Source organism: Janthinobacterium sp. NKUCC08_JDC (assembly GCF_019345575.1).
GTDB lineage: Bacteria > Pseudomonadota > Gammaproteobacteria > Burkholderiales > Burkholderiaceae_D > Janthinobacterium > Janthinobacterium aestuarii.
In genome coordinates, this window is the sequence record NZ_JAHKQW010000022.1 from 1 (window position 1) to 56,113 (window position 56,113).

General features: G+C 64.0%; 39 protein-coding genes and 2 pseudogenes. 18 read left to right on the plus strand and 23 right to left on the minus strand.

Annotation, left to right across the window (positions count from 1 at the left end):
* Positions 1 to 159: 159 nt before the first annotated feature.
* The 3 genes from KO538_RS27930 to KO538_RS27940 all read right to left on the minus strand — a co-directional run bounded on the left by KO538_RS27930 (position 160) and on the right by KO538_RS27940 (position 3,066).
* Positions 160 to 609 (minus strand): VOC family protein, encoded by a 450-nt coding sequence (locus KO538_RS27930; RefSeq protein WP_034754749.1) that lies wholly within the window; start codon positions 607 to 609, stop codon positions 160 to 162.
* 53 nt (positions 610 to 662) lie between these two features.
* Positions 663 to 1,463 (minus strand): hypothetical protein, encoded by an 801-nt coding sequence (locus KO538_RS27935; protein ID WP_219330307.1) that lies wholly within the window; start codon positions 1,461 to 1,463, stop codon positions 663 to 665.
* A 61-nt stretch (positions 1,464 to 1,524) separates the two neighbouring features.
* A complete protein-coding gene (locus KO538_RS27940; RefSeq protein ID WP_257620628.1) occupies positions 1,525 to 3,066 on the minus strand; it encodes an MFS transporter in 1,542 nt (513 codons plus the stop codon).
* A gap of 122 nt (positions 3,067 to 3,188) precedes the next feature.
* On the opposite strand from KO538_RS27940, the gene KO538_RS27945 reads away from it, so the two are divergent.
* The gene (locus KO538_RS27945) at positions 3,189 to 4,049 is read left to right on the plus strand and encodes a LysR substrate-binding domain-containing protein (protein WP_219330308.1); all 861 of its coding nucleotides are present in this window, start codon (positions 3,189 to 3,191) and stop codon (positions 4,047 to 4,049) included.
* A 338-nt stretch (positions 4,050 to 4,387) separates the two neighbouring features.
* Here KO538_RS27945 and KO538_RS27950 read toward each other — a convergent pair whose 3' ends face one another.
* Positions 4,388 to 4,597, minus strand: a complete 210-nt coding sequence (locus KO538_RS27950) for a hypothetical protein (RefSeq protein WP_128139501.1) — start codon at positions 4,595 to 4,597, stop codon at positions 4,388 to 4,390.
* Between the two features lie 24 nt (positions 4,598 to 4,621).
* On the opposite strand from KO538_RS27950, the gene KO538_RS27955 reads away from it, so the two are divergent.
* The 7 genes from KO538_RS27955 to KO538_RS27985 all read left to right on the plus strand — a co-directional run bounded on the left by KO538_RS27955 (position 4,622) and on the right by KO538_RS27985 (position 10,948).
* Positions 4,622 to 4,783, plus strand: coding sequence for a hypothetical protein (locus KO538_RS27955; RefSeq protein WP_161781510.1), 162 nt, complete (start codon positions 4,622 to 4,624; stop codon positions 4,781 to 4,783).
* Positions 4,784 to 4,895: 112 nt separating this feature from the next.
* On the plus strand, positions 4,896 to 5,510 hold the full coding sequence (gene gstA / locus KO538_RS27960; protein WP_070305990.1) for a glutathione transferase GstA: 615 nt from the start codon (positions 4,896 to 4,898) through the stop codon (positions 5,508 to 5,510).
* Between the two features lie 286 nt (positions 5,511 to 5,796).
* Positions 5,797 to 7,353 carry an FAD-dependent monooxygenase gene (locus KO538_RS27965; RefSeq protein WP_219330309.1) on the plus strand — a complete coding sequence of 519 codons (1,557 nt, stop codon included), beginning with the start codon at positions 5,797 to 5,799 and terminating at the stop codon, positions 7,351 to 7,353.
* 61 nt (positions 7,354 to 7,414) lie between these two features.
* Complete coding sequence (locus KO538_RS27970) at positions 7,415 to 8,512, plus strand: acyl-CoA dehydrogenase (RefSeq protein WP_219330310.1); 1,098 nt, start codon at positions 7,415 to 7,417, stop codon at positions 8,510 to 8,512.
* 134 nt (positions 8,513 to 8,646) lie between these two features.
* Positions 8,647 to 9,480 carry an HDOD domain-containing protein gene (locus KO538_RS27975; RefSeq protein ID WP_070305993.1) on the plus strand — a complete coding sequence of 278 codons (834 nt, stop codon included), beginning with the start codon at positions 8,647 to 8,649 and terminating at the stop codon, positions 9,478 to 9,480.
* 92 nt (positions 9,481 to 9,572) lie between these two features.
* Complete coding sequence (locus tag KO538_RS27980) at positions 9,573 to 10,004, plus strand: hypothetical protein (protein ID WP_034788152.1); 432 nt, start codon at positions 9,573 to 9,575, stop codon at positions 10,002 to 10,004.
* Complete coding sequence (locus KO538_RS27985; protein ID WP_257620629.1) at positions 10,001 to 10,948, plus strand: DUF2145 domain-containing protein; 948 nt, start codon at positions 10,001 to 10,003, stop codon at positions 10,946 to 10,948. The genes KO538_RS27980 and KO538_RS27985 overlap by 4 nt, the downstream gene beginning before the upstream one ends.
* Before the next feature lie 9 nt (positions 10,949 to 10,957).
* On the opposite strand, the gene KO538_RS27990 is transcribed toward KO538_RS27985, so the two are convergent.
* The 9 genes and pseudogenes from KO538_RS27990 to KO538_RS28025 form a co-directional block, all read right to left on the minus strand.
* Entirely contained in the window at positions 10,958 to 12,259 is a 1,302-nt protein-coding gene (locus KO538_RS27990; protein ID WP_219330311.1) for a nucleotide disphospho-sugar-binding domain-containing protein, read from the minus strand.
* Positions 12,243 to 12,839 (minus strand): flavin reductase family protein, encoded by a 597-nt coding sequence (locus tag KO538_RS29555; protein ID WP_257620635.1) that lies wholly within the window; start codon positions 12,837 to 12,839, stop codon positions 12,243 to 12,245. The genes KO538_RS27990 and KO538_RS29555 overlap by 17 nt, the downstream gene beginning before the upstream one ends.
* A 9-nt stretch (positions 12,840 to 12,848) precedes the next feature.
* Positions 12,849 to 13,286: pseudogene (locus tag KO538_RS29560) on the minus strand (GNAT family N-acetyltransferase); the annotation flags it as partial.
* A 26-nt stretch (positions 13,287 to 13,312) separates the two neighbouring features.
* A complete protein-coding gene (locus KO538_RS28000; RefSeq protein ID WP_219330313.1) occupies positions 13,313 to 13,942 on the minus strand; it encodes an NAD-dependent dehydratase in 630 nt (209 codons plus the stop codon).
* Between the two features lie 58 nt (positions 13,943 to 14,000).
* Positions 14,001 to 14,384: a nuclear transport factor 2 family protein gene (locus KO538_RS28005; protein ID WP_219330314.1), complete on the minus strand. Its 384-nt coding sequence runs from the start codon at positions 14,382 to 14,384 to the stop codon at positions 14,001 to 14,003.
* A gap of 31 nt (positions 14,385 to 14,415) precedes the next feature.
* Positions 14,416 to 15,516: an alkene reductase gene (locus tag KO538_RS28010; RefSeq protein WP_219330315.1), complete on the minus strand. Its 1,101-nt coding sequence runs from the start codon at positions 15,514 to 15,516 to the stop codon at positions 14,416 to 14,418.
* 73 nt (positions 15,517 to 15,589) lie between these two features.
* Positions 15,590 to 16,174: a TetR/AcrR family transcriptional regulator gene (locus KO538_RS28015; protein ID WP_219330316.1), complete on the minus strand. Its 585-nt coding sequence runs from the start codon at positions 16,172 to 16,174 to the stop codon at positions 15,590 to 15,592.
* Between the two features lie 59 nt (positions 16,175 to 16,233).
* Positions 16,234 to 17,514 carry an arsenic transporter gene (locus tag KO538_RS28020; protein WP_219330317.1) on the minus strand — a complete coding sequence of 427 codons (1,281 nt, stop codon included), beginning with the start codon at positions 17,512 to 17,514 and terminating at the stop codon, positions 16,234 to 16,236.
* Between the two features lie 117 nt (positions 17,515 to 17,631).
* A complete protein-coding gene (locus KO538_RS28025; protein ID WP_257620630.1) occupies positions 17,632 to 19,281 on the minus strand; it encodes a DUF4394 domain-containing protein in 1,650 nt (549 codons plus the stop codon).
* 194 nt (positions 19,282 to 19,475) lie between these two features.
* On the opposite strand from KO538_RS28025, the gene KO538_RS28030 reads away from it, so the two are divergent.
* Together KO538_RS28030 and KO538_RS28035 are read left to right on the plus strand one after the other, a co-directional pair.
* On the plus strand, positions 19,476 to 19,763 hold the full coding sequence (locus tag KO538_RS28030; protein ID WP_219330318.1) for a DUF6150 family protein: 288 nt from the start codon (positions 19,476 to 19,478) through the stop codon (positions 19,761 to 19,763).
* A gap of 21 nt (positions 19,764 to 19,784) precedes the next feature.
* Positions 19,785 to 20,354, plus strand: coding sequence for a type VI secretion system tube protein Hcp (locus KO538_RS28035; RefSeq protein WP_219330319.1), 570 nt, complete (start codon positions 19,785 to 19,787; stop codon positions 20,352 to 20,354).
* A gap of 9 nt (positions 20,355 to 20,363) precedes the next feature.
* Here the strand turns inward: KO538_RS28035 and KO538_RS28040 are convergent, their stop codons facing one another.
* From KO538_RS28040 to KO538_RS28050, 3 genes are read right to left on the minus strand one after another with little or no spacing between them, the layout of a single operon-like run.
* Positions 20,364 to 21,737, minus strand: a complete 1,374-nt coding sequence (locus KO538_RS28040; protein ID WP_219330320.1) for an efflux transporter outer membrane subunit — start codon at positions 21,735 to 21,737, stop codon at positions 20,364 to 20,366.
* Positions 21,737 to 24,883, minus strand: coding sequence for an efflux RND transporter permease subunit (locus tag KO538_RS28045; RefSeq protein ID WP_219330321.1), 3,147 nt, complete (start codon positions 24,881 to 24,883; stop codon positions 21,737 to 21,739). The genes KO538_RS28040 and KO538_RS28045 overlap by 1 nt, the downstream gene beginning before the upstream one ends.
* A 33-nt stretch (positions 24,884 to 24,916) precedes the next feature.
* Positions 24,917 to 26,074 carry an efflux RND transporter periplasmic adaptor subunit gene (locus tag KO538_RS28050; RefSeq protein ID WP_257620632.1) on the minus strand — a complete coding sequence of 386 codons (1,158 nt, stop codon included), beginning with the start codon at positions 26,072 to 26,074 and terminating at the stop codon, positions 24,917 to 24,919.
* A 133-nt stretch (positions 26,075 to 26,207) separates the two neighbouring features.
* Here KO538_RS28050 and KO538_RS28055 point away from each other — a divergent pair, with 133 nt between their 5' ends.
* Positions 26,208 to 26,963: a response regulator gene (locus KO538_RS28055; RefSeq protein ID WP_034754788.1), complete on the plus strand. Its 756-nt coding sequence runs from the start codon at positions 26,208 to 26,210 to the stop codon at positions 26,961 to 26,963.
* Positions 26,963 to 28,048 carry an ATP-binding protein gene (locus KO538_RS28060; RefSeq protein WP_219330322.1) on the plus strand — a complete coding sequence of 362 codons (1,086 nt, stop codon included), beginning with the start codon at positions 26,963 to 26,965 and terminating at the stop codon, positions 28,046 to 28,048. Before KO538_RS28055 ends, KO538_RS28060 begins: the two co-directional genes overlap by 1 nt.
* Here the strand turns inward: KO538_RS28060 and KO538_RS28065 are convergent, their stop codons facing one another.
* On the minus strand, positions 28,049 to 28,936 hold the full coding sequence (locus KO538_RS28065) for a LysR family transcriptional regulator (protein ID WP_307788942.1): 888 nt from the start codon (positions 28,934 to 28,936) through the stop codon (positions 28,049 to 28,051). It lies immediately after the preceding gene.
* Between the two features lie 98 nt (positions 28,937 to 29,034).
* On the opposite strand from KO538_RS28065, the gene KO538_RS28070 reads away from it, so the two are divergent.
* Both KO538_RS28070 and KO538_RS28075 read left to right on the plus strand, forming a co-directional pair.
* On the plus strand, positions 29,035 to 30,036 hold the full coding sequence (locus KO538_RS28070; RefSeq protein ID WP_219330323.1) for an aldo/keto reductase: 1,002 nt from the start codon (positions 29,035 to 29,037) through the stop codon (positions 30,034 to 30,036).
* Positions 30,037 to 30,156: 120 nt separating this feature from the next.
* Positions 30,157 to 30,795: an NAD(P)H-dependent oxidoreductase gene (locus tag KO538_RS28075; RefSeq protein ID WP_070306009.1), complete on the plus strand. Its 639-nt coding sequence runs from the start codon at positions 30,157 to 30,159 to the stop codon at positions 30,793 to 30,795.
* 55 nt (positions 30,796 to 30,850) lie between these two features.
* On the opposite strand, the gene KO538_RS28080 is transcribed toward KO538_RS28075, so the two are convergent.
* Positions 30,851 to 32,161, minus strand: a complete 1,311-nt coding sequence (locus tag KO538_RS28080) for an ATP-binding protein (RefSeq protein ID WP_219330324.1) — start codon at positions 32,159 to 32,161, stop codon at positions 30,851 to 30,853.
* On the minus strand, positions 32,155 to 32,820 hold the full coding sequence (locus KO538_RS28085) for a response regulator transcription factor (RefSeq protein WP_034754799.1): 666 nt from the start codon (positions 32,818 to 32,820) through the stop codon (positions 32,155 to 32,157). The genes KO538_RS28080 and KO538_RS28085 overlap by 7 nt, the downstream gene beginning before the upstream one ends.
* 186 nt (positions 32,821 to 33,006) lie before the next feature.
* Here KO538_RS28085 and KO538_RS28090 point away from each other — a divergent pair, with 186 nt between their 5' ends.
* From KO538_RS28090 to KO538_RS28100, 3 genes are all read left to right on the plus strand, one after another.
* Positions 33,007 to 34,872, plus strand: coding sequence for a LodA/GoxA family CTQ-dependent oxidase (locus tag KO538_RS28090; protein ID WP_219330325.1), 1,866 nt, complete (start codon positions 33,007 to 33,009; stop codon positions 34,870 to 34,872).
* Positions 34,869 to 35,963, plus strand: a complete 1,095-nt coding sequence (locus KO538_RS28095) for a tryptophan 7-halogenase (RefSeq protein WP_051991553.1) — start codon at positions 34,869 to 34,871, stop codon at positions 35,961 to 35,963. The genes KO538_RS28090 and KO538_RS28095 overlap by 4 nt, the downstream gene beginning before the upstream one ends.
* Before the next feature lie 220 nt (positions 35,964 to 36,183).
* Complete coding sequence (locus KO538_RS28100; protein WP_219330326.1) at positions 36,184 to 37,383, plus strand: YbfB/YjiJ family MFS transporter; 1,200 nt, start codon at positions 36,184 to 36,186, stop codon at positions 37,381 to 37,383.
* A 23-nt stretch (positions 37,384 to 37,406) separates the two neighbouring features.
* On the opposite strand, the gene KO538_RS28105 is transcribed toward KO538_RS28100, so the two are convergent.
* Positions 37,407 to 37,766 (minus strand): cupin domain-containing protein, encoded by a 360-nt coding sequence (locus KO538_RS28105; RefSeq protein WP_235194280.1) that lies wholly within the window; start codon positions 37,764 to 37,766, stop codon positions 37,407 to 37,409.
* Positions 37,767 to 37,996: 230 nt separating this feature from the next.
* On the opposite strand from KO538_RS28105, the gene KO538_RS28110 reads away from it, so the two are divergent.
* Positions 37,997 to 38,530, plus strand: coding sequence for an ankyrin repeat domain-containing protein (locus KO538_RS28110; RefSeq protein ID WP_219330327.1), 534 nt, complete (start codon positions 37,997 to 37,999; stop codon positions 38,528 to 38,530).
* Between the two features lie 678 nt (positions 38,531 to 39,208).
* On the opposite strand, the gene KO538_RS28115 is transcribed toward KO538_RS28110, so the two are convergent.
* The 3 genes and pseudogenes from KO538_RS28115 to KO538_RS29785 form a co-directional block, all read right to left on the minus strand.
* Complete coding sequence (locus KO538_RS28115) at positions 39,209 to 39,643, minus strand: toxin-antitoxin system YwqK family antitoxin (protein WP_219330328.1); 435 nt, start codon at positions 39,641 to 39,643, stop codon at positions 39,209 to 39,211.
* On the minus strand, positions 39,643 to 55,752 hold the full coding sequence (locus KO538_RS28120) for a hemagglutinin repeat-containing protein (protein ID WP_257620633.1): 16,110 nt from the start codon (positions 55,750 to 55,752) through the stop codon (positions 39,643 to 39,645). Before KO538_RS28120 ends, KO538_RS28115 begins: the two co-directional genes overlap by 1 nt.
* Positions 55,753 to 55,827: 75 nt before the next feature.
* Positions 55,828 to 56,112, minus strand: a pseudogene (locus KO538_RS29785) (hypothetical protein); the annotation flags it as partial.
* Between the last annotated feature and the right edge of the window lies 1 nt (position 56,113).

The following is a 56,113-nucleotide window of genomic DNA, read 5'->3' on the forward strand; positions in this document are numbered from 1 at the left end:
GCAGAAAGTGGATTACATCGCCTGGAGCGTTTCCTTATACTCCAGAACTACGCTCAAACTGTCCAACTCGGCGACCGCGTCTCGTTCTTGAGTTTTTACACGGCCTGGGCCGGTTGCCGTCGTTTCACTAACGGGCTAGACCGATCCGGTGGGATTCCCTCAGGACGTTTTCTGCACAAGCTGTTCGGCAAGCCCGATGAGGATTCCTTCCGGACCACGAATATAGCAGAGCCGATACATGTTTTCGTACTGGACTACTTCGCCGACCAGCTTCGCGCCGCGCTTGACGAGCCGGACGAGCGTGTCGTCGATATCCTCGACGGTAAACATGACACGCAGGTAACCGAGAGCGTTCACCGGGGCGTTGCGGTGATCGGCGACCACGGGCGGCGCGAGGAAGCGGGATAGCTCGAGACGGCTGTGACCGTCCGGCGTACGCATCATGGCAATCTCCACGCGCATGCCGTGCAGACCGGTGACGCCATCTGCCCAGTCTCCTTCAATTGGGGCGCGCCCTTCGAGTACGAGACCAAGTTCGGTAAAGAACGCAATGGCGGCATCGATGTCTGCTACCACGATGCCGACGTTGTCCATGCGCTTGACTGTCATGTTGCCTCCTGGGTATCTAACGTATCCTTCAGTCAGGGAGAAGGAGCGCCCCGTTACGGCAGCCTGTGCCGGAACGTCGGTTCGATATTGCGCGCATGCAGCCAGCGCACGATGTCTTCCAGGGTGGCGTCCTGCAGCAGCAAGCCCGGCTGCGTCGGTGACTGGGTCACCACCGTTGGCAATGGAGCGGCGACGGGAGCCGGCACGGCATTTGCCAGCCCCGCATGTCCCTGCAACTTGGCCAGCGCCTGCGCGAATTGTCCCGGGTTGATGCTGCGCAAGCTTTCCAGGAAGCCCAGCTGGGCGGCCGGGGGTGGCGGCATGTCCAGGCCCGGCTCGTCGACAAAGGCCGCGCCCATGCTGGGGTGGATGAAGGCGGCCCACTTGCCCGATGGCTGCAGACATGGCGGCAACGCTACCTGCTCCACGTCGGCGGGCGGCGCGGTGGCGAGGATGTCGGTCGAGGCAGGTAAAAAGGTGGAACGCAGCAGCTGCACGAACTGGTGCGCCTGGGCGACGGGCACGGGCGTGGCCAGGGACAGCCATAACTGGAACGCCGTGCCCGAGATGCTGACGGCCGGCGCCGGCAAGTCCAGCTCGTGCTGCACAGCGTTGGCGATCGTGCACAGCGCGCTCCAGTGCGCTTCGCCGCCGCCCTTGCCGCCAAACTCCAGCACCAGCGCGCGCGTCAGGCCGCTCTCGGTCACGAGTTGCACGGCCACCGTCTGCTCGCCCGACAGATGGCGCGCCAGCACGGCCGGCGTCAGCGGCTGCGCGCCGCCCTCCGCATCAATGTATTGCTGCTGTTCCTCGAACAGGTACAGGCGGGTGAGTTCGGAAATCAGTTTATGCATGGGCAGCCTCGTAATGACGTTGAGCAAGACTTGTCAACGTGCCCAGATTATAGCCTCCTGGCTATTCCCTCACTGGCAGCCCGGCTGCATGCCGCGTCGGTCCGGCGCCAAACACCAGCCAGCTGGCCACGGCGAACAGGCAGGCGGCCACGCCGCCATACAGCATCACGGCGCCAAATCCCTGCGCCAGCGCCAGCTTCGCCACGCCGGCCGGCAGTGCGCCGGCGCCCTTGCCTACCGACAAGCCTTCCGCCATGGCGCGCAAGGTGGCCGCGTCCAGTCCGCCGGGCAACTGCATCCGCAAGGCGGACTGGATGGCTGCGACGAGAATACAGCCCATCAGCGCGATATTCACCGACAGGCTGATCATGCGCGCGCTGATGTCGATGCTGGAAGCCATGCCGGCCCGTTCGCCCGGTACGGCGCCCGTCGTCGTATTGGTGACGGGCGTGTTGGTCAGGCCCAGGCCCATGCCCGCCAGCAGGCAGCCGGGCAGGATCGTCAGCCAGCTGGCGGCATCCACACGGCTGCCCCACAGCATCAGCAAAAAACCCACGCCGATGACCAGCAAGCCGGCAGGAATGACGGCATCGGCCCGGTAGCGCAGCGCCAGGCGCTCGGCCAGCGGTGGCACGAGCAAGGTGGGCAAGGTGTAGGCCAGCAAGGTCAGGCCCGTGTCCAGGCTGCTGTAGCCGAGGCCATACTGCACGTACAGGGGCAGATAAATCATGAACGGCCAGAAACTGCAGTTCATGCCCGCCGAACCGAGCAGCGCTCCCGAGAAACGGCGGATGCGGAACACCGCAAAGTCGATCATCGGTTCGGCCTGGCGCCGTTCGATCATGACAAACAGCATCAGACTGATCAGCGCCACGGCCAGGCTGGCCACGCTGCGCGGATCACTGAACCCCAGCGCCGGCCCCTGCGTCAGGCACCAGGCCAGGCTGAACACGCCCAGCGACAGGGTGGCGATGCCGGCCACGTCCAGCTTGCGCCGCTGCGGGTCGCGCGATTCGCTCACGCCCAGCGTCACCAGCAGCAACGCCGCCAGCGCCAAAGGTCCGTGTACGAGAAATACCCACTGCCAGTTTGACAGCGCGACGATGGCCGCGCCGATGATGGGACCGCAGCCCAGGCCCAGGCCAAACACGATGCCCCAGGCGCCAAACGCCCGGCCCCGCGCGGCGCCGTCCGGAAACTGCTGCGACAGCACGGCCACCTGGCAAATCAGCATGGCGCCGCCAGCCATGCCCTGCAGCGCGCGCGCGGCGATCAGCACGCCCGTGCTGCCGGCCCAGCCGCATGCCAGCGAACTGAGGCCGAACAGGATCAGGCTGGCGAGCAGCAAGCGCTTGCGGCCATAGCGGTCGGCCAGGGTGCCCGTGGCCATCAGCACGGTGGTGCAGGCTAGGGTGTAGGCGTTCATGATCCATTGCAAGTCCTTGAAGTCGCCATGCAGCACGGTTTCCAGGGTGGGCAGGATCACGGGCACGCTGGAAATTTCCAAGCCAAACATGAGCGAGGCCAGGCAGACGGCGGCCAGGGTGAGTACGTTTTGTTGCGAAGTAGTCAGGTACATCGAAGCTTTGCTTTCGGTAGTCATGGAGGGATGCGTGGTGCCGGGGCACTGCAAGCGGCCATTCTAGAAAAGCTCGACTCATGAGGGAAATGATAAAATTTTGTACAATTCATTCATTTTCATCATGAATCGCAGGAGCGTCACCCATGGACTTCGATACCGCCCTGCTGCGCGCCTTTGTCGCCGTAGCGGACACGGGCGGCTTTACGCGCGCCGCCGAACGGCTGCACCTGAGCCAGTCCGCCATCAGCCACCAGATCCGCCGCCTGGAAGAGCAAGCGGGCAGCGCGCTGCTGTTGCGCACGACGCGCAGCCTGCGCCTGACGGAAGATGGCGAAGATTTCCTGCGCCACGCGCGGCAGATCCTGGCCGCGCAGGATGCGCTGTCGCGGCGCTTCCTGCGCTTCTCGATTGCGGGTGCCGTGCGCTTTGGCGTGCCGGAAAATTTCATGGGCGCTCGCCTGCCCGCCCTGCTGGCGCAGTTCGCGCATTTGTTTCCCGCCGTGCGACTGGATGTGACGGTGGGCACCTATCTTGACTTGCAGAAACTAGTAGCGGCCGATGCGCTGGACCTGGCCGTCGTCATGGCCCTGGCCGGCGGCCAGGATGAGGCGGCCGTGCTGCGCCGCACGCGCTTCGTCTGGGCGGCGGCGCAGGATTTCCGGCACGACAGCGCGCTGCCGCTGCCGCTGGCGTTTTCGCCCGCGCCGTGCATGCACCGGCAAGTCGGCGTCGACGCCCTCGATGCCGCCGGTCTGGACTGGCGCGTGGCGTTCACCTCGCCCAGCCAGCAGGGCTTGCGCGCCGCCGTGCTGGCGGGATTGGCCATCACGGCCATGCCGCAAGGCGACTTGGAGCCGGGCATGGTGATCATCGATGGTCAGCATGGCTTGCCTGCCCTGCCCGCCGCCCAGTTCCAGCTCGTCTGGCGCGCCACCAGCACCACGGCGGCGGCTGAAGCGTTCGGACAATTGCTGCGCGAATGGTCAGCCGCCGCAGCGGCATGACAGCAACGCCAGGCCACGATACATGCGATCGTACGCGCCGCCATCCAGGTGACCCAGCAGTTCATGGAGGTGATGAAGCGGCACCGATAGGGCCGGATCGTGAATATTTGCAGCCGCACCATCCACGGCACCGTGAACCGCACCGCCTAGTCAGGGTGTAGGCGCTTTGCACCCAGGCCATACCTTTATCCGTAAAGCCCAGTTCCTGGTGGACTTTAGGAAAGCTGCACCATGGACATGTCGAGCACGATCATCCCCTAGCTGACGAAGATGATGGCAAGAAATGCCAAAGTCCGCATGAACTTATTAGCCAAACTAATGATTGAGTGGAGCCAGTATCAACGGGCCAGCCGAACCACCAGCACTGCCGCCCCGGTAGCAAAGCATAGCCAGCAGGCCAGGAAAATATCGGCCGCATACGGCGTGCGGTCCCAATAGCTGTCGCCGGGCGGCAGCTGCAAGACCAGACCGCCCCACAGCAACATGGCACCCCATGCGATGACGCTGGCAATGACAAAACCCAGTAGCGAATAAAGAAAAGTTTTCATCACGCGATAGTCCGACAAGATTGCTTGCAGAATAACAGCAAAACGCAGCGCGATGACCTGCGCCTGCAAGTGCACAGCACGCGCAGCGTCTCGCTGACGCAAGCGGGCGAACAGCGGCTGCGCACGGCGGCCCCTCCTACCGCGTTTACCTTGCTGCCCGACACCTTGCGCAATCGTGGGGTTTGAGCCAGCGCAAGGCGACACCGTGCGCCAATGATCACCACACGAACACGCGTTTACCGCGCGGCGGCGCAGGTCTATAGTGGCATCTCCCCACCTTTTCAAGGACAGGACCGCCATGAAACTCTTTTACTCGCCGGGCGCCTGCTCGCTGGCACCGCACATCATCCTGCGCGAAACGGGCACGCCGTTCACACTCGTCAAGGTCGACCTGGGCCAGCACAAGACGCCGGAAGGCGGCAGTTACTATGAGCTCAACCCGAAAGGCCAGGTACCGCTGCTGGCGCTCGACGATGGCAGGACCTTGAGCGAAGGCCCCATCATCGCCCAGTACATCGCCGAGCATGCCGGAAAGCACGACCTGCTGCCGCCCGTGGGCAACTTTGTCCGCTACAAGGTGATGGAATGGCAGAATTACATCACGTCCGAGCTGCACAAATCGTACAGTCCCCTGTTCGATTCCCGCATCGACGCGGCCACCAAGGCCCTGTTCATCGAGGAACTGGGCAAGAAATATGCGTGGATCAACAGCCGCCTGGAAGGCCAGGCCTACCTGACCGGCGACACCATGACCGTGGCCGATCCCTACCTGTTCGCCGTGACGGGCTGGGCGCCGCAGCTGGGTGTGGACCTGTCGCAGCTGGCCAATGTGCAGGCATTCCTGGGCCGCATGACCGAGCGCGACAGCGTCAAGGCGGCACTGGAAGCGGAAGGACTGGCCAAGGCCGCTTGAGGGCTGTTGCACGGAGTTGCCCTGGGCTGGCGGCGCACGACAATCCCGTGCTAAGATCGTGGCGTCGAAAAAGGTGGACCGGCGTGGTGAGCCCCGGTCAGCCGTCCGCCTGTGGACGGTCATATTCCAGCCCTGGGGGCCGCGGACCACGGCGAAAAGCGGACGTGCGCCGTTTTTTCGTCGGCGTGCGTTCCGTCACCCTGCTGCCTGAACGGCGTTCCGCCTGCCGCGAAAAATCACCACGTCCTTGACCGAGTGTGCTCTGCACAACATCCAGGACGACATCATGAAACCAGCTTCAATCCACACCCCTGTACTCATCATCGGCGGCAGTCTCGTCGGACTTTCAGCCTCGCTCTTCCTTGCATGGCGGGGCGTGCCGCATATCCTCGTTGAAAAACACCACGGCAGCGCCGCGCATCCCCGCGCCACGGGCTTTACGGAACATACATTGGAATTTTTCCGCGCCGCCGGCATCGCCGAACGCATTCCCCAGGTACCGCCCGGTGCCACCGTGCGCCGCGCCCGCGTGGAAAGCCTGGCGGGACAGCACTACGAGGAATTGCCATGGACGCCAGGCCAGCCGGAAGAGCGCGACGGCAAGGCTTCGCCCATGGCCGGCGCCGCCATCGCCCAGGACTTGCTGGAACCGATACTGCGCGAGGCCGCCCGCGCACGTGGCGCCGACCTGCGCACGGGCGTGGAACTGTTGTCCGTGCAGCAGGATGCGCAGCGCGTCACGGCCCAGCTGCGCCAGCGCGACACGGGCGCATGCTATGCCGTCACGGCCGATTACCTGATCGCCGCCGATGGCGCGGCCAGCCCCATCCGCGAACAGCTGGGCATCGCGCGCCAGGGTGCCGGTCCCCTGCGCGTGCTGCGCAGCGTGCTGTTCAGCTGCGCGGAGGCGGACGCCTTTCTGGAACGGGGCATCCGCCAGTTCGACATCGACCAGCCAGGCTTCAAGGGTTTCCTGGGCACGTATTCGGACGGGCGCTGGTTCCTCATGTTTGAAGAACAAAGCGAGAGCACCGACGCGCAATTGCGGGCGCTGGTCCGCCAGGCCCTGGGCAAGGACATGGCGTTCGAACTGATCACCACGGGACGCTGGGAGCTGGCCGGCCTGATCGCGGACAGGTTCAGCGAGGGGCGCATTTTCCTGGCCGGCGATTCTGCCCATCAATTGCCGCCCACGCGCGGCGGCTACGGCGCCAACACGGGCATCGACGACGTCTACAACCTGGCATGGAAGCTGCAAAGGGTGGTGCGGCAACAATCGCGCCCTGCCCTGCTCGACACCTATACGGATGAGCGCCGGCCCATCGCCTGGCTGCGGCACCAGCAAACCTTCGCCCGGCCAGACTACGCGAAATGGGTCGGCGAAGGCTACCAGGACGCGCCACTGTATGGCAATCTGGCGATGGAACTGGGCCAGCTGACACGCTCCAGCGCCATCCTCGGCGCGGACGCGGCACTGCCGCCGGCCGCCCACCCGCGCGACTGGAACGGCCAGCCAGGCACGCGCGCTCCCCACGTATGGGTACGGCATCGTGGCAACAGCGTCTCCAGCATCGACCTGCTGACCGAGGATTTCGTGCTGCTGACAGCCGATCCCCGCTGGTCCGCCGCCGCCGCGCACCTATCGTTGAAGACCTTGCTGGCCGGCGCCGACGTGGTTTTCCCCGCCGACCAGGCCTTCGTCGACACTTTCGGCACAGGCGATGACGGCGCCGTGATCGTCCGGCCGGACGGCATCATCGCCTGGCGCTCCGCCCCGGCGGCAATACCGGATGCCATGCTGCTGCGCGCGGTGATGGAAAAAATCGCCTTGCCGCACAGCTGACGGCAACGGCGCCGCCGCGCTGTGCGAAAATGCCCGCCTTCACCATTGCCGGACATTGCCCATGCCGCACGCTGCCATTGCTACCCTTTCCGAACGCGACGCGCACCGCATCGCCCGCCACGCCCAGGCGGCCGATGCGGCCCGCTTCCTGCATCCGGTGCAGCAAGCCTTGCTGCACCGGCGCGGCTGGCTGACGATGCTGGCGCCGCGCAGCGCGGGCGGCGCAGAGCTGCCCTTGCCGCAAGTGGTGCGTCTGGAAGAAGCCGTGGCCGCCGTCGATGGCAGCATGGGCTGGGTGCTGACCCTGTGCGCAGGCGCGGGCTGGTTTGCGGGCTTTCTGGCGCCCGGCATGGCGCAGTCCATCATCGGCACGCCGCGCGTCTGCCTGGGCGGCAGCGGCGCGGCCACCGGCTACGCGGAGGAGGAAGGCGACGGCTACCGCATCACGGGCAGCTGGGACTACGCCAGCGGCGCACCGATGGCCACCCACTTCACCCTGAACGCCCTGCTGCGGCGCGATGGCCAGCCCCTGCTCGATGGCGAAGGAAAGCCACGCATCCGCGCCTTCCTCGTCCCCGCCGCGCTGGTGCGGCTGGTGCCTTCGTGGAACAGCGTCGGCATGCGCGCCAGCGCCTCGCACAGTTACCGGATCGACGGACAGTGGCTCGGCAAGGATCATGGCTTCACGATCAGTCCCGACACCGCGACGGCCGGCGGCCCCCTGTACCGCTATCCGTTCTACTCGCTGGCCTACGTGACCCTGGCCGCCAACGTGGCCGGCATGGCCGCGCATTTCATGCAATTGGCCGAGGAATGCATGCGCCACCGCCGCCATGCGCGCGCCGGCTTGCCCCTGCTGGACGTGCCGGAAGTGGCCGCCTTGCTGCAAGGAAAAAAGGATGCCTGCACGGCCGCCCGCGCCCGCTTTTACGCCGTGCTGGACGACAGCTGGGCAACGGTTGCCGCCGGCACGGCCCTCGACGCGGAAGGCATGCAAGCCGTGCAGGAACGTTCGCTGGAGCTGGTCGCCGTGTGCCGCGCCGCCGTCGATGGCCTGTATCCATACTGCGGCCTGTACGCGGCCCGCGAAGACAGCACCATCAACCGGGTCTGGCGCGATTTCCACACGGCCAGCCAGCATTCACTGCTGCTGCCCTGACATTGCCAACCGCGGCTTCGCCGCGCGACAACTTGCCCTCCCCTGGCAGCCGCATGACTGAAAAGGCTGGCGGACGCCATGCGGCCCGGATTGCCTGATACTATGAGGCATTGCTACTTTTCGCTCCCCTATCCATGCACGTCAACACGCTCAGCAGCCTTGCCCAACTTTTGGCCAGCGCCGAAACGGAAACCCTGGCCTTCCCCACCAGCATCAATACGGCCCTGCTCCTGCAAAAGGAACTGGCCAACCCCGATTGCCACTCGGCCGACATCAGCCGGCTGCTGCTGTGCGAACCGACCTTGTCGGCGCGCGCCGTGGCGCTGGCCAATTCGGCCCTGTTTGCGCCCGGCCAGGCGCCCGCCATCACCAGCGTGCGCGGCGCCGTCGAGCGGCTGGGCCACCGCAACCTGTATGCGCTGGCGACGGCGGCCGTCATCCGCCAGCTGAACGCGGGCATCCGCGACGAAGCCTTGCGCGCCCGCGCCACCCAGCTGTGGGCGCACACCGTGCACGTGGCGGCGCTGGCGCATGGATTGGCGGGCGCCGTCACGCAGACGGATGCCGATACGGCGCTGTTCGCCGGCATCGTGCATGAAGTGGCCGGCTTTTATCTGCTGGCCCAGGCCGACAAGACCCCTGGCCTGTACGCCCACCTGGAAACGCAGATGGCGTCCGCCCTGGAAGTGATCGGCCGCGCGCTGATGCGCCAGCTGGGCGTGCCGCAGGCGGTGGCCGATGCCGTCAATACCTTGCCCGGTTCGACCATCATGCTGCCACCCGAAGGCTTGCGCGACACCCTGCTGCTGGCCAAGGCGCTGGCGCCCGTGCCCTCGCCGCTGCCGCAGGCCGGCATCACCGTCAGCGCGCCGCTGCAAGCCTACCTGGACAATGATCCCGTGCTGCAGGCGCTGCGCACGCAGCCGTCGGCCGAAGCGAAGGCCCTGATCGAGGTGCTGCTCAGCTGATGGCCGATCTGCTATGATGGCGCAGGCCGGGATGGACCCGGTCCGCTTTCATTCATGTCCACTGGAAAACTGCCTTGACTACCTCCTTACGCATGCTCGGCCTGGCCGCAGCTCTGACCATGGCGTGCAACGCCAACGCCGACAGCTTCGTTTCCTCGGCCTCCAGCGCCGGCTCCCAATCGAGCGGCAGCATTTCCGATTCGCTCAACGGTTCGAGCAACAGCTCCTCGCGCGACAACAAGGTGGCCAATGGCCCCTACCGCATCATCGACGTGGCCGCCGTGCCGGGCCGCGACGGCATGACGCGCCTGACCATGCAGGCCGACGCCACGGCCACGCCGCTGGTGCTGGACTTGCCGCAAGCGGCGCTCGACAAGCAGCAACTGGCGCAGGGCGACGTGGTGCATGCGCAAAACCGCGCCTACGGCATCGAATTCTCGCGCAACGACACGCGCGCCGCCTTCTTCCTCGTGCTGGCCGACGACTGGTACGGCGAAATGGCCACGCGTCCCGTCAGCCTTTGATTCGTTTTCTCCCGCGCCGCCCGGCACTGCTGCTGGGCGTTTGCGCCATCTTCAGCGCCGGCGCGGCCCAGGCGGGCACCTCGCTCGCCTCGTCGCGCTTTTGCGACCGCGCGCAGGAACTCACGGCCACGGAACAGGACCGGCTGCTGCGCTTTGCCGCCGTCGTGCGCGAAGAACTGGCCGCCAGCGAAGGCAGCGTGGCCCTGATCAGCCGCTCGGGCCTGGACCTGGCCCGCTTCGGCATCCGCTATTCGCACGCGGCACTGGCCTGGCGCCACGACAACGACAGCGGCTGGTCCGCGCGCCAGCTGTACTACGCCTGCGACGAAGGCCGCCCGCGCATCTTCGACCAGGGTACGGCCGGTTTCGCCATGGGCACGGAAAACCCTGCGCTCGGCTACATCTCGCTCGTGAAACTGCCGGCCGAAACCGTACCGCCCCTGCGCCGCGCCCTGCTCGATCCCGTGCGCGTGCAGCAGTTGCTGGCGGGCCGCTACAGCGCCAACGCGTATGCCTACAGCCTGAAATACCAGAATTGCAATCAGTGGGTGGTGGAAATGCTGGCCGCCGCCTGGGGCGAACTGGCCGCGGGCAGCGACTTGCGCGCCCGCGCCCAGGACTGGCTGCGCGCCGCGCCCTACGCGCCCGTCCCCGTCGACGTGGGTGCGCGCTGGCTGATGCTCGGTTCCATCTTCGTGCCCCTCGTGCACATGGACGACCACCCGCCGGAAGCCATCGGCACGATGCAGCTGGCAGTGAGCTTGCCGGCCAGCCTGGAAGCGTTCGCGCGCCAGCGCCTGCCCGCCAGCGAACGCGTGGAAATCTGCCACGACGGCAAGCAGGTGGTGGTGCACCGGGGCTGGGATGCGATCGCCGACGGCTGTATTCCAGGCGCAAACGACAGGGTCATCGCCCTCGACGATACGCCGCACGACAGTCCCTGACGGCAGTCGCTAAGCTGCGGCCAGCACCGCTTCGACTTGGTCAAGCAGGCGCGATGGTTCGAGCCCCTGCCCCATCCGGCGGGCTACCTCGCCGCACGCCAGCTGGACCCCGGGCGCGGCGAGCAGGCGCGCCAGCTGCCGCTGCATGCGTCCCGCCGACAGACGCCTGGCCAGCAAGACATCCCCCACGCCGAGCCGTTTGACCCTCCAGCCATTATCGAACTGGTCGTACGCGAACGGCACGATCAGTTGCGGAATGCCCGCGCGGAAAGCGTCCGCGCTGGTGCCGATGCCGCCATGGTGCACCACGGCCGCCACGCGTGGCAACAGCGCCGCAAACGGCACGTGCGCCTGCCACATGACGCTGGCCGGCAAATCCTGCGGCACTTGCGCCGCATGCGGCGTGAGGAACAGGCCGCGCCGCCCCAGCCGCCGCAACACTTCCAGGGCGATGCTGAAATAGCGCTGCGCGTGCTGGTGCCCGGTACCCGGTGTGAACACGATGGGCGGCTCACCCTCGCCCAGAAAGCGTTCCAGCTCCGGCGGCAGCGCCGCAGCGCCATGCATGACGGCGCCCATGAAACCGGTTTGCACGAAGTGCGGCGGCCAGTCCGCCTGCGGGGCGGCGAACCACGCTGGAAAGAGTCCCAGCGAGGCATCCGGTGCGGTCAGCATGTGCGCAAAAAAATGCGCTTCGGGCGGCAGTCCGTGCTGCGCGCGCGCCCCGTTCAGGCCAGGCAGCAGCACCGGGTCGACCATGCTGCGGTTGATCAGCCGCCACAGGGCCTGGCGCCAGGCCAGCGGCACCCAGGCGGGAACGCGCAGCGAGCCGGCCGCCAGGAAATCATGGCTGCTGCACAAATTCGATGGCGCCAGATACGCCGCGACGATGCGCAGGCCCGGGCGTGCCGAGCGTGCCAGGGCGGCCATCGGCACGAGGAAGGGGTGGCACAGCACCACGCAATCTTCAGCATCCGGCAAGCCTTGCACGACGTCGCGCACGGCGCCCAGGTGCGGCACGAGGCCGCGCCACACCAAGCCCCAGCCCTTGCGTTCATCCCACAGGCCCGGGTCGCCCAGCATGGCCTGGCCCTCTGCCGCACTGCCAAAGGTGTGATACGGCAGCCTTGACGCCTGCGCTGCCGCTTCCTGCCAGCCCGGCACCAGCAGCAGCACGCGCCGGCCCCGCTGCTGCAAACCCTGCGCCAGCGCGATAAACGGTTGGATGTCGCCGCCCGTGCCGCTGCTGGCGACGATGACGAGCGGCGTGGCGGCGGCCTGGCCGGCCAGCGCTTCAGCCCGGGGCGGCATCGAGCGCCTCGCCGATCGCATAAAAGCGCCCGCCGGCGATGTAGTGCAGGCTGCGCCAGGATGGATCGGCGTCTTCGAAATGCCAGTGCCCGTCGCGGAACACGCGCGTGTCGGCCCAGGCGCCCACCACTTCGCCGATGAACAGGTCATACGCAGCCTGGTTGTGCGGCTCGGGGATCAAACGGCAAGCCAGCCAGGCCGAACATCCGGCCACGAACGGCAAATCAAAGCCGTCCATGTGAAACAGCCGCACGCCGGCGCGCGCCAGTTTGTCGGGCTGCGCATCGAGGCTGTGCGTGCCGACGGCGTGGGTCAGCTGCAGCTGCGCCGCCGTCGGCACCTGGATGACGAACGTGCCGCTGCCTTCGACGAGCGCGCGCGTGCGCGTTGCCTTGTCCAGCACCACGGTCAGTTTCGGCGGCGCGAAATCGAGGGCGCAGGCCCAGGCGGCGGCCATCACGTTATCGACGCCGCCATGGCGGGCCGAGACGAGGATGGACGGGCCGTGATTGAGCAAACGATAGGCTTTTTCCAGCGGCACGGCGGCGATATGGTCTCGTTCATTTAGCGACAGCAGCATGTCCCACTGGTCGATGCCGGGCCCGAAGCCATCCGGCGTCACCTTGACTGTCTCAAAGCCGAAGCGCGCATAAAAGGCCTGCGTGTGCTGGCTGGTGTTCATGCTCACCTCGGCCACGCCCGGCACGGCGCGGATGGCGTCCAGGCGCGCCTGCGTCAGCGCGCGGCCCAGTCCCTGGCCGTGCAGATCCTGCGCCACCATGCCCCAGCACAGGCTGGCCACCGTGCCGCCCGTGTCCAGCGCATGGCCGCCGCAGGCGACGATGCGTCCGTCGCGTTCGATGACCAGATACGGATGTGTCGAATTTTCCAGCCAGGCGGCAAAGTCCGCGCGCTCGGACGGGTCGAAAAAGCGCGGCGTATTGCCGTCGAAAAGAGCCAGGCAGGCATCGCGGTCGCCGGCCTGGTAAGGACGCACTGTTTGCATTTTTTGTACTTTAAAAAACATGAATGGCAATTATAAGGGGCGCGCGGTCAAGCCAGCTGTTCCGGGCCGACGACGTGCACGCCCGGCGTGCCGGCCAGCGCCGCTTCCAGCAAGGCGCTGGCGATACGCGGCGCGGGATTGATGCGCCAGCGGCGCGGCAGCACGGGACCGAGCACGCGCAGGACGCGCAAGGCAGCGCCCTCGCCCGCCCGCGCCTCCTCGCGTTCGCCGCCGATCAGTCCCGGCCGCACGTGCGTCAGCGACGCAAAGCCCAGCGTTTCGAGGTCGCGTTCCAAGTCTCCCTTGACGCGGTTGTAGAAAAAGCGCGAAGCCGCGTTGGCGCCGGCGGCGGAATTGAGCGCATACGTGCGCGTGCCGGCCGCCAGCGCCAGCCGCGCCGCGGCCAGCGGATAGTCATGGTCGACTCTGCGAAACGCCTGCCGCGTGCCCGCCACCTTCATGGTCGTGCCCAGGGTGCAGATGACGGCGTCCGCCTGCCACCAGGGCGCGTCCGCCGGCAAGCTGTCGAAGTCGACGAGCGGCGCGTCCAATTTGGGATGCGCCGGCAAAGGCTTGCGCACGGGCGCGACAATCCGGCTGACGCGCGCATCCATCAGCGCCAGGCGCAGCACTTCGCGGCCCACCAGGCCCGTGGCACCTATCAGTATCAGTTTCATTCATTCTCCCCGCATGCTGGACGCCACACGATACAGCATCGGGCGCCCAGGCAGTGCATCAGGCGCCCGCGTGCGTGTGATAGATCTTGCTCACGATGGTCCACTCGCCCTGCACCTTGAGCAGATTGAAAAAATCGGTGAAGCGGAAGCCCGAGATATCGTCCGTGTCGACGCGCGCGCTGGCCGCCGTGCCCACGATATCGATCCGCGCGATGGCCGCCTTTGCCTGCGGCGATGGACGGAACGCGCTGTCGATGATTTCGAACAGGCCTTCGATGGGCCCGCCCGTCAGCTTGTCTTCGCTGTCGATGCCGAAAATGGTGGCCTCGCTGCTGAAGGCGGGGCGCATGATGCTGCTGTCGGCCTGCGCGCCGCCCGCATTGTATTGATTCAGCACGGCGACGATGGCCTGGTAATCCTGCACATAAGTGGTGTTGTTCATGGTGCGCTCCTTGGTTGGGTGAAAAGAAAAATCAGGACTGGCTGGCCGGCCAGTCGGTGTAGCCGACGGCGCCGCCGCCGTAATACGCCGCGCGCGGCGCCACGGCCAGCGCCACGCCATGGCGCAGGCGCGCCACGAGGTCCGGGTTGGCGATGAAGGGACGGCCGAAGGCAACCGCATCGACCTTGCCTTCGGCGCGGCGCGCCAGCGCCAGCGGCAAGTCGTAATGGTTGTTGCCGATGTAGGGGCCATCGAACAGCGCCCGCAACGCGTCGAGGTCGACGCCGTCCGGTACCTCGCGCGAGGTGGCCGTGGCGCCTTCGACGAAGTGCAGATAGGCCAGCCCGTGGCGGTTCAACTGTCCGATCAAATAGCCATAGGTGGCCATCACGTCGCTGTCGACGGGCGTGTTGCCCGCGTCGGGCGTGACGGGCGACAAACGGATGCCTACCCTCGATGCGCCCCAGATATTCACCACGGCATCCGTCACTTCCAGGGTCAGGCGCGCGCGGTTGTCGATGCTGCCGCCATAAGCGTCCGTGCGCCGGTTGGTCGAATCGCGCAGGAACTGGTCGAGCAGGTAGCTATTGGCCGAATGCACCTCGACGCCGTCGAAACCGGCGCGCAGCGCGCATGCGGCCGCATGCGCATACTGGGCAACGATGCCGGCGATTTCCTGCGTCTCCAGCGCGCGCGGCATCGACACGGGCTGCATGCCGCTGGCCGTGTAGGTGCTGCCCTCGGCCTGGATGGCGGAAGGCGCGACGGGCGCGGCGCCATCGGGCTGCAGGCTCGTATGAGAAAACCGCCCCACATGCCACAGCTGGCAAACGATCCTGCCGCCGGCAGCATGCACGGCATCCGTGACCAGCTTCCAGCCAGCCACCTGCTCGTCCGACCAGATGCCCGGTGTCAGGGCATAGCCGCGCGCCTGGGGCGAAATATTCGTCGCCTCGCTGATGATCAGGCCGGCGCTGGCCCGCTGGGCGTAGTACTCGGCGTGCAAGGCGTTCGGCACGCCATCGTCGCCCATGCGGCTGCGCGTGAGCGGCGCCATGACGATGCGGTTGGCCAGCGCCAGCGCGCCCAGGTCGACTGGAGAAAATAGATCGCTTTCATGCTGTTCGGTCATCGTATTGCTTTCATATTGTGCGAGAGGTCCAAAATAACTGACCGGTCGTCTATTTAATGATTAAAAAAAACGGCTACGCCAGCAGCCGTTGCGTGGTGGACATGGCCGCGTCGAACGGCCCGCCGTTCCTGGCCACCTTGACCATCAGGGAAGCGCCCAGCCACAGCTGGTACAGCGAGTCGGCCAGCACGCGGGCCGGCGTCGTCGCCGCCACGGAACCGTCGAGGTGGCCCGCTTCCACGCACTGCGTCAGGCGGTCCAGGATGGCGCCCGTACCGCGCTGCAGCACGGCGCCCATGTCCACGGACAGGTCGCACACTTCGGCGCCCAGCTTGACCACCAGGCATTTGCCTTCCGGGGCGCTGCCGGCCTGCGTCGCGCTCCAGTAGTCAAAATACGCGAGCAGGCGCTCGCGGGCGGTGCCCGGGCCGTCCAGCAAGGCGTCGACTGTCTGCAGATAAGTGGTGAAATAATCGTCGAGCAAGGCTTGGCCAAACTCTTCCTTCGACTTGAAGTAATAGTAGAACGAGCCTTTCGGCACGCCGGCCGCCGCCACCAGTTCGGCCAGGCCCACGGCCGTATAGCCCTTCTCGGCCATCAGGGCCTTGGCGATGTCGATCAGGTGCTGGCGCATGTCAGCGGAGGATTTTTTGCTCATGCGGCCAGTATAGCAAAAAATCTGACCGGTCGTCTAGTAAACTATCCCCTGCTCCGCCATCACCCCAGGCGCAGCGCCAGCGCGGCCAGGGTCACCAGCAGCACAGGCACGGTCAGCACGATGCCGACGCGGAAATAGTAGCCCCAGGAAATGTGGATATTCTTGCTGTCGAGTACGTGCAGCCACAGCAAGGTGGCCAGGCTGCCGATGGGCGTGATCTTCGGCCCCAGGTCGCTGCCGATGACGTTCGCGTAGATCATCGCTTCGCGCACGGCCCCTTGCGCCGTCGTCGGGTCGATGGCCAGCGCGCCCACCAGCACCGTCGGCAGGTTGTTCATCACGGACGACAGCAAGGCCGTCAGCACGCCCGTGCCCATGGCCGCGCCCCACACGCCGTACTGCGCAAAGTGGTTCAGCATGCCCGTCAGGTACACCGTCAAGCCCGCATTGCGCAAGCCGTACACGACCAGGTACATGCCCAGCGAAAAGACGACGATCTGCCACGGCGCATGGCGCAGCACGTGGCGCGTGGAAATAACATGGCCCCTGCCGGCCACCACCAGCAGCAGCGCGGCGCCCACGGCGGCGATCAGGCTGATGGGCACGCCCAGGCGCTCCTGCGAGAAAAAGCCCACCAGCAGCAGCGCCAGCACCAGCCAGCCGGCGCGGAAGGTACCCAGGTCGCGGATGGCGGCGTCAGGGCGTTTCAGCTGCGCGACTTCGTAGTCGCGGGGAATATCCTTGCGGAAAAAGAGCAGCAAGGCGGCCAGGGTGGCCAGTACGGCGACGACGTTGACGGGCACCATCACGGCAGCGTACTCGGCAAAGCCGATCTTGAAGAAATCGGCCGAAACAATATTGACCAGGTTCGACACCACGAGCGGCAAGCTGGCCGTGTCGGCGATGAAGCCGGCTGCCATCACGTAGGCCAGGGTGGCCCTGGCGGAAAATTTCAGCGCTCGCAGCATGGCGATGACGATGGGTGTCAGGATCAGCGCGGCGCCATCATTGGCGAACACGGCCGAGACGAGCGCGCCCAGCAAGACCAGCAGCACGAACAGTTTTCTGCCGCTGCCCCCGCCCCAGCGCGCCACGTGCAGCGCTGCCCACTCGAAGAAGCCGGCCGCATCCAAAAGCAGGCTGATGATGATCACGGCAACAAACGTACCGGTGGCGTTCCACACGATATGCCAGACGACGGGAATGTCGCCCCAGTGGATCACGCCGGCCAGCAAGGCGACACAGGCGCCGATGACGGCGCTCCAGCCGATGCCCAGGCCACGCGGCTGCCAGATGACGAGGATTAAGGTGGCGAGAAAGATGAGGAAAGCGATGAGCATGGGGCGAGATTCCGGGTATGCGGCATCGCGGGCACCATGCGCCGCAGCCATTGAATATCATCAACAATTCTATAATACTGGAATTATTGAATCAAAGCAAAGCTGCGGCGTACTTCCTTACTTGAGCGCGATGGCAATATCGACCAGCCCCACCGCCCCATTGCCGATGGCGGAAGCGGCCGGCGTGGCCGCACCGCCGCTCAGCACGGCCCCACCCGTCGCCAGGTCGATGCGGTACAGCGAGCTCGGTCCCGTGGCCGAGGTGCGCAGGGCCGCCAGGGCCAGGCCGTTGGCGCCGCCCGCGATATCGAAGCCCACGTCGCCCGCCACCGCCACGCCAAGCGCGCCGACATTCACCAAAGTGCCGTCGTTTGGCGGATTTTGCAGGGCGAGCGCCGCGCTGGCCGTGTCGATATCGAACAGCATGGTCGCCGTGGTGCCGGCAAAGCTGTTGGTATACGCGGCGGCCGTCACGCTAGGCGCGGCGCCCGCGCGGTTGACGGTACCGTCGGTGGTGGTGGCGCCCGTGTCGACATTGATGCGCAGGCTTTGCCCCGCGTTGCCGATCACGCGCAGGCGGTCGGCGACGGGATTGAAATCGACGCCAAAGGCCGTGCCCGCGATGGCCGTGTACGGCGCGGTGACGTCCAAGGCATCGGCGGCCAGCGTCGCCTTGACGGTGGCGGCACCCGTCGCCGGGTCGATGGTGACGATGCGCCCCGTCGACGATATCCCGTACAGCAAGCCATCCTTGGGACGGATGTCAAAGCCCAGCAGGCGCTCGCCCGCCGCCAGGCCCGTCACGGCCACGTTGGCGTCGAGCGTGTTCGGCGTGGCCGTCTTGAAGGTGACGATGCGGGCGTCGTCCGTCAAGCCGTAGGCGATAGGCGTGGCCGGCGCTTTCAGGGCGATGCCGCGCAGTTCTTCCGCCGCGCCGATGGCCGCCACCAGGGTCGCCGGCGCCGTGGCCGCAGCCAGGTTCAAGGTGTACAGATTGCGCGCGCCAGCCACCGTCATGACGGCGTAGCCCGTATTCGTGCGCGCATCGATGTCGAAGCCGGCCACGCCGGTGGCCGCCACGCCCAGCGGCACGGCGCTGGCCAGGGTGCCATTGTTGGGCGGATTTTGCGTGTACAGGGTGGCGTTGGCCCCATCGATGACAAATAAAGTGGTGCTGGCCGTGCCGGCAAAGCTGTTGGTATAGGCGGCGGCCGTGATGGTCGTATTCGCTGCGCCGCCATTGATATTGCCATCTGTCGTGGTGGCGCCCGTATCGACATTGATGCGCAGGCTCTGGCCCGTGTTGCTGACGATGCGCAGGCGGTCGGCGACGGGGTTGAAGTCGACGCCGAACTCCGTACCGGCCAGCGCCGTGTAAGGCGCCGTCGCATCACCCGCATCGACCGCCAGGGTGGCTTTGACGGTGGCGGCGCCCGTCACGCCATTCAGGGTGTAGATGCGGCCCGTGCTGCCGACGCCATACAGCTGGCCATCGGCGGGACGGAAATCGATGCCCAGCAGGTTTTCGCCGGCCTGCAAGCCCGTGACGGTGGCCGTGGTGCGGATGGTGGCCGGCGCGGCGCGGTCGAATGACAGCAACTTGTTGCTGGCGGTCAGCACGAAGACGTCGCCAGCCACCACCACGGGCGGCGGTGGCGTGACGACAACATCTTCGTGGTCGCTGCCGCCGCCGCAAGCGGACAAGGTCATGGCGACGGCGGAAACAAGCAGCAGCTTGGCGTATGGCAAGGTTGGCAGTGGTGACATGGTCGTGGTCCCGATAGAGTGAGTGGAGGTGCCGCTCATGCCGCCGTTGCGGCGAGCGCACCCATGTACTACTCGCCGTGCCCGCGTTTGGATGCAGTGATGCAAAAATATTTATTTCGGTGCAATTTATGCTTGTGTTTAGGCAACTTAATCGGTGTATAGTCGCAGGCACGATTGAAACTGGGGTCAGGAAAGTGGCGCGCATCTATCAGACCAACAACATGGGCGAAGCCGACGTGCGGGTGGCCATCGTGCAGCGCGGCAGCGCCGACTTGCTGGTGCACCGCGTGGCCAGTTTTGGCCTGGCGCATGGCGACGCCCTGTGGTTCATCACCCGCGAGCGGCAAAGCGCCACGGCCGGCATGTATTTCACCTCGCCAGGCTTTGCGCAGCTAGCCATCTGTTTTGTCGACCACGCCAGCGAAGCGGGTTGGACCCGGCCACATCGGCTCAAGGGCTGCCTGTCGCACGGCGGCAGCTGACATCAAGCGGAGGAGCTCATCATGGATTTGATTTTGCTGGAACCCGGCAACGGGGAACTCGTGTTCGGCAAGACGCCGGACGGTGGCAATGCCGGCATCGACGCGATCTGGCGCGACGCCGCTGCGCTGCAGGGCATGGGACCATGCATCGAGCTGGTCTCGCTGCACCAGGGCATGAAGCAGCAAATAACGACGGACGTCAGCAATTCTGCGCGCACGTCGGGGCGGCCCGTGATCACGGAATTTACCTGTGTCAAATATGTCGACCGGACCTCGGTCAACTTGTACGACCTGTGCCTGCGCGCCAAGCCGCTGGGCACCGGCGCGGACCAGCCAACCAAGCTCTACATCGCCCGCAACTCGGGCGACAAGACGGCCAACATCATGACCATTTGGCTGCGCGACGCCATCATCAGCGAAATCCAGCTGCAAACCCATCCCGATGACATGCCGACCGAGCAGTTCAAGCTGAATTTCACGGAAATCCTCTGGAGCCACAGCGTGCAGCAGGCCGACGGCAAGCCCGGCCCCCAACACACGACAGGCTGGAGCCTGGCGCGCAACCGGCCCATAGGCGCCTTCACGGGCTAAGCAAGGCGCCTACTCCTCCAGCCCTCCCCCCAGCGCCTTGTACAAGGCCACGGCCGACTTGAACTGGTCGCGCCGTGCGTCGAGCAAGGCTTGCTGGGCCGCATACGACTGGCGCTGCGCATCGAGCAACTCCAGGCGGCTGTCCTGGCCCGCGTCGTAGCGCAGCTGCGACAGGCGCTGGCGCTGCTGCGCCGCCACCACCACGCGCTGCTGGGCATCGATCTGCTGCGCATACGTGACGCTGCCGGCCAGGCCGTCGCGCACGTCGCGGAACGCCGCCTGGATCGCCTGCTCGTACTGCAGCACGGCCACGTCCTTGCGCAGCCGCGACAGCTGCAGTTCCGCGCGCAGCTGGCCGCCCTGGAACAGCGGCTGCGTCACTTGCGGCGCGAACGACCAGCTGCGCGCGCTGCCGCGGAACAAGTCACCGAGCTCCGGGCTGGCAAAACCCAGCGACGCCGTCAGGGACAGGCGCGGGAAGAAGGCGGCGCGGGCGGCGCCGATTTCCGCATTCGCCGCCACCAGCGCATATTCCGCCTGCAGGATGTCGGGACGGCGCGCCAGCAAGTCCGACGGCAGGCCGGGCGGCAGCTGCGTCAGCACGGGCTGGCCATCAAGTGCGCGGCCAGCCGGCAAATCGGCGGGCAGCGGCGCGCCGAGCAGCAATTTCAGGTTGTTGCGCGCCAGGGCACTGGCCCGTTCGCGCGCCTGCACGTCCGCTTCCGCCGTCGCGGCCTGCCCTTCCGCCTGCGCCACATCCAGGCCGCTGCCCTGCTGCGCGCCATGCAAGCGCTGCGTCAGCACCAGCGCCTGGCGCCAGTCGAGCAGGGTTTGCTGGGCCAGCGCCAGCTGTTCCTCGGCCAGCCGCTGTTCCAGATACGCGTCGGCCACGGCGCCGATCAGGGCCATGCGCGCGGCGCGCTGGCCCTGCTGCGTGGCCAGGTAGCGGGCAAACGCGGCGTCCGACAGGGAACGCAGGCGGCCAAACAGGTCGATCTCGAACGCGCTCATGGCGATGCCGGCCGTGAATTGGTTTTGCGTCACCGCATCGGCGCCGCGCTGGCGCACGCCGCCAGCATTGGCGCCGATGGCAGGATAGCGGCCCGCATCCTGGATCTGGTACTGGGCCCGCACGGCTTCGACGTTGAGGGCCGCCACGCGCAAATCGCGGTTGTTTTCCAGCGCGATGTCGACCAGACGCTGCAGGCGCGCATCGAGCAGCATCTGGCGCCAGCCCAGGTCCGCCGCAGTGTCCACACTGCCCGGTGCGGAGACCTCGGCATACGCTGCCGGTATCGGCGCCGCCGGCTTGACCAGCGGCGGCGTCAAGGAACACGCCGACAAGGCCAGCGCGGCCAGGGGCGTCATAAAGAATAAACGCATTACAACTCTCCTTCCACCGTCTTGACGGCGATGCGATGACTGCGTTTGTTGAAATAGCTGCTCATCTTGTCGACGGCGCCCAGCACCACGACAAAGAACACGGGCACGAAAAACACGGCCAGCACGGTGGCGGTGATCATGCCGCCGAAGACGCCCGTGCCGATCGCGTGCTGCGTCTCGGCGCTGGCGCCCGTGGCCAGCATCAGCGGCACGACGCCCAGCGCGAACGCCAGCGACGTCATCAAAATCGGACGCAAGCGCAAGCGGGCCGCTTCCACCGTCGCCTCGACCAAGCCCTTGCCTTGCGCCTGCAGCTGGCGCGCATATTCGACGATCAAAATGGCGTTCTTCGCCGACAGGCCGATGATCGTGATCATGCCCACCTTGAAGAACACATCGTTCGGCATGCCGCGCAACATCACGGCCAGCACGGCGCCCAGCAAGCCCAAAGGCACGACCAGCATCACGGACACGGGAATGCTCCAGCTTTCATACAGGGCCGCCAGCACGAGGAAGACCACCAGCATCGACAGCGCCATCAGCATGGGCGCCTGCGAGGCCGATTCCTTCTCTTGCAGCGACTGGCCCGTCCACGCCAGCGCGAAGCCCGGTGGCAGCTGTTTCACGAGCCGCTCCATTTCCAGCATGGCGTCGCCGCTCGACACACCCGGTGCCGCGCTGCCCGAAATGCGCGCCGCAGGGTAACCCTGGTAGCGCACCAGCTGCAGCGGCGATTCGCTCCATACGGGGCGCACCAGCTCGCCCAGCGCCACCATGCCGCCCGCGTTATTGCGGATGCGCAGGGCCAGCACGTCGTTCAACTGCATGCGCGACGGCGCATCGGCCTGGATGATCACCTGCTGCATGCGGCCGGCGTTGGGGAAATCGTTGACATAGGTCGAGCCCATGGCCGCCGTCAGCATGTCGGCAATCGCCGTAAACGACACGCCCAGCGCTTCGGCCTTGGTGCGGTCGATGTCGAGGCGCACGCTGGCGCCGGGCGGCAAGCCGTCCGGATACACGCCCGCCACCTTGCCGCTTTGCGCGGCCAGGCCCAACAACTGGTTCTGCGCCGCCTGCAAGGCAGCGACACCCTGGTTGGCGCGGTCTTGCAGGCGCATGGAAAAGCCGGACGAGTTACCCAGTTCATCGATGGCGGGCGGCATCAGGCTCATGATCATGCCCTCCTTCGCCTGCGACATGGCCGCCTGCGCCAGCGCCACTTCTTCCTGCGCCGTAGCGCCGTTGCGCTCTTTCCAGTCCTTCAGCATGGTGAACGCCAGGCCCGCATTCGGCCCCGCGCCGGAAAAGCTGAAACCGAGAATAGACTGGTTCACTTCGATGCCGGGCCGCGTGGCCACGTGCTGCTCGTACAGCTTGACGACGTCGAGCGTGCGCTCCATCGTCGCGTCGGACGGCAGCTGGATCGAGGTGATGAAGTATCCCTGGTCTTCCTCGGGCAAGAAGGCCGACGGCAGCTGCATGAAGGCCACGCCCAGCGCCGCGACGATGGCGCCATACAGCACCATCGAGCGGCCCGCGCGTTTCACCATCGCCACCACGCCCTTTTCATAGCGCGCCGTCATGCGCTCAAAACCGCGGTCGAACCACAGGAAGAAGCCTTTCTTGTCATGGTCGTGCGGGCCTATCGGTTTCAACATGGTGGCGCACAGGGCCGGCGTCAGGGTCAGCGCCAGGAATGCCGAGAACAAAATCGACACGGCCATGGCCAGGGTGAACTGGCGATAGATCGCGCCGACGGAGCCGCTGGCCAGGGCCATCGGGATGAACACGGCCGTCAGCACCAGGGTGATGCCCACTACCGCCCCCGTGATTTCACGCATCGCCTTCGACGTCGCTTCCTTCGGCGACAAGCCTTCGGTCGCCATCAGGCGCTCGACGGCTTCCACCACGACGATGGCGTCATCGACGATAATGCCGATGGCCAGCACCATGCCGAACATGGTCAGCACGTTGACGGAATAGCCGGCCATCAGCATGACCGTGAAGGTGCCCATCAGCGCGATTGGCGCGACGATGGCGGGAATCAGCGTGTAGCGTATCTTTTGCAGGAACAGATACATGACGAGGAAGACCAGCACCATCGCTTCCAGCAAGGTGATGACGACCTTCTCGATCGATATCTTCACGAACGGCGCCGTATCGAACGGTACCGAATACTTGATCCCGGCCGGCATGGTGTGCGCCAGTTCGGCCATGCGCGCGCGCACGGCGCTGGCCGTCTGCACGGCGTTGGCGCCGGGCGACAGCATGATGGCGGCGCCCGACGCGGCTTGCCCGTTTTCGCGGATGCTGAAGTTGAAGCTTTGCGCGCCCAGCGACACTTTCGCCACGTCGCCGATCGTCACTTTCGAGCCGTCCGCATTCGCGCGCAGGACGATGGCCGCAAATTCGGCCGGCGTCTGCAGCTGGCCCTGCACCGTCAGCGGGATGGTGACGCGCTGGCCGTGCACGGCGGGCGAGTCGCCGAGGCGGCCCGGGGCGATCTGCGCATTTTGCTGCGCGATGGCGGCCGTCAGTTCGCCCATGGCGATGTTGTACGACACCAGCTTGGCCGGATCGACCCAGATGCGCATGGCCCGCTCGGAGCCGAACAGCTGCACCTTGCCCACGCCGGGAATGCGGCGCAGTTCTTCCGTCACGTTGCGCGCCAGGTAGTCGCCCAGCGCCACTTCATCGTGCTGGCCGTTGTCGGAAATCAGGCTGACGATCATCAGGAAGCCGGACGACGCCGATTCCACCGTCAAGCCGTTTTGCCGCACGGCTTGCGGCAGGCGCGGTTCGATGGCTTTCAGGCGGTTCTGCACGTCCACCTGGGCCATTTCCGGATCCGTTCCCGGCTGGAAGGTGACGGTGATCGAGGCCGAGCCCGACGTATCGGTGGACGATTCGAAATACAGCAGGTGCTTGACGCCCGACAGTTCGCGTTCGATCAGGCCGACCACGGAATCGTTCATGGTTTGCGGCGTGGCGCCAGGGTAGTTGGCGCTGATGCTGACGCTGGGCGGCGCCACCGAGGGGAAGCGCGCAATCGGCAATTGCGGTATGGCGATCAGTCCGAACAGGACGATGAAGACCGCCACCACCCACGCAAAGACGGGGCGGTTGATGAAAAATTGAGGCATGTCGTTAGGCTTTCATGGTATTCAAATAGCGCATCAATGCGCCTTGGCGGCGGCGGCCGTTGCCACGACAGCCGGCTTCCACGGTTGCGGCGCGGCGGTGGCGCCCGGCTGCAAGCGTTCCTGGCCTTCGATGACGACGGTTTCTCCCGCTTTCAGGCCGCCGTTGACCACGTACTGGTGGTCGACGACGTCGCCCACGGCGATCGTCTTCAGGCTCGCTTTGTTCGTGCCATCGAGGACCCAGGCCTGCGCCTGGCCGCCGCTGCTGCGCAAGACGGCTTGCTGCGGCAGCAGCACGCCATTTGCCTGCACGGCGCGGGCGATGCGGGCGCGCACGAACATCCCCGGCAGCAGCTGGCGCTGCGGATTGTCGACCAGCACGCGGACGACGGCGTCGCCCGTGCCCGCATCGACGCTGATGCCCGAGAACAGGATGCGGCCCGTGACGGGATGCGGCTGGCCATCGGCGCCTAAAATGGTCACGGGCAGCTTGTCCGCTCCCCCGTTGCCCGACGCTTGCAGGGCGGCCAGCGCGGCGGCCGGCTGGCGCACGTCGACGTACACCTTGTCGATCTGCTGAATGCGCGCCATCGGCGTCGCGTCGGCCAGGCCCACGAGCGCGCCTTCCGTCACCAGTTCGGAGCCGATGCGCCCGGCAATCGGCGCCTCGATGCTGGCAAAGGCCAGGTCCAGGCGGCGGCGTGCCAGGGCGGCATGCGCCTGCGCCACGGTGGCCACGGCTTGCTCGCGCTGGGCCACGGCGTCGTCATACGCCTGGCGGCTGATGGCGTCCGCCTCCACCAGCGGTTTTAACCTGTCGGCCTGGCTGCTGGCGCGCTTGGCCGTGGCCACCGCATGCTGCAAGGAGGCGGCGGCCGAATCGACGTCCGCCTGGAATGGCGCCGGGTTCAGCTGGAACAGCTTCTGCCCCGCTTTCACTTCGGCGCCCTGCTCGAACTGGCGGTGCAGCACGATGCCGCCTACCTGCGGGCGGATATCGGCCGTGCGGAAGGCGGCCACCCTGCCCGGTAATTCATCGCTGAGGACGACGGGCGCCGCTTGCAGCTTGAGCACAGTGACGGCGGCGGGCGGCGCCGCGCCTTCTTCCGGCGCGGGTTTAGAACAGGCGGCAAGGCTGAACAGTGCCGCGGCGATCAACATGTTTTTCTTGGTGAGGTGGCTCGGATGCATGGTCTTTCTCTATGGCAGATCCCAACCGGCGGTCCGGTCGATAGATAACAAGAGCATAGAAGGCCTACATGGATGTTCCGTCAAAGAAATGTGGAGATTCGATGGAGACAGCGAAGAATGCTAGACTAATTACATGAACTATCATCACAGCGCCAGCCAGCCCTCCTTCCTTGCCACCACGCCACCTTCCGCCCTCGTCCTGATCGCCGAAGATGAACCGCAAATCGCCCGCATCCTCGCCGGTTACCTCGAGCGCGACGGCTACCGCACGGCCTTCGCGCACGATGGCCAAGAAGCGCTGAACCAGCACCTGGCATTGGCGCCGGACCTGCTGCTGCTCGACGTGCAAATGCCCAGGGTCGATGGCTGGGGCGTGCTGGCCGAAGTACGCCGGCGCGGCGAAACGCCCGTCATCATGCTGACGGCGCGCGACCAGGATGCCGATAAACTGGCCGCCCTGCGCGTGGGCGCCGACGACTACATCATCAAGCCCTTCAATCCGGCCGAAGTGGTGGCCCGCGTGGCGGCCGTGCTGCGCCGCTCGCGCGTGCGCCACCACCCGGTGGGCGGCCAGCGCCTGCGCTGCGGCCCCATCGAAATCGACCAGGAAACGTATGTGGCCAGCGTGCTGCAGGATGGCATGGCCCAGCCTCTCATGCTCAGCCTGACGTTGACGGAATTTCGCCTGCTGGCGCACCTGGCGCGCACGCCGCGGCGCGTCTGCAGCCGCCTGGAATTGCTCGAGTCGTGCATGCCCGAGAGCAATTCGATGGAACGCACGGTGGACAGCCACGTCAGCAAGCTGCGCAAGAAGCTGGAAGAAGCGGGCGTGATGAACATGCCGGCCAGCCTGCGCGGCGTGGGCTACCGCCTGGAAAGCGATCTCTGATGCGCTTCACAGGCTTGAACCGGCAGATCATCCTGTCGATGTCCGTGCTGATGGTGTGCAGCATCCTGATCATCTGGATCGGTTCCTGGACCTTCTTCGCCATCGCCTTCAAGATCGATCCCGGCATGCTGTCCGAGCCGGACGACTGGTCGCCCAGCACCGTCGAGTGGCTGTGGATCTTTGCCATCACCATCTTCGGCCTGTGCCTGGCCGCGTTTTTCGCCATCAAGCTGGCTTCGCGCATCCTCAAACCGATCAATTCCGTGATGGACAGCGTGCGCCGCGTGGCCCATGGCGACCTGTCCGCGCGCGCGTTTGCCGGCGACCGCAGCCTGGGCGAGACGGCAATGCTGGTCGACGATTTCAACAGCATGGCCGAGCGCCTGCAGCGGGGCGCGCAGGAAAGCGAAACGTGGAATGCGGCCATCGCGCACGAACTGCGCACGCCAGTGACCATCCTGCGCGGCACCTTGCAAGGCGTCGTCGATGGCGTGTTCAAGCCCGAGGAAGTGCCGTTTTCCAGCCTGCTGGCGCAAGTGGAAGACCTGGGCCGGCTGATCGAGGACTTGCGCACCCTGAGCCTGGCCGACAGCGGCCACATGCAACTGCGCATGGCGTGGACGGACCTGACCCTGGAAATCGAGGAAGTGGGCCGGTTGCTGGCGCAGGAAATGGAAGCGGCCGGTTTTACCTTGCAGCTGCACCTGTCCGACCATCCCGTCTGCTGCGACGCGGCGCGCATCCGGCAAATCGTGCTGGCCCTGCTCGACAATGCGCGCCGCTATGCGCATCCGGGCCTGCTGCGCGTGCGCACCCGCGTGCTGGCCGGCCAGTACTACCTGAGCGTCGAGGACGCGGGTCCCGGCATTGCCGACGAATTGGCGCCGCACGTGTTCGAAGCGTTTCGCCGCGGCGACAGCGCCAGGGTCGACCTGAACGCGGGCAGCGGCCTGGGCCTGGCCGTGGTCGAAGCCATCGCGCGCGCGCACGGCGGCAGCGCCGTCTGCACGCGCGGCAAGGCTGGCGGCAGTCTGTTCACCATCAAGTGGCCGGTCGAGCATGCCGCGCCGCCGCCCGCCGGCTAACTACGCCGGTGCGCGCAGCATGTCGACAAAGGCGCGCAGGACGGCCGGCATCTGGCGCCGGCTCGGGTAATACAGGAAGTAACGGGGCGGCGGCGGCATGCAACTCTCCAGCACGCACGCCAGGCGCCCCGCCGCGATATCGGCGCGCGCATCGGCCTCGTACACATAGGCCAGTCCCGCGCCATCGCGGGCCGCGCGCAGCATCAGTTCATCGTCATCGAACACCAGCGGGCCGCCGACGGCGATGCTGAAGCCCTCGCCTGCCTGCTCGAACTCCCACGCATACTGGCGCCCGCTGGGAAAGCGCCGGCCTATGCAGGCGTGGCTCAGCAGCGCGCGCGGCGTGCTTGGTGCGCCATGCACGGCCAGGTAGGCGGGCGACGCCACCACCACGAACGGCTGCGGCGCGCCGACAGGCACGGCGATCATGTCGGCCGCCACCTGCTCGCCGAAGCGGATGCCCGCGTCAAAACCATCGCGCACGATATCGATCATGCCGTCGTCGGTCACCACTTCCACCTGCACGCGCGGATTACGGGCGACAAAACTGGCCAGCATGGGCGCGAGCAGCAGCCGGGCGGCGGGACGGGGCACGTTCAGGCGCAGCTTGCCTGCCGGCACATCCTGCAAGGTGCTCAGGTCCAGCAAAGCATCATCGATTTCGCGCATGGCCGGCGCCAGCCGCGCCAGCAGCATCTGTCCCGCCTCCGTCGGCGTGACGCTGCGCGTCGTGCGGTTCAGCAGGCGCACGCCCAGCCGCTCTTCCAGCGCGCGCAGCGCATGGCTGAGGGCGGAGGCGGACACGCCCCGTTCAAGGGCCGCCTTGCGAAAACTGCGCAGGCGGGCGACGGCGGCAAAGGCCGTCAATTCGTTCAGGTCAGCCATCATTCATGAGTTTCATTCAGTAATACGTGCAGGATAAGCTATCTTATCGCATGCTGTGCGCCCGCCCATACTCTGTGTTCCAACTATTAACGAGGAATGCAATGGACAATCACAGAACACTGGGCAACTCCGGCTTGCGCGTCGCCCCCATCGGCCTGGGCTGCATGGGCATGAGCTTTGCCTACGGCGGCGCGGACGAGGCCACCTCGCTGCGCGTGCTGCACCGCGCCGTGGAACTGGGCGTGACCCTGATCGACACGGCGGAAGTCTACGGCCCCTACGCCAACGAGGACTTGGTAGGCCGCGCCCTGAAGGAACTGCGCGGCAAGGTCAGCATCGCCACCAAGTTCGGCTTCAAGATCTTGCCCCACGGCCAGGGCGTGGAACGCATGGCGGGTGTCGACAGCCGCCCCGAGCACATCGTCCAGGCCGTGGAAGCGTCGCTGTCGAGGCTCGGCATCGAGTGCATCGACTTGCTGTACCAGCACCGCGTGGACCCCGCCGTGCCCATCGAAGACGTGGTGGGCGCCATGGCCGGTCTGGTGCTGGCAGGCAAGGTGCGCCACCTGGGGCTGTCGGAAGTGTCGGCAGCCACCCTGCGCCGCGCCCATGCCGTGCACCCGATCGCCGCCGTCCAGTCCGAATATTCGCTGTGGAGCCGCGACGTGGAAGCCGAGGTGCTGCCCGCCTGCCGGGAGCTGGGCATCGGCTTCGTACCCTACAGCCCGCTGGGCCGGGGCTTCCTGACGGGCCAGCTGAACTCCAGCGCCGCGCTGGCGCCAGACGACTACCGCCACAGCCTGCCCCGTTTCCAGCCGTCCGCGATGGCGGCCAATGCGAAAGCGGTGGCTGAACTGCAGCGCCTGGCAGCCGCGCGCGGCGCCACGGCGGCGCAACTGGCGCTGGCCTGGCTGCTGGCGCAAGGTACTGGCATCGTACCGATACCGGGCGCCCGCAGCCTGGCGCACCTGGAAGAGAATGTGGCCGCCGGCCAAATCACATTGAGCGAAAGCGAGCTGGCCGCCATCGGCGCCGCCATCGCGCCCGCCAGCGTGCTGGGTGCGCGCTACCCGGACGTGGAGCTTGCCATGGTTGGCCTGTAGACAACCATGCTGGAGTGCGCTAACTTGAGTACGGTAAGCAATTCTTTGCCCCTTTGCACTTGAAATGCCCGAATCCGCTATCATTTCCAATCTGAACTATTCATTATGAAAGGGATTTACATGTCCGATTTGCTCGAAACACTGCAATGGCGCTACGCCACCAAGAAAATGGACCCGACAAAAACGGTGCCGCAAGACAAGGTCGAGCGCATTCTGGAAGCCGTGCGCCTGACGGCCAGTTCCAGCGGACTGCATCCTTACGAAGTCTTCGTCGTGACGAATCCGGCCCTGCGCGAGCAGATCAAGCCGCATGCGTGGAACCAGTCGCAAGTGACGGACGCCTCGCATCTGCTGGTGTTTGCTGCCTGGGACAATTACACGGTCGAACGCATCAACAAGATGTTTGACCTGGTCAATACCGTGCGCGGCTTCAAGAATGAAGGCTGGGAAGCGTACCGCCAGCAAATCCTCGCCACCTACCCGCAGCGCGATGCGGAAACCAACTACCAGCACGCGGCGCGCCAGGCCTACATCGGCGTGGGCACGGCCCTGATCGCCGCGGCGCAGGAAAAAGTCGATTCGACGCCGATGGAAGGTTTTGATCCGGCCAAGGTCGACGAGATCCTGGGCTTGCGCGAAAAAGGCCTGCGTTCCGTCGTCATGCTACCGCTCGGCTACCGCGCCGACGAAGGCGACTGGCTGGTGGACCTGAAAAAAGTGCGCCCTGCGCGCGAGCAATTCATCACCGAGCTGGCCTAAGCGCTTCGCCCGTAATTGAAAAGCGGATGCCTTCACCGGCATCCGCTTTTTTCATTCAGGCCGCCTGCGGAAAACGCACCGTCACCTGCAATCCCCGTCCCGCCTCCCCTTCGGCCAGCGCGATATCGGCCTGGTGGTGCTCGGCGATGTGGCGCACGATGGACAGGCCCAGGCCGCAGCCCCAGGCGTCATTGCCGTCGGGGCGGAAGAAGCGGTCGAACAGGCGCGCATGGTGCTGCTGCGGCACGCCGGGGCCGTTGTCGGACACGCGCAGCAGGGGCCGCCCCTCTTCCAGCGCCGCCTGCAAGTCGACCCTGCCACCCTGCTGCGTGTAGCGCAAGGCGTTGTCGATCAGGTTATTCAGCAACACTTGCAGGCCGTCGGGATCGGCTTGCACTAGTACTCTGGCCGGCGGGGCTTCCACCACGCCCAGGTCGATGTCGCGGCTATCGGCCAGCGCGCTGTGGTCGGCCACGGCCGCTTCCAGCAATTGCCCCAGGTCCACCGTGTGCAGCTGGCTGGCCGTGAGCGCCGTTTCATGGCGCGCCAGGCTGAGCAGTTGCCGCACGAGGTGCGTGCTGCGGTCCAGCCGTTCGTGCAGGCGCGCCAGCGCCACGCGGCGTTCTTCCTCGCTGCTGGCCCGCTCGGCCACCTGGAGCTGCAGTTTCAACGCCGTCAGCGGCGAGCGCAATTCATGCGCGGCATCGGCAACAAAGGTGCGCTGCGCCGTCAGCGCCGCCTCGAACTGCCCCATCAAACTATTCAACGCCAGCGCCACGGGCCGCAGTTCGGGCGGCATGTCGTCTGCCGCCAGCGGCGTCAAGGCGTCCGGAGAGCGGCCCGCCACGGATTCGGCCAGCCGGTGCAGCGGCGCCAGCGCGCGCCCCACGACGACGACGATCAGCAGCGCCAGGATCAGCGCGAACACCAGCAGCGGTGCGCCGGCGCGCATGGTCATCTGCCAGGCCAACTGGTCGCGCACGGCCTGCGCCTGCGCCACCTGCACGTAGCGGCCGCGCCGCGTTTCGCCGTACAGGCGCCAGTCCTCGCCGTGCAGCACGACATCGGCAAAGCCGGCCAGCGCATAGCGCGGCAATGCCGGCTGGCCCTGCAGGACGGGCAATGGCTGGCCGTCCTCGTCCCACGCCTGCAGCACGAACGCTTCTTCCGGATCCTGCGCGGCGACCAGGCCCGCCTGCGGCTCGAACTCGTCGGGCAAGGCCACGGCCAGCTGGCGCAGCTGCAAATCGGCCAGTTCATTGGTTTCCTCCAACAGCGAGCGGAACAGCGAAATGCCGGCGCCGAGCACGCACAGCAAGGTGGCGGCCAGCAAACCGAGCAGCAACTGGCGGCGGATGGTCAGCATGCCGCCACCCGCATCTTGTAGCCCACGCCGCGCACGGTCTGGATGCAGTCCGCGCCGAATTTCTTGCGCAGCTGGTACACGTACACGTCGACGGTATTGCTTTCCACTTCGCAATCCCATCCATACAGTTTCTCGCTCAGCTGGCGCTTCGACACCACCTTGCCCGGATGGTCGAGCAAGGCGCGCAGCACGGAAAACTCGCGCGGCGGCAATTTGATCAGTTCTCCCTCGAACGTGACGTCGTGGCTGGCCAGGTCGAGTATCAGCGCGCCATGCTCGATGACGGAGCGCGAACGGCTGACCCGGCGCCGCAGCAAGGCGCGGATGCGCGCCAGCAACTCGTCGAGGTCGAAGGGCTTGACCAGGTAATCGTCGGCGCCGCTGTCGAGCCCGTCGACGCGGGCCGGCGTGCCGTCGCGCGCCGTGATGATCAGCACGGGCAACTCGGCGCCCCGCGCACGCATGCTGCGCAGCACGTCCATGCCTTGCTTGCCGGGCAAGCCCAGGTCCAGCAGCATCAAATCGTAGGCGAAACCGGCCAGCGCCAGCTCCGCATCGTGGCCGTCGCGCACCCAGTCCACGGCATAGCACTCGCCGCGCAAGCCCTCGACCAGGCTTTCCCCGATCATCGGATCGTCTTCCACCAGCAATACGCGCACCTGGGCCCCTGATAATCTTGAAAATACCGCTATCTTAACGTGGCTGGAAAAAGCGGGCCTGGCAGCCGCCGCAGCATGTGTCCGGCGGCCCTCGCACGAATTCACGATGCGGTGACTATGTGCGCATTTGGCGCGTTTTTTATGCGGTATATTTTCCTTCCCTCCACGCATCTGGAAAGGCTCGCCATGTCCAGTTCCACCCAAGATACCGTCATCGTCAAGGCGGCGATTTATCCGCCCATCGGCATTGCCCGCGTGGGCAACAGCCCCAGCGAATATTTTCTGGGACCGGAAGTGCCGGAACCGGCGGCGCGCCCGGCCGGGTACTACCGCGATGCGTCCGGTGCCATCAAGCGTCAGGCGGCAAGCTTTCGTATCTACGGCCTGAATGCCGCCGGCGTGGCGGTTGCCGAATTGAACGCAAGCAATGCCGACATCGAATGGGCCGTCACCCTGGCCAACACCAAGGCGGCGTGGTACCAGTTCCAGATCGCGCTCGACATTCCCGAGGCGCATGTCACTCAGCCCTCTTTCCTGCGCAACATGGCCGTCACCGACCGCGCGCAATTGTCCATCACGCCGGGCGAGCGCAAGATCAGCGGCAGCGAACAGCCGGCCGTCGCCTTCGACAGCGGCAGCTTCCTGGGCACGCCCGTCTACCTGGGCGAATTGCGCACGGACGCCATGGGACGGCTGATCGTGCTGGGCGGCCATGGCAAGTCGGCCTCGTGGAATGGCGCGCGCGCCATCACCTTCGCCAACAATGAAGGCTGGCATGACGACACGTCCGACGGCCCCGTCTGCGCCACCGTCCACTATCAGGGTCAGGCCTTGCCCGTCGACATGGCCTGGGTGGTCGTCGCGCCGCCCGACTACGCGCCGCAGCAAAAGTCCGTGCGCACGATGTGGGACTTGATGCGCGACTTGTTTGTTTCCGAAGGCAAAATTACCGCACCGGCCGTTCCCTCGTTCCAGGACGATATCCGCCCCATATTCGAGCGCCTGTCGAACCTGCAATGGGTCAACGCCGGCTTCGCGGCCGCCTTCGGCTGGGACGGCAGCACGCCGTTCAGCCGTGACGAATGGATGGCGCGCCTGTCCAGCCCGTCCGAAAACCGCAGGGAGTGGCGCAACGTCATCTATAACCAGTTCCGCCAGTTCGAGCGCGACGCCTGGGCGCCATCGCCGTGGCCGTGGCTGTATGGCGATGCGATGGCCATCCCGCCGGCAGACACGCCGCGCCAGAACTGTGCGCTGAGCAATCTGCAATTGCGCTTCCTCAAGCAATGGGCCGACGGCAAGTTCACGGACGACTACGCTCCCGGCAAGGTGCCGCCGCAAAGCCTGGCCGAGGTGGATGTGGCCCAGCAACCGGACACCCTGCTGCGCGCGGCCATGGAATTCTGCCTGGCCGACGCCTTCCACCCCGGCTGCGAAATGACCTGGCCCATGCGCCAGGCCAGCATGTACAGCGCGCCGTTCCGCCTGGCGCACCGGCCGCCCGGCTGGGTCGAGCCCGATTACGGCGCCGTCCTGACGCCGGACAATATCGGCAGCCCCTGCTCGGCGCAGATCGCCGGCGGCGTGACGCGCTGGATGGCCGTGCCATGGCAGACGGACACGGCCAGCTGCCGCTCCGGCTACCAGTCCGATTACGATCCCTATGTGCCCACGTTCTGGCCCGCGCGCGTGCCGAACCAGGTGATGAGCAAACTGGCCTACGACACGGTAATGAACCGCGAAGTGCCCGTCGACGACCGCCTGGCCGCGTTCGCCCGGCGCGCCGCGTGGATACGTCCGCTGGGCAACATCAGCTATGAAGAGCAGATCAACAACATGATCGCCGACCTGGCGCAGGTGGGCGTGGTCGAGGTGCGCCCCGGCCCCACGGACGTGACCGGCTTCCCCTCATTCTTGCAGGTGGAAAACCTGCCACCGCCGATAGCCGGCAAGCACCAGCTGCGCGCGGCAGCGGCCATACCGGACGAGTTCGTCGACGTCGACCTGGAAGGCACGGAAAAAGCGCGCCATCTGCAGCGACACCGCTTGTGACCGTGCTGCAGGCTGACGTGCTCATCGTCGGCGCCGGTCCTGCCGGCGCCACGGCCGCCCTGAACCTGGCGGGGCGGCACCGTGTGTTGCTGGTCGACCGGCTGGCCGCCCCGCTGGCGCGCATCGGCGAATCGCTGCCGCCGGCCGCCGCGCGCCTGCTGCAGGACATGGGCTTGCTTGACGCCTTCCTGCGGCAGGGCCATGCACCCTACCACGGCAACCGCGCCTGGTGGAACGGCGCCTGGACGGAACACCATTTCCTCAGCGATCCCGATGGCCACGGCTGGCACCTGGCGCGTGGCACCTTCGACCTGTGGCTGCGCGACGAGGCGCGCCGGCGCGGCGCCGCCCTGCTGGCCTCGGCCACAGTCGCGGGCATCGCGCCGGAAAATGGCGGCTGGAAAGTACGGCTGCAAACGCGGCATGGCCCCTGCGACGCGGCCGCGCGCATCGTCATCGACGCCACGGGACGCAGCGCTCGGCTGGCCCGCAAAGTCGGGGCGCGGCGCCAGCGCGGCGACCGGCTGGTCTCGGTATGGCAATACGGACACGACCGCACGCCTTCCGCGCGGGGCTTTGCCCACATCGAGGCTTGCGAACACGGCTGGTGGTACAGCGCCCCCCTGCCCGGCCAGCGCCGCGTGCTGGCCCTGCATACGGATGCGGACTTGCTCGCCAACAACGCCTTGCGCGACGCCGGCTGGCTGGAAGCGGCGGCGCGCAAGCTGCCGGCCACGGGGGAATTGCTGGCGCAGCAAGGCTACGCGGCCGATACACAAGCCATGGCCACGCCCGCGCATACGGCCACCCTGGACGCCGGTGCCGGCCCAGGCTGGTTCGCCGTCGGCGACGCGGCCCTGAGCTTCGACCCGCTGTCGTCGCAAGGCATCTTCAACGCCTTGTACACGGGCATGGCCGCCGCCGAGGCAGCCGACCGTACGCTGCACGGAGAGCTGCAAGCCTACCGGCACTACAATGGGGAACTGGCCGCCATCGGCGCGGCGTACGAATGCCACCTGGCGTACTGCTACGGCCAGGAAACGCGCTGGCCCATGGCACCGTTCTGGAGCCGGCGCGTCCCGGCGCTCTAGCTGGCGCGAAAGTCGAATCTCCCCAAGCAATAATAGAAAAATCGCATTGCCTCCCGCCATGTCCAGGCGCGTCCCTGCTTGACTTCCCAGGCACGATTCGCTAACTTGGCAGTAAAAAAGCGTGCCGTCAGCGCCCTATGCCACTGTCCCGCACAGACCTTGCCCGCCGGCCTGCCCCGGCGCCAACTCCACGCTTTTCACATAGACGGGTATTCTGGCCATGCCGACACACGATCATTCCCCGTCCCATCCGCTGGCCACGGCGCTGGCCCTGTCGCTGGGCGCCGCCGTGGCCCTGGGCCTGTCGCGCTTTTCCTATGGTTTGCTGCTGCCGCCCATGCGTGACGACCTGGGCTGGTCCTACCTGCTGGCCGGGGCCATGAACACCTTCAATGCGCTCGGCTATTTTCTCGGCGCCCTGGCCACGCCGGCGCTGATGCGCCGCCTGGGCGTGTGGCGCTTGCTCATCATTGGTTCCGTGCTGGCCAGCATCTTCATGCTGATGTCGGGCCTCGTCAGCGACACGACCGCCCTGTTCCTGCAACGCGTGTGCGCGGGCGTGGCCAGCGCCTTCATTTTCATCGCCGGCGGCGTGCTGGCGGCGCGGCTCGGCTCCATGCACAGCCAGCGCGCCGGCTTCTACATCGGCCTGTATTACGGCGGCACGGGTTTTGGTATTGCGCTGTCGGCCCTGCTGGTGCCGGCCGCATTGGCCGCCGCGCAAGACCACGGCGCCGCGCATGCCTGGCAATGGCCATGGCTGGCCCTGGGCATCGCCTGCCTGGCCGCCACCGCCATCATGGCCATGCCGGCGAAAGCGATCGGCGAAGCGCCGCGCGCCCTCGACACGCCGCGGCGCTTCGCCTGGCGCGACTTTGCCCCCAGCCTGGCCGGCTACTTCATGTTTGGCGTCGGCTACATCGGCTACATGACCTTCGTCATCGCCCTGCTCAAGCAGCAAGGCATGAGCGCCACCCTGATCACCGTGTTCTACACCTTGTTGGGGCTGGCGGTGGTGGCGTCATCGCGCATCTGGGCGCGCATGCTCGACCGCTACAAGGGCGGCGAATCGCTGGCGATATTGAACGGCGTGCTGGGCGCAGTTACGATCCTGCCCGCACTGACGAGCTTTGCGCCCTTCGTGTTCATTTCAGGCCTCGTCTTCGGCGCCGTGTTTCTGTCAGTGGTGGCGTCAACCACGGCCCTCGTGCGGCATAACCTGCCACCGCAATCCTGGACGGCCGGCATCAGTGCCTACACGACGGTATTCGCGCTGGGCCAGATCGTTGGCCCCATCGTCGTCGGCTGGATCGCCGACGGCCCCGCCGGACTGGAGCGGGGCTTGATCGCCTCGGCCATCGCCCTCTTCATCGGCGCCGTATTGGCATCACGGCAAAAGGCGCTGGCGGCGGGCGCGTGAGCGGCTGTCTTCAGTTGCCGCCCTTATTGCGGTTTGGCGTACCTTGCGACGCCAGTGACATCGAACAGGACACAACGCTGGTTTCCAACCACCCAGGCATCATGTCCCGGTGGCATATAGAAGACGTCACCCGGCCCATATTCCATCTCGGCGCCATCATTCATCCGTACCACCATCCGCCCCTCAAGGACCATGCCGGTATGCGCTGCCTGGCACGAATCGGTTCCCGCAATCGGTTTGACATGCAGGCTCCAGCGCCAGCCAGGCTCAAATTCGCCGCGCCCCATGGTCTGTTCGCCTAGCGTAAAGACAGCCATCCGGCCGGCTCCGTCCTTGAATGGACGCACTTCGTCCGGTTTGTCGATGGACTTCTTTTCTAACATTGCACTCATGACTCGTCCCCCCCCTTTGGATTTTCTGGAAGTATTAAATTTCCGAATCGAAATAACTGACATAATATAAAAATCATATCATTTTCCAATATAGTTTAATAATGGAAATTTACAAGCGGAGCACCTTGTTGCATTTACCTCAAGTGAGAAGCCGGACTCGTACAATTGACACTTCCCGGCCACTACTTCAATATCCATTTAACCTTCGCAGAAAGAACACGATGAACACCGATGCACGAAAACTCCCCCCAACGATGGATGCCGAAACCCTGGAATTCATCCAGGGCCTGTTTGCCCTGGTGCGCGAAGGCGACACGCAACAACTGGGCGCCATGCTTGCCCAAGGCGTGCCGGTCAACTTCCGCAACGAAAAAGGCGACAGCCTGATCATGCTGGCCAGCTACCATGGTCACCTGGAAACGTCGCGCCTGCTGCTGGAAGCGGGCGCCGACGCCAACGTGCCCAACGACCAGGGCCAGACACCGCTGGCCGGCGTGGCCTACAAAGGCTACCTGGACATCGCCGGGCTGCTGCTCAAGCACGGCGCGAATGTGGAAGGTGCCAGCCCGGACGGCAAGACACCATTGATGATGGCCGCCATGTTCAACCGCCTCGCCATCCTCGACCTGCTACTGCAACACGGCGCCCGCATCGATACCGTGGACAGCCGGGGCATGACCGCCGTCAAGCTGGCCAAGAGCATGAATGCGCAAGAGACGCTGGCTCGGCTGATCAGCTTGGGGCAGATGGCATAGCCGATGCAGATATCGCCAGTAGTTTGCGACGGCTACTAGGCAAAAAAACCTAATAGCCAGAGCTTAGCTGTTTCATTGACCCGGCATTAGCCTACGGTTCTGGACGGGAGATTATTCCCACTCGATGGTCAACGAGCTAGCTAAGCGCTTGATTTTTCAGTGCTTTCCAAACCATTCAGGTACCGATACCCTCAAAAATACCCTCGCAGGCAAAATCTGTCATTGCCGGTTTGTCGCGGCCGGGATGGGTGAAACTAGTCCGCTCGTCCATACTTGCCACTAGATGCTTCTAGGCGATGACGCCTTCGTTTCGGCACATCAGCAAGCGCAGCATTCCGATGCATTCAAAGATACGCCAAGGCAGCAGCGCCGCGCTGTCGCGCTATCACTAGCGCAATACAAAGACCTCTATAGCAACAGAGACGAGGCAATGGCACGCGCCTATCTCTCAACCGCTTTTACCATGTCCCACATCGCCCCCGCTTTTCACATCTCGAGCAAGACAGTCAGTCGGGCCGTATCGACATTTAGTAAGACGCAACCTGCTGCAGATCGAGACGACTAAGGCTGAGATCGTGTACGAATGCCGGACTAGCTCAACCTGACCCCGGCCTCCGCGAGGCAGCGAACGCGTCGCCAATACGACAGAACCGGGAATGAAGCGCCTTCACGAGTAAGCTATTCAGGGAAATTCGAGTTACTAACAATCAATCCAATATTGCTAGATCGCAATTTTTTTAATGTGGAAAATTGTGGGCCACCCTCATCTATCTGGTAGTTCTTTATAATATTTCCGTTCTTATCCCATTCCTTTTTGTTAATACATATTCCGAGTTCATAGAGGCTGTCAATTTTAATCGATCCATTGTCATGCCATTCACGAGAGGGACCGTGGAGAGAGTTTAATGCAAACCATTCCTCACGAATGAGATCTCCGGAATTTGACCACTCCCGTGACACACCATTTTTTTGCCCTTCGATAAAACCAGTTTCTGTGACTAAAACTCCATTCTCATCATTTTCAAATGCAATACCGGTAAACGGTTTTCCATCATAGTGCATCACAAGAAAATCATCTGATGGATTCAGTTCTTCATAGTCAATTCTAAACATTATTTACCTCCAATCACTTTTACACCGTTAGTAATAGCTGCACAGTTAATACACCGAGGTGGTATACCTATTATCGTCCGCTCACCAATCAATGCACGATTATGCAAGAGAAAACTTGAAATATCAGCCTCGATAACAGGCAGACCTTTTACAGCTTCTCGCGATTTAATTGCTTGATCAAGGGCACTAATCTCAGAGTGCGCCCCTGGAATGCCTGCACGTGGTGGTGTTACGCCGGCGGTCATTTCAAGGTATGCATCAAGGCGCTGCTGCATAACCGGATGCAAGTTCGTCGGAATACTCCGCTGGTTCAGGCCATAGAAGATTTCTCCAGTTTGTGGATCTAAAACTCCGCTAAGGACTGGGCCCCGTTGAGATCTGGAAAGATATTCGATTCCCCCTTTTGTCGCCAGTGCTTCTGCACGTGCAGCGACCGAGTCAGCCAATTGAGATCCGAGGGCTGCAGTGTATGCTTCCGCAACTTCAGCAGCGCGCAATGCCGAACTTGCTTTTGTTAAATTAATTGCAATGGCCCCTCCACGAACAGCTGCACCAGCTAACCCAAGTGCCGCCGTAAAAATTTCGACTTCTTTCGCGGTCTTACGCGCCACAGCTTCATTGTAAGCTTTGGTGCCCACATCCGGTATGGCATTAGCAATAGGGTCGCCATTGGTGCAGCTAACCGCCGGACATGGTACAGCCAGTGGAAAGTAAACCGCACCTTCGACGGTCATGGTTACGCGCTTTGTGCCCTCAGGAGCTGCGGGCAGGGATGAACCCGTTACATAGGTCCGGCCGGGCGTCAATATATAGGGGCTAGCGTTGCCACCAGTATTGGCAGTAATGTAGGCCATCAAGTCATTACTCGGCCGAGTCGGTGCTTTTTCAAGTAAGGTGACTTGATCCCCGGGAACAGATACCAAAGACATAGTATTGTCAGCCGCTAATGTCTCTTGTATCGTCTTTCCTGTCTTAATATCAACATTTTTAACGAAGGTTTCCCGTGTATCTTCGGCCACAATAATATTTCCGGCCTTGTCAAGTAGACCCGCGTAGCGCATGGCTGCCAATATTTCTTCTTCGGTATATTTTCCTTTACTTAACTCGGCTAAAGTCTTTGCCGCCTTGCGATCACCCGGATGCAACATACGGTTATTGACATCGGTATTAAATGCTGTCGCCGCACCAGCCCCTCCTCCGGCAGCAACGCCAATCGACGTGGCTGCCGCCGCACCCAAGGCCTGCTTGACGGGTTCAGGCAGATCCATACCGTCGATCATCTCACCAATCTTGGGCATGGCCGCAGCGCTGGCACCAGCACCAAGCGCACCACCCACGCCACCCGCAAGCGCACCAGCGGCCGTATGCGCGGCAACACGATACACCCCGCCTTCCTCCCATTTTGCAGCCTCCGCCAGATCGCCCACATCCCTGGCATCTTTCATTTTCTTGTCTGCGTAATCCCCGATCTCCTTCGCGGCCATTGAACCGAACGCCGCTGTGATCGCCATCTGCGCCTGTGTTTCCTTCTCCAGCTTCTTGCCGTCCCACGCCTTGTTCAAGGCACCGCTGCTATCTTTCTCGCTGCTGACATCGCGGTTCAGTTCAGCAAGCATTTCCGTCGCCGTCTTGCCCGTCAGCGCTTGTTGCTTCTCTGCGTCCGTGATCAAGATAGTGCCGCCGCTGATGCCCGAACCCGTCGTGCTGCTCTGGCTGCCCGATACGCTACCGATACCGGCCGAGCCTCCCGGATTGGACTTCATCTTCGCTGCGTCCTTGCTTTCGGTCGTTTTGGCTGTGCTCTGATCGCCCATCTTGCCGCTAACGGATCCGCTCAAGCTGAACCCGCTAGCCGAATGCTCATCCTTGTTTTGCAGTTCGCTCGTCGTCAAGGTGCCCGTGATCAGCGAGTTCTTGCCATCTGTGACCGCTTTGCCGCTGCTGGCAATCACGCCAGCCTGCAGATCGGTGTTGCCAGTAACGTTGATCTGGAAGCCACCGTCGCCCGCCTTGATGCCGCTTTGTTCCGTAACGCTGGCAAAGTCACCTTTGGCCTTGCTCTTCGAGACACTGCCGCCGACACTGCTGGCGCCATAGCAGAACGGAGGAATACACAAGCTCATGTTGAAGCCCGCGCTGCTGCTCTTGCTGGCGTAGGTGCTTGTATCCTGCAAGCTGACAATGTTCAGGTTGCCGCCGATGGCGCCCTTGACCGTGTCTGCCGCCAAAATCGCGCCTTGCAAGGTCGTGTCGCCACCACTGATGATGGTCGCCGTCTTGCCTGCCGTCACATAGGTGTTGGTGTAGTAACTGTCCGTGCCATCGGCCTTGCCGCGTGCCTTGTTTGCGGCAATATCGAGGCTGAAACCGTTTTGCGTGCCGCCAAAGGTATAGCCGACGCCGATGCTGGAACCGCTGCTGCTGTTCTTGCTCGTTTGCGTCGCCGTGTTTTGCGCCGCAAGCAAGTTGATCTTGTCGTCGGCAAACAAAGTGAGATTGCCGCCAGCCCCGATCTTGCTGCCAGCCACTGTCAAATCACTGCCCGCCCCTGCCCCAGTCGCAACGATGCTGACATTACCGGCTGCATTGACCGCGCTGCCAACCACCGTGCTGCTACTCTGGTGCATCTCGCTTTCGCTCTTGCTGCTGCCCAGGCTGACGCTGATCTTGATGCCATTGCTGGTCAATCCCTTCGAAGCCAAGCCAGCCAGATCTGTGGCCTTCGATGCCAAAGTCACTGCCGCCAGAGCCTGCATGCGCGAGTCCTTCGTCTGTTCGGCGGCCTTCGCCAGGCTGCCGATGCTTTTTACGGCATCGACAATCGGTACGTTGACCGTGCCGCCAAGGGCCACCTTGCTGAAAGTCGTGTGCTGCTCGCTGGTATTGCTGTTGTAGGCCTCCTTGATCAACACATTCTTGCCGACGATGCTGATATCGCCAGGCAGGCCGCCATTTGTACCCGCGCCGGTCGCCAGCACTTCGCTGGCCGTCTGCGTATACGTCTCGCCCGCGCGCAGCGACACATTGCCGCCCAGGCTGGCAATCTGGCTGCCCACTTGCGCCACGCCCGTGTTCTTGCCATCGCTGGTGGTCTTTACCGTACCAAAAGCTGGCTGGTTGATGCTGCCGATAAAGCCAGATTTCTTGCTAAAGCTGCTCGACGTCGTGTCTTTGTCATTCTCGGCACTGACAATGCTCAGGTTGCGCAAGGCGGTCAAGTCAATATTGCCATCGGCCACCACCGTACTGCCCTTGATGGCGACATCGCGTCCACCCACCATCGTCACACTGCCGCCACTGACGGCACTTCCCGCTTGGGTAACGGTGCGGCCATCGTCGGCCTGGCTGGTCAGCGACTTGCTCAGGCCAAAGGTGCCGCTCTTCTTGACTTGCTTGGAGTGAATCTCCTTGCCGTCCAGTCCGACGGACTCGATGCTGATATCGTTTTTCGCCATTAAATTGGCTGCTTCGTGCGCAAGTACCGATGAACCCGCCACCTTCAAATCATGCCCAGCGACGATACCGACGGTATTGCCCGTCAATGAAGTCCCCAGCGCCGTGCTGGTTTGCACGAGATCGCGCGTGGTCGTGGTTTTGCTGGAGAAAGTACCGCTCTTCTTGACCTTGCTTGCCACATCCAGACTGTCGGTGGCTACGCCATTGACTAGGCTGATGTCATTGCCCGCCACCAAGCCCAGCGCCCCGCCCGCCTGCACATCGGCCGCGCGCGCCAGCAGGTCATGGCCCGCCTGCAGATTGACATTGCCTGCGCCTATGATCTGGCTGCCTACTTCGCTGGTCTTGCTCTGCTTGCTGTAATTGTCCTTATTGCGCACTTCGTCGTGGGTCGAGGCCACGGTGACGGTATTGAGGGTCAGATTATTGCCTGCAATCAGGCTGGTCTGGCCGTTGGCGCCGGCATTGGCGATGACGCCCGCAGTGAGTGTCATGTCCCTTCCCGCCTGGGCAATCAAGACATTACCTTCGCCAGTGCCGGTAACGTACAATCCCGCCACCTTGTCGACTACGGTGCTGCTGTCACTGATGGTTTTTCTGTCACGCAAACGTACGCTGGAATCGCTGGCAGTCGTTGTCACCAGATTGATATCGCGGCCTGCGCTGGCCAGCAGCTGTGTTTCAGCAACGACGCCACTCGCACGGATATTGATATCGTTTCCTGCAACCAATGCCAATTTGTCGCTTTGCACGTCGCTGACCATCTCCTTGGCAAAATCCGACCCCACGGCGTTCGTGGCTTTCGCGACGACCGAACCGACACTCAAGTCCCGCCCTGCGGAAATGCTCGTCGCTCCACCAGGCGCGGTATTGCTGACGATTGCGCCCGTGATGCTGACATCGCGCCCTGCAGAAACGATCATGTTGCCGCTACCCGTTGCGCCGCCACTGACATAGAGGCCCGCCACGCGGTCGATAACGTGTCCACCATCGAGCGTGCCAGTGGCAATATTGATGTCCCGTCCGGCGCTGGCCTGCAGCGTACTGTTCGCGGAAATAGTTCCGCTGATGTTGTTGAGGTCATTACGGGCGGCGATGGCAACCGCATCGCCATCGATGCGGCCACCGAGGTTGTTCACGTTCTCCGCATTGAGCAATACCACGTCGCGCCCGGCAATGGTGCCACTGTTGGTCAGGTCGCCGCTGATGTTGATATCGACATTTTTACCAGCCAACAAGGCACCGGTGCCATCGATGTCACCGGCGCGCAGGCGCACATACACTTGCGGCACCAGCGCCTTCTGCGTACTGCCATCGGCCAGCGTGACTTCACGCTCGACCAGCCAGACGATGTCGCTGGTCAATGCCGCCATCTGCTCCGGCGTCAATGCCACGCCGGGGCGCAAGCCATACTGCTGGGCATAGCTGACGCCAGCATCCATCAGGCCGCGAAATTGCTCCTCGTCGTTGCGATAGTCGCCTGTAAAACGGTGGCCCGTCAGGTCGGCGATCTGCTCGCGTACCAGTTGCTGCTCGTAGAATCCATCGCCCAGTCGCTTTTGCGTGACGGCGGGATCCAGTTGCGTTTTGCTGCTCATGTAGTCCGAACCCGTCCAGGTGCGGTACTCCGCAAAGCGAGGATCCGTTTCAACCAGATATTGGGCCGACGCTGAAGGGCTGATCTTGAACAGGCTGGCATTCGGCAGTTGCAAGGCTTTGGCTCCGGTCCTGACAACTTCCGCCTTGCCGTCCGGATTGGCCAGCGCCACTTGCCGGATCAGCGGCGAACGTGCCTGGCCCGCGCCAGGCCCTGCCGCGACCTTGCCAGCAGCGCCGGCGACCGTGCCAATGGCCGCTTGCTTGCCCGTCCCCACGGCCGCCTGTTTGGCTGCTGCCGCGCCGTCGACGCTGGACAAGGCACTCCCCGCCACGGCGCCAGGCTGCGCCGCCACACCCGCATTGCCGGTCCGATCGCTGCCATTAATTCCTTTAGCGCCAGCAACGCCGGCCGGGCCAGCGACGGCGCCCACAGCCAGGCCCGCCGTATCGACCCCACCCAGGGCTGGCGCACCCGTCACGGTCACACCGCTGCCAGCTACTGTTCCTACGCTGCCAGCCTGGCCCGCGCTGCCTGTGCGGTCGCTGCCGCCAGGTCCGCTGGCGCCCTGAACGCCTGCCGGTCCACCCTGGGCATCCACCCGCAGACTTCCGGTGCCGGCGATGGCGCCGGGGCCGGGGCCGGAATTGAGCATTGCATTCTGCCCCGCAATGACACCAATACTATCCGCCTGACCAGCAGTGCCAGTACGATCACTGCCGTGCAAGCCTGCGCCGCCAGTTACGCTGCGTGGTCCGCTCTGCGAGCCGATTGCCAACTGATGCGGATCGCGAATACCACTGGCAACCTCCTCGCCGACCGCCGCGCCCACACCTGCCGCTGCCACGGCAGAAATGCTGCCGGCCTGGCCAGCCTGGCCCGCGCGTTCGCTGCCTTGCAAGGCGCCGCTACCACTGGCCACGCCTGCACTGGCCACATCGGTGCCGGTGCCGACGTTGGAGCGCAGGATAGAAGACATATGGATATCGGCGCTGCTGCCGTTGGCTGCGGACACCGTCTGGCCCGCCACCGAAGCGACCCCGCCCGTGCCGCCGATATTGCCCAGTTGGCTATCGCCTGGCGCAGTGGCCGCGCCGGCGCTTACCGCACCCTGGCCTGTACTGGCGGCCACGCCGGCAACGGAACCTGCCGTGTTACCTACCGTATTGAGCCAGACGCTGACATTGGCGGCGCCAGCACCGCTGCTTGCGCCGGCAGAGGAGACATTCGCGCGTGCCCCGACGCCGTTGGAGGGCGCGCCGCCCGAGGACGGCGTGTCCGGTCCGTTAACAGTTCTCGTACCATCGATCTCAAATACAAGGTGCTGGACCTCAAAGTCCCGAACCTTCTCCGGCACTTCCATGTCCAGGTACATGTATATAGTTTGCGTTCCTTTTTCGGTAATCAGGGTCTGGTTACCCGTAGAAATATTTTCCTCAATGACACCCTTGACCTTCAGCGCCTGCCCCGCGACAAAGCGGCTGTTTTCATTGCGAATTTTGTACGCATCCACTGTCAGGTTACCACCTGCGCTAATGACAGCAGGATCAGTCTCCGTCACTCGACTGGTGCTCGTCGTGCGCCGAACACTGTATTCACTGAAGTCATATCCACCGTTGTTATCGGGTGTATCCAGCCTGCGGTTTCCATCGGAGCCTAACGTCGTTGAGACCCCCGGTGCATTGTCGGCATAGCTTTTGCCATCACTCGTACGATACTCTCGGACATTTTCCGACTTACCTGTGGAGGTAAACTCAACAGCAAAGTGATTGTTCAACAAGGTAATTTCACCTGCCCTCAGCGCCAAATTGCCCATGGCCTGGATGGTGGCGCTGGCATTGGTCAGGCTGGCTACGGCGCCTGCGGCGTAGCGGTTACCATCAAGGCTGCCGCCGATCGCCATGTCGCCTGAGCTGAAGATCAGCGCATGCTCCCGGTTGGTGATGGTGGTGGCGCCGATATCGAGGCTGCCGCGCGACGCTATCGTAGCCGCCACGCCACCCTCGACATTGTTGTTCAGCGTGCCCGCCCCGATGCTGAGCGTAGTGCCGTAGATACGCCCGCTGCCGGTATTGTTGAGCGTGCCCGCATCAATCTGCGTATTCACGCCATCGATCACGCCGCGGTTAGTCAGGGTCGCTCCGATATTTACCTTGGTGGTGCCGGCATTGATGTCGCCGCTGCTGGTGTTGTCGAGATCGTAGGCATTGAGGGTAAGCATCTGGCCTGCCTGCACCTTGCCCGCGTTGACAAGACTGCCACCCACGCTGAGACTGGCGTTACGGTTGGCGATCACCTGCGCGCCGGCCTCGACAATGTAATTGCCGCTCAGATCCAGGCTCAGATCGCCCCTGGACATCACGTTTCCACTACCGCTCAAGCCCGCCGCCTTGATCGCCGTCAATTCGCCACCGATGATGGTGCCGCCGCCATTGCTGATGCCCAGGCTGCGGCTGCCTCCCTCGTCCTTGACGCTGACGGTATTGTTGGCGCTGATCAACCCGAATGTATTGTTCAAGCTGCCGTTGCTGCTGATGTTCAGATTATTGTCTGCACGCAAACCACCCTGGCTGTTATTGATCGTGCCGGCCGACAGGCTGACGTCACGGCCTTCGATTCCGTTCCCGGCCCCCTGCGTTGCCTGGTTGACGATGGCGCCAGCCCCCAACGTAACGGCGGCGCCACTACGGATCAGTCCGGACGTGTTGTCGATCGTGCCCGCACCCGCCTGTAAGCCCAGGTTGCCGACCACTTGCACCTGGCCGCCCTGATTCGCCAGTCCGGCAATGGCCAGCTCCAGGCCGCCGCTGGAGACAATTTTTCCGCCCAGGTTATTGATGTAGCCGCTGCTGCCACTTACCTGCCCCGCCGCGCCCAGGAAGCCAGCCGCGTTATTCCAGGCGCCTGTCGCCAGCGCCAGCGTACCGCCGCTGCTGATACCGCCATTGCTGCCGGCGTGACTTGCCGCATACGCCGCGGCATCGCTGTTGTCGAGCGTCTGGCCATGGGTGTTGACGACGATCGCATTGCCTGCTTGCAGCAAACCGCCACGATTGCTCAGCTCCCCCGTTTGCAGATTCAGCACTTGCGTGGCGGCGATGGTTCCCTGGACATTATTCAAGGCTTGTCCCGCCGTATCGATGCTGACGTTGCGGCCCACGATGCTGCCTGCGGCGGCATAGCCGGAAGCCTGCGTATTGCCAAGGCTTGTGCTCTGCAAAACAATGTCCGCACCGGCCTGAATTTGCCCGCTGTCGTTGCGCAGCTGGCCCGTGGTCGCGCGCAGATTGCCCGTGATGCTGGCCAGTTTGCCGCCCGTATTATCGATACTGGCAGCCTGGATGCCGAGATTGCCATTGGCGGCCACCAGGCCGTCCTTATTGTCGAGCGCCTGGTTCAGCGTCAGCGCAAGGCTTCCGCCCATCGTCAGGCTGCCGCCGCGGTTCGACATACTGCCGGCCTGGAGCGTCGCGTCGCCTCCCGCTGCGATCTTGCCGCCGTTGTCATTATTTAATGAAGTACCGGCGCTCAGGTCCAAGGTGGCGCTGCCCGCCGCCTGCACCGTGCCGCCCTGATTGTTGATGACCTGCGCGCTGACGGTGGTATTGCCATTGCTGGCGATCAGGCCACCTTGATTGTCCAGAACTTGCGCGATGTGGATATTGCTGGCGCCTTGCCCCAGTTGCACCAGCTCGCCCTGGCGGTTATCAAGGCTACCGCTATCGATAGTCAACTGCCCCGCCTGCGTACTGGCCTTGCGAAGATCGATGCTGGTAGCGGTGATCTTCAGACTGCCATTGGCGGTGATCTGGCCGCCCTGACCGTTCAAGGCGCCGGCATTGATGGCCAGCTGGCCCAGGCCAGCGTGCTCGATCCGCCCACCGGCATTGCTGAGCGTGGCGGCCCCCAGGGTGAGATTGGCGCTATTGACCGCAATCCGGCCATCGGTATTGTCGAGTACGCCATTTGGCGCGCGCATGACGATGCTCGTATCGCCGCTGCCGCTCTGCACGATGCTACCCTTGTTATTGTTGAGGTTCGCCGTCTGCACCACCAGTTGGCCAGCCACGATATCGCCACGGCTGTTATCCCACGTCTGGCCATTGCCGGCTTGCGCGTTCACATTCAGCGTACCGGCCGTGCCGACGTTCGCGCCGGCCGTGCTGACATTGCCCTGCGTCGCCGTCAGCGCGATGTTCGCCGCGCTGTTCACGCTGCCGGCAAGATCGACACCGCTACCCGTCATGCTCATATTGCCTGCGGCCAAGTTCTGCCCTGCCGCGCGTAATTGCTGCGTCGTCGTGACCAGCAGATTCCCGGTGCCTGCCAGCTTGCCATCCGCCTGCATGCCTGCCGCGAGCAGGCCTCCCGCCCCGCTGTCGAGGCTGGCGGCCGTAATGGTGGTATTGGCAAGCGCGGCAATCGTGCCGCTGTTGCGCACCACTCCGCTGACATTCAGCATCTGCGACGCGCCGTACATGCTGCCGCTATTGCTGACATTGTCTGCCTGTGTGACCAATTGCCCGGCGGCAAGGACGCTGCCGCCGTCATTGTCCAGGTCTTTCACTTGCAGCCGGGCATCGCCGGTAACTGCCTGCAGGGTACCTCGGGTGTTGCTAACATCGCCTGCGGTCAAGACCAGCCCGGTAGCGCCAGCCAATGTGCCTCCGCTGTTGTCGAGTCCCGCACTGGCGGTTACATCCAGCACGCCGCCAGACAGCACGCGTCCGCTCTGATTGCGCAAGTCTGCCGTTTGCAGCACCAGACCGCCATTGCTTTCAATCCGGCCGCCGGCGTTGTCAAGACTGGCGCTAGCCGTAAGCGATGTGTTGTCCTTGCCCAACTGCAACAGTTCGCCCTGGCGATTATCCAGCGTGGAGGTGATAAAACTCAGTTGCTGCGCCACCGTACTGGCGTTGCGATGGTCGACATAGGTGGCGCGCACGTCGAGCGCGCCGTTACCCGTTATCTGGCCGCGCTGCCCATACAGGTTCGCCACGCTGATACCCAGGGTGCCATTGCCTGCATGCTCGATCTTGCCGTCCACGTTGGTCAAGGTTCCTGCAGTCAACTGGAGATTGCGGCTGTTGACCGCGATACGCCCGGTCGTATTGTCCAGCTGGCCCGCTCCAGCGAGGTTGATGGCGCTATCGCCACTTCCTGTCTGGATGATGCTGCCGCCGGTATTATTGAGGTTAGCCACCTTGACATCAAGCTGCCCGGCGCTTAACTGGCCACCTTGATTGAGCAGCGCCTGGCTATTCTGCGCGCTGGCCGTAATACTCAGCAAACCAGCCGTAGCGAGCACAGCCTTGGCGGTCGTGATGTTGCCGCTGCCAGCATTCAAGGTAATATTGCTGCCACTGGTCTGGCTACCTGCCAGGTCCAGCGATGCCCCACTGAGCGCAACTGTGCCGGCCGCGAGATTCTTGCCGCCTGCCTGCAGGACGCCATTGCTGCGAACAGTCAAGTCGCCCGCCTGTCCAAGCGCGCCGCTCGTCGTCAAGCCAGCCGCCAGCAAGCCGTTGCCGGACAAGCTGCCAGCCGTCACGCTGGTATTGCCCAGCGCGGCGATGGATCCGGTATTGGTCAGGCTGCCGCCTACGTCCAGAGACTGCTTGACGCCGGCATACAGCAGACCGCTGTTCAGCATGTCGCCAGTGACTGCCGTAGTCAGGTCGGTAGCGGCACTGAGTTCGCCAGCGGCGTTGATCAGACTCGCAGCCTTCACATCCAGGGCACCATCCACGGCTTGCACCACTCCGTGCGTATTATCCAGGGCCAAGGCATGCACCTGCACATTTTCCTTGCCAACAATCGTGCCTTCCTTGTTGTTCAACGCGCCCTGCGACGATACCGTGACATCGCCTTGCGCGGTAATATTACCCTTGGCATTGTCCAGACTACCCGTGTTAACTTGCAGCACACCGTTTGCTGCGATCGAACCGCTGCGATTGTCCAGCTCCTGCGCCACCTGCGCCGTGAGCGCCGTTGTCGACTGCAATTTGCCGCCCTGATTGCTCATCGCATCGGCCGCGATACGCAATTGCTGGGCCGAGGTGGTCGCCATGCTGTGGTTGAACGTGCCGGCAACGATGTCAACCAGGCCATTGCCCGTAATCGTGCCACCGGCACCGTTGAAGGCTGGCGTCGTGATCGCCAATTTCCCCGTGCCCGCGTGCTCGATCTTGCCAGCGGCATTCGTGAGTGCGTTCGCTGCAAAGGTCAGATTGCTGCTATTGACGGCAATGCGGCCGCCAGTATTGTCCAGATTCCCCGTTTGAATGACGGTATCGCCCACACCGGTCTGTAACACCGTGCCTTTTGCGTTGTCCAGATTGCCTACGTGAAGGTCGAGCTGGCCCGCCTGCAAGCTACCTTCTGTGTTGTGCAAAGTGGCGTTGGTCGTGATGTTCAATGTACCCGTTGTCGCGACGATCGCCTTGCTAGTCATGACATCACCCTGCGTTGCCGTCAGGCCGATGTTGCTGGCGCTGGTCTGGCTGCCGCTGATATCGAGCGTGGCGCCGGTCAAATCAGCATTGCCTGCCGCCAGAATCTGGCCGTGTGCATTCAGCGCTTGTGCGGTATTAATCGTCAGGTCGCCAGCCGTGCCCAGCTTGCCATCGGCTTGGATACCGGCGCCGATCAAGCTGCTAGCGCTGCTGTCGAGCGTCTTTGCCGTAAGGTTGTTGTTGCCCTGTGCCGCGATCACGCCTGTATTGGTGATGGCACCACTGGCCTTCAGGGTCTGGTTGCCCGCCGCATACAGGCTGCCCGTGTTATTCAAGGTATCGAGCGTGGTGTTCAGGTTGGCGCCAGCAAACACGCTGCCGGCCGCATTGTTCAAATTCGCTACATTCAAGATGGCGTTGCCCGCCACAGCTTGCAACTGGCCCTTGGTATTGTCGAGGTCGCCGCCGGTCAATGCCAGATTGCGGCCTGCCGCTACCGTGCCTTCCGTGTTGTCCAGGCTGCCCACGTTCAATACCGCATCCTGCGCCGCCACGACGCGGCCCGTGTTGTTCAGCAAGGAGTTAGCTTTTATCAGCGCATCGCCATTGCCTTCGATCTTGCCGCCCGTGTTGTCGAGCTGGCCCGTGGTGCTCACCGTCATGAGGCCCGTGCCCGTCTGTGCCAGGCTACCGGCACGGTTGTCCAGGCTGCCGGCGTTGATGGTCAGCTGATTCGCCACCGTCGTCGCATTGCGATGATCCAGCGTCGCAGCAGTGATGTCGAGCTTGCCATTGCCCGTGATCTTGCCGTACTGGTTGTTGAACTGGCCCGCGTTGATGGCCAGCAGGCCGCTGCCTGCGTGCTCCAGCTTGCCATTGATGTTCGCCAAGACCGTCGCGTTCAGGGCCAGGTTAGCGCTGTTGGCGGCGATGCGGCCCGCCGTGTTGTCCAGCTTACCTGTCGTGATGACGGTGTCGCCGGCACCCGTATGCACGATGTCGCCGCTGGCGTTGTTCAGGTTGGCGACGTTCAGCTGCAGCTGTCCTGCCACCAGTTGCCCCTGGGTATTCACCAGTGACTGGGCGTTATTTGCATTGGCCGTGATGGCCAGCACATTGCTGGCCGAGACGACGGCTTTGTTCGTCAGCACATCGCCGCTGCGCGCGGTGATGGCGAGGTTGCTTGCCCCCGTCTGGCTGCCAGACAGGTCCACACTGGCACCCATCAGTGTGGCTGTACCTGCTGCCAGATTCTGGCCACTGGCCTGCAACACACCATCGGCATTGATGGTCAGATCGCCCACCGTCCCCAGGCTACCGTCCGCTTTCACGCCAGCGCCCAGCAGACCGCTGCTGGTGATCTTGCCAGCGGATATATTAGTGTTGTTGACGGAAGCGATAGAACCTGTGTTGTTGAGCAAGCCACCCACCGTCAGTTGCTGGTTGCGGCCCGCATACAACAGGCCAGCATTGTTCAACGTATCACTGATGCGCGCCGTCAGGTCCGTGCCGGCGCTGAGCGTGCCCTGCTGGTTCAGCAAAGTTCCCGCATCAATACGCAACATGTCCGCCTGCAACACGCCGCGCGTGTTGTCAATATTCACACCGCCCACGTGCAAGTCGGTAGTCGCTACCATCACGCCATCGGTATTATTCAGTGTACTTTTGCTGACGATATCGGCCGCCGCGGCCGACGTGATATGGCCCTTGCTGTTGTCCAGTACTCTCGATTGCAGATTCAGGATGCCCGTACCCGCATGTTCAATCTTGCCGTCTTTATTGGTAACGGTGACGGCATCGATGTTCAGGTCCTTGCTGTTGACGGCGATACGTCCGGCGGTGTTGTCCAGATTGCCGGTAACGATAGTCGTGTCGCCCGTACCCGTTTGCAACACGACGCCTTTGGCGTTGTCCAGGTTTGCCACGTGCAGGTCAAGTTGACCTGCCTGCAAGGTGCCTTCCGTGTTGTGCAAGGTGGCGTTGCTCGTGATGTTCAATGTGCCGGGTGTCGTGACTGCCGCCTTGCTAGCGTTGACATCGCCCTGTGTCGCCGTCAGCCCGATGTTGGCGGCGCCAGTCTGGCTGCCGCTGATATCGAGCGTAGCGCCGGTCAGATTGGCATTGCCTGCCGCCAGAATCTGGCCATGCACGGCGAGGTTCTGCGCAGTGCTGATCGTCAAGTCACCCGACGTGCCCAGCTTGCCATCGGCCTGGATACCGGCGCCGATCAAGCTGCTTGCGCTGCTGTCGAGGGTCTTTGCCGTGATGCTGATATTGCCCTGCGCCGCGATGACGCCCGTGTTCGTGATGGCACCTGTTGCGGTCAAGGATTGATTCCCTGCCGCATACAGGCTGCCCGTATTGTCCAGACTGGACAGTGTCGCGTTCAGGTTGGCACCGGCAAACACGTTGCCTGCGGTGTTGTTCAAGTTCGCCACATTTAGGGTGGCATTACCGGCCACGGCCTGCAATTGGCCCTTGGTATTATCGATATCGCCACCGGACAGTTGCAGATGACGCCCTGCCGCCACTGTCCCTTCCGTATTGTCCAGGCTGCCCACGTTCAATACGGCATCCTGCGCCGCCACGATGCGGCCGGTGTTGTTCAGCAAGATTGCGGCTTTTACCAGTGCATCGCCGTTGCCTTCGATCTTGCCGCCCGTGTTGTCCAGCTGACCCGTGGCAGCGACCGTCATGAGGCCAGTGCCCGTCTGCGCCAAGCTGCCGCTGCGGTTGTCCAGGCTGCTAGCATTGATGGTCAGTTGATTAGCCACCGTGGTCGCATTGCGGTGATCGAGAGTGGTCGCAGTGATGTCGACCTTGCCATTGCCCGTGATCTTGCCGAACTGGTTGTTGAACTGGCCCGCATTGATGGCCAGCAGGCCGCTGCCCGCGTGCTCCAGCTTGCCATTGATGTTCGCCAAGACCGTCGCGTTTAGGGCCAGGTTAGCGCTGTTGGCGGCGATGCGGCCGGCCGTGTTGTCGAGCTTGCCTGTGGTAATGACGGTATCGCCGGCACCCGTCTGCACGATGTCGCCGCTGGCGTTGTTCAGGCTGGCCACGTTCAGTTGCAACTGACCTGCCACCAGTTGACCTTGGTTGTTCACCAGTGACTGGGCGTTGGCCGCATTGGCCGTGATGGCCAGCACGTTGCTGGCCGAGATGACGGCTTTGTTCGTCAGCACATCGCCGCTGTGCGCCGTGATGGTGATGTTCGCCGAGCCCGTCTGGCTGCCCGACAGGTCCACATTGGCCCCCGTCAGCGTGGCTGTGCCCGCCGCCAGATTCTGGCCACTGGCCTGCAATACGCCATCGGCATTGATGGTCAGATCGCCCGCCGTGCCCAGGCTGCCGTCCGCTTTCACGCCGGCGCCCAGCAGACCGCTGCTGGTGATCTTGCCAGCGGATATATTGGTGTTATTGACGGACGCGATGGAACCTGTGTTGTTCAGCAAGCCGCGCACCGTCAGTTGCTGGTTGCGGCCCGCGTACAGCAGGCCGGCATTGGTCAGTTCGCCGCTCACTTTCGCCGTCAGGTCCATGCCCGCACTGACCGTGCCCTGCTGGTTCAGCAAAGTTGCCGCATCAATGCGCAACATGTCCGCCTGCAACACGCCGCGCGTGTTGTCCAGCGCAGTACTACCCACCTGCAGGCCAGTAGTCGCGGCAATCACGCCATCGGTATTATTCAGCGCATCTTTGCTGACGACAGAAGCAGCTGCCGCCGAGGTGATACGGCCCTTGCTGTTGTCCACCACGCCAGCCTGCACCGACAAAATGCCCTTACCCGCATGTTCGATCTTGCCATCGCGATTCGTCAGCGTGGCCGCATCGATGTTCAAGTCTTTGCTGTTGACGGCGATGCGCCCAGCCGTATTGTCCATATTGCCGGTGACAATGTTCGTGTCACCCGTGCCCGTCTGCAAGATGGTACCTTTTGCGTTGTCCAGATTGGCCACATGCAAGTCGAGCTGGCCTGCCTGCAAGGTACCGTCCGTGTTGTGCAACGCGGCGCTGCTCGTCACATTCAATGTGCCTGGCGTCGTCACCACCGCCTTGTTCGTGCCGACGTCACCCTGGGTTGCCGTCAGGCCGATGTTGGCCGCGCTGGTCTGGCTACCGCCGATATCGATGCTTGCACCTGTCAGATTGGCGCTGCCCGCCGCCAGATTTTGGCCATGCGCGGCCAACGTTTGTGTTGTGCTGATCGTCAGGTCGCCAATTGTGCCCAGCTTGCCATCAGCTTGCATGCCGGCGCCGATCAGGCTGCTCGCGCTGCTGTCGAGCATCTTTGCCGTGATGCTGTTGTTGCCCTGTGCGGCGATCACGCCCGTGTTGACGATGGCGCCACTGGCGGTTAAGGTCTGGTTGCCGGCAGCATACAGGCTGCCCGTGTTGGTCAGGCTGGCCAGTGTCGCGTTCAGGTTTGCTCCGGCAAACACACTGCCCGCCGCATTGTTCAGATTCGCCACATTCAAGGTGGCGTTGCCCGCCACGGCTTGCAGCTGGCCCTTGGTATTGTCGATATCGCCACCGGAAAGGTTCAGGTGACGGCCCGCCGCCACCGTACCTTCCGTGTTGTCCAGGCTGCCGACGTTCAAGGCGGCATCCTGCGCCGCCACGATGCGTCCCGTGTTGTTCAGCAAGGAGTTAGCTTTTATCAGCGCATTGCCATTGCCTTCGATCTTGCCGCCCGTGTTGTCCAGCTGGCCGGTAGCGCTCACCGTCATCAGTCCGGTACCCGTCTGGGCCAGGCTACCGCTGCGGTTGTCCAGGCTGGCTGCGTTGATGGTCAGCTGATTTGCCACCGTCGTCGCATTGCGATGATCCAGCGTCGCAGCAGTGATGTCGAGCTTGCCATTGCCCGTGATCTTGCCGAACTGGTTGTTGAACTGGCCCGCGTTGATAGCCAGGATGCCGGCACCAGCATGTTCCAGCTTGCCATTGATGTTCGTTAACACC

Excerpts from the sequence above, each read along its gene's own strand:
- KO538_RS27990 (WP_219330311.1), bottom strand. The coding sequence starts at position 12,259 with ATGCCGCCCCGGGCTGAAGCGCTGGCCGGCCAGGCCGCCGCCACGCCG.
- KO538_RS28045 (WP_219330321.1), bottom strand. The coding sequence starts at position 24,883 with ATGCCTCAATTTTTCATCAACCGCCCCGTCTTTGCGTGGGTGGTGGCG.
- KO538_RS28005 (WP_219330314.1), bottom strand. The coding sequence starts at position 14,384 with ATGAACAACACCACTTATGTGCAGGATTACCAGGCCATCGTCGCCGTG.
- KO538_RS28055 (WP_034754788.1), top strand. The coding sequence starts at position 26,208 with ATGAACTATCATCACAGCGCCAGCCAGCCCTCCTTCCTTGCCACCACG.
- KO538_RS28110 (WP_219330327.1), top strand. The coding sequence starts at position 37,997 with ATGAACACCGATGCACGAAAACTCCCCCCAACGATGGATGCCGAAACC.
- KO538_RS28020 (WP_219330317.1), bottom strand. The coding sequence starts at position 17,514 with ATGCTCATCGCTTTCCTCATCTTTCTCGCCACCTTAATCCTCGTCATC.
- gstA (WP_070305990.1), top strand. The coding sequence starts at position 4,896 with ATGAAACTCTTTTACTCGCCGGGCGCCTGCTCGCTGGCACCGCACATC.
- KO538_RS27950 (WP_128139501.1), bottom strand. The coding sequence starts at position 4,597 with ATGAAAACTTTTCTTTATTCGCTACTGGGTTTTGTCATTGCCAGCGTC.
- KO538_RS28090 (WP_219330325.1), top strand. The coding sequence starts at position 33,007 with ATGTCCAGTTCCACCCAAGATACCGTCATCGTCAAGGCGGCGATTTAT.
- KO538_RS28010 (WP_219330315.1), bottom strand. The coding sequence starts at position 15,516 with ATGACCGAACAGCATGAAAGCGATCTATTTTCTCCAGTCGACCTGGGC.
- KO538_RS27975 (WP_070305993.1), top strand. The coding sequence starts at position 8,647 with ATGCACGTCAACACGCTCAGCAGCCTTGCCCAACTTTTGGCCAGCGCC.
- KO538_RS27930 (WP_034754749.1), bottom strand. The coding sequence starts at position 609 with ATGACAGTCAAGCGCATGGACAACGTCGGCATCGTGGTAGCAGACATC.
- KO538_RS28105 (WP_235194280.1), bottom strand. The coding sequence starts at position 37,766 with ATGTTAGAAAAGAAGTCCATCGACAAACCGGACGAAGTGCGTCCATTC.
- KO538_RS28050 (WP_257620632.1), bottom strand. The coding sequence starts at position 26,074 with ATGCATCCGAGCCACCTCACCAAGAAAAACATGTTGATCGCCGCGGCA.
- KO538_RS29555 (WP_257620635.1), bottom strand. The coding sequence starts at position 12,839 with ATGCTGCTGTCGCTAAATGAACGAGACCATATCGCCGCCGTGCCGCTG.
- KO538_RS28100 (WP_219330326.1), top strand. The coding sequence starts at position 36,184 with ATGCCGACACACGATCATTCCCCGTCCCATCCGCTGGCCACGGCGCTG.
- KO538_RS28040 (WP_219330320.1), bottom strand. The coding sequence starts at position 21,737 with ATGCGTTTATTCTTTATGACGCCCCTGGCCGCGCTGGCCTTGTCGGCG.
- KO538_RS28035 (WP_219330319.1), top strand. The coding sequence starts at position 19,785 with ATGGATTTGATTTTGCTGGAACCCGGCAACGGGGAACTCGTGTTCGGC.
- KO538_RS28115 (WP_219330328.1), bottom strand. The coding sequence starts at position 39,643 with ATGTTTAGAATTGACTATGAAGAACTGAATCCATCAGATGATTTTCTT.
- KO538_RS28015 (WP_219330316.1), bottom strand. The coding sequence starts at position 16,174 with ATGAGCAAAAAATCCTCCGCTGACATGCGCCAGCACCTGATCGACATC.
- KO538_RS28025 (WP_257620630.1), bottom strand. The coding sequence starts at position 19,281 with ATGTCACCACTGCCAACCTTGCCATACGCCAAGCTGCTGCTTGTTTCC.
- KO538_RS27940 (WP_257620628.1), bottom strand. The coding sequence starts at position 3,066 with ATGACTACCGAAAGCAAAGCTTCGATGTACCTGACTACTTCGCAACAA.
- KO538_RS27965 (WP_219330309.1), top strand. The coding sequence starts at position 5,797 with ATGAAACCAGCTTCAATCCACACCCCTGTACTCATCATCGGCGGCAGT.
- KO538_RS27970 (WP_219330310.1), top strand. The coding sequence starts at position 7,415 with ATGCCGCACGCTGCCATTGCTACCCTTTCCGAACGCGACGCGCACCGC.
- KO538_RS28070 (WP_219330323.1), top strand. The coding sequence starts at position 29,035 with ATGGACAATCACAGAACACTGGGCAACTCCGGCTTGCGCGTCGCCCCC.
- KO538_RS27945 (WP_219330308.1), top strand. The coding sequence starts at position 3,189 with ATGGACTTCGATACCGCCCTGCTGCGCGCCTTTGTCGCCGTAGCGGAC.
- KO538_RS28000 (WP_219330313.1), bottom strand. The coding sequence starts at position 13,942 with ATGAAACTGATACTGATAGGTGCCACGGGCCTGGTGGGCCGCGAAGTG.
- KO538_RS27935 (WP_219330307.1), bottom strand. The coding sequence starts at position 1,463 with ATGCATAAACTGATTTCCGAACTCACCCGCCTGTACCTGTTCGAGGAA.
- KO538_RS28080 (WP_219330324.1), bottom strand. The coding sequence starts at position 32,161 with ATGCTGACCATCCGCCGCCAGTTGCTGCTCGGTTTGCTGGCCGCCACC.
- KO538_RS28075 (WP_070306009.1), top strand. The coding sequence starts at position 30,157 with ATGTCCGATTTGCTCGAAACACTGCAATGGCGCTACGCCACCAAGAAA.
- KO538_RS28060 (WP_219330322.1), top strand. The coding sequence starts at position 26,963 with ATGCGCTTCACAGGCTTGAACCGGCAGATCATCCTGTCGATGTCCGTG.
- KO538_RS28065 (WP_307788942.1), bottom strand. The coding sequence starts at position 28,936 with ATGATGGCTGACCTGAACGAATTGACGGCCTTTGCCGCCGTCGCCCGC.
- KO538_RS27980 (WP_034788152.1), top strand. The coding sequence starts at position 9,573 with ATGCTCGGCCTGGCCGCAGCTCTGACCATGGCGTGCAACGCCAACGCC.